Below are 56,495 nucleotides of genomic sequence, written 5' to 3' on the forward strand. Positions count from 1 at the left end.
CCCGTGGGTGAGAAATTCGGCGTGCCTCGTCCCGTGGGTGGAGGCGGCGTGCCCCGTCCGTGGCGGTCGGCCCGCCTCGGCCACGGGGTGGGCGAGGCGGGTGCCGCAGCCTGGTTGGGCGGTTGGTGGCCGGCTATTTCTGTACGGACTGGACGACTTCGAACTCGAGCAGGCTTGCGCCGGAGGCGACGGGTTTGGCGCGTTCTCCGGCGTGGGCTTCTTTGGCGCCGCCGTTTGCCCAGTTCTGGAAGTCTTCTTCGGTTTCCCAGCGGGTGTAGACGAAGTAGCGGGTGTCGCCGGCGACGGGGCGTAGCAGTTCGAAGCCGAGGAAGCCGGGGGAGTTTTCGACGGCGCCGTGGCGGGCGGCGAAGCGCTTCTCCAGTTCGGGGCCGGCGCCTTCGGGAACCTCGATTGCGTTGATCTTCACAACAGCCATGTGGTCACGTTACTGGGGGAAGCTGAGGGCGGCGAGGATGCCGGGGGTACGGGCGCGGTGCTTGGCCCGTACCCCCGCAAGGTAGTTGATCTAAGTGGTGGTGTCGCCGCCTGTCTTGACTCCTGCCGGGTCGGCGGTGCCCTGTTGGGCTTGGAGGGCGTCTTCGGCGCGGGCCTGTTGGGCGGAGCGTTGCGCGAGTGGGATCTCCGGGAGGAAGAAGACCACGATCAGGCCGAGGATCATGATGAAGAAGGCGATCAGGTAGACGATGTGCACGCTGTCGGCGAAACCGACCTTGAACGGGTGGGACAGCGGGTCGGCGAGTGTGTTCAGGAACGACGTGTCGCTGAGGCCGGCGCCGCTCCTGGCGAGTTTCATGGTTTCGGCTTGGGACGGGTCGGCGGCCAGTGCCTGCTGGAACTCGGCGGTGGGCTGTGCGGCGGAGTACGCCTTCTCGATGTTGCCGGGGAGCACGTTGAACAGCACCGACAGGAAGACGGCGGTGCCGAGGGTGCCGCCCATCGAGCGGAAGAACGTGACCGCGCCGGTGGCGGTGCCGATTTCGCGGGGTGAGACGGCGTTCTGCACGGCGGTGATCATCGGCTGCATGTTGCTGCCCAGGCCGAGGCCCATCAGCGCCATGACGAGCATGACCCGCCAGAGCGGGGTGTCCGCGCCGACCAGGGAGAACAGGAGGAGCGCGGCGACCATGAAGAAGCTGCCGACGATCGGGAAGATCCGGTAGCGGCCGGTACGGGAGATCAGCTGGCCGGAGATGATCGAGCCGGTCATGATGCCGAGCACGAACGGGATCATCTGGAGGCCGGCGAGGGTGGCCGAGGAGCCTTTGACGATCTGCAGGTACAGCGGGACGGTCATCAGGGCGCCGAACATGGCCATGCCGAGGATGGTGCTGGCGGTGACGCCGACCGCGACGGTGCGTTTGCCGAGCAGCGCCAGTGGCAGCAGCGCCTCGTTCTTGTAGGCGCGTTCGGCGAGGATGAAGCCGATCAGGCCGAGGCCGCCGATGACGTAGCAGGCGATGGAGCGGCCGGAGTCCCAGCCCCACTCGCGGCCCTGCTCGGCGACGGTGAGCAGCGGGACGAGGGTGAGGACGAGGGTGAGCGCGCCGGGCCAGTCGATGCGGTGGTCGACCCGGTGGTGCGGCAGGTGCAGCACCTTGGCGACGACGGCCATCGCGGCGAGGCCGATCGGCACGTTGATGTAGAACACCCAGCGCCAGCCGTCGGTGAACAGGATTTCGTCGGCGCCGGCGAAGAAGCCGCCGAGGATGGGGCCGAGGACGCTCGCGGTGCCGAAGACGGCGAGGAAGAAGCCCTGGTATTTGGCGCGTTCGCGGGGCGGGACGATGTCGCCGATGATCGCTAGGGCGAGGGACATCAGGCCGCCGGCGCCGAGGCCCTGGATGGCCCGGAACGCGGCCAGCTGCCACATGTTGTCCGACAGGCCGCACAGGAACGATCCGACGATGAAGATGCCGATCGCGAGCAGGAAGAACGGGCGGCGGCCGTAGATGTCGGACAGTTTGCCGTACAGCGGGGTGGAGATCGTCGAGGTGATCAGGAAGGCCGTGGTGGCCCAGGCCTGCAGGTCGAAGCCCTGGAGGTCGTCGGCGATGGTCCGGGTCGCGGTGGCCATGATGGTCTGATCCAGCGCGGCGAGGAACATGCCCATCATCAGGCCGCCGAGAATCGTCAGGATCTGGCGATGGGTGAATTCCACCGGCGCCGGCGCCGGTGGGGCTGGATGGCTCACGAAGTCTCCCGTGGGGGTGCTCCCGGGTCGGTGCGCAGGTGCGCCTCGACCGCGTCGTTGAACTGGTCGAACAGGGTGGTGAAGGCGGTGACCTGCTCGGTGGGCCAGTCGGCCAGCACCTGCGTGATCAGGGCCACCCGGCCCTCCCGCAGCCGCTCGCACGCGGCGACGCCGGTGTCGGTCACCGCCAGGCGGGACGCCCGCCCGTCCGCCGGGTCCGCCTCGCGGCGGGCCAGGCCGGCTTTCACCAGTTGAGCGGCCTGGCGGCTGACGGTGGACGGGTCGGCGCCCTTGATCTCCGCCAGGTCGGTGACCCGCATCGGGCCCATGGCACGCAGTGGTGGCAGCAGCATCAGCGCGGAGAACTCGGCGCCGAGGTCTCCGGTCTTGAGCATGCCCCGGAATCGCACGCTCATCCGGATCAAACGCGTGATCTGGTCGCCCAGCCGGCTGGCCTGCTCCTCGTGCACCAATGCCTCCGCATCCTGATATGCATGTAGCCTACAAGTTGTTGCGTGATGAACGCATCTCATCTCAGTGCATCCGCCACACGCCTGTGGTCAACGTCTCGCTCTCCTCCAGCGCCGGGGGCACCGGGACGACGTACTCGGCCACCAGGTCGAAGAGATGTCTCGGGAAGAAACCGCGGCCCGGGTCACCGACCAGCACACCCGCGCCCCGTTGCCGGGCCGTGCGGAACATGGCGACCATCTTCGGTGCCACGGCCGGGCTGTAGAACACGTCGCCGGCCAGCAGAAGATCGGGCTCGTCGAGCTCGACGGCCAGGGAGAAGCCGTTCGCGGACGCGTTGCGGTGGGCCGCGCCGACCGCCTCGGGATCGATGTCGGTGCAGGCCACGGCGGCGGCCCCGGCATAGGCGGCGGCGATCGCGGCCACCCCGGAGCCGGTGGCCACGTCCAGCACGCGGCGGCCGGCGACCTCGGCCGGACGATCCAGCAGGAAGCGGGCCAGGGCCTGGCCGCCCGCCCAGGCGAAGGCCCAGAACGGCGGCGGCTGGTCGCTGTGGAACTCGCCGCCGGTCAGGTCGAAGAGCCCGAACCGGCGGTCAGCGAGATGAAGGGAGATCTCCGGCGCCAGTGGCACCGGAGTGAGGGTGGTGGAGAACACCCGTTGATTGTCGGCTGCCTACCTGATCGGCTGCGGGGTGCTCGCCATGATCAGTTTGGCGCGGTACTCGGCGCGGGCCTCGGCGGCCCACGGCGCGTCCTCGTCCTCCAGCAGCGGGCGGGACGCCAGGAAGGCCGCGGCGGCCAGCGGGCGGACGGCCCGGACCGGCGTCCGCTCCGAGGCGATGGCGATCAGCTCGTCGAAGGTGGTGGTGTCGACGTGGGTGCGCTCGGGCAGCAGGCGCGCCCGGCCCCGGTGCACCGAGAGCACCGTGTCACGACGGCGGGCCTCCGGCTCCAGCCGCTCGCGCAGGATCCCCAGATCGTGCTTCACCGTGGCGGTGGGGACACCCAGCGTGTCGGCCAGTTCCACAAGCGACAGCTCACCGCGCAGAGCGAGCAGGGCGAGCAGGTGGCGAGGCCGAACGCCGCCGAAGTCGTCCCCGGAGAGACGGATGCCGCGGGTGCGGACCTCGAGACGGCCGAAGAGCTGGATGTCGTGCATGATCGAGAACTCTGCTTTCAGGGGTGGCCGGCTACAAGCCCCAAAGCGAGGGGGTCTGTCGGCCGAACGACTGGTCATCGCATCCGCTCGGAGGCAACCGGCCGTCGGGCGTACCGGTCGCCAGCCTGTTGGTAGGGAGGACGTGCCGTCGGGTAATCCTTAGACTGCGCGGAGCCCGCCGGGGGCCGACAAGAGGGAAGGGTGACGTATGAACAGCGACGAGACGATCACGGTGCTCGTCGTCGACGGTCACCAGACCTTCGCCGAGCTGCTGGGACACGCACTTGCCGGACAGCCGGACCTGCGCTGGGTGGGGCACGCGCGCACCGGCGCCGAAGCCATCCGGCTGGCCGCCGAGCTGACCCCCGATGTGATCGTCCTCGATCCGGAACTGTCCGATGCCGACGGCATCGCCATCGCCGAGCTGATCAAGGTGCGCCAGCCCGGCTCCCGTGTGGTGATCCTCACTGCCAGCGAGGACCAGACCCTGGTCCGGCGGGCCACCACGGCCGGCGCCGCCGGATTCATCTCCAAGAACGGCGCGCTCGGTGACGTCCTCAATGCTCTCCGCACCGCCCACCGCGGCAGCATGACCGTCTCCACCGACATCCTCGCCCGGCTGCTGCGCAGCACCACACCGACCGCCGCCGGGCAGCGCGGCAACAGCATCGCCGCAGGTGGCCTCACCGCCCGTGAGGACGAGGTGCTGCAACTGATGGCCGCCGGGCTCGACGCCCGCGCGGTTTCCCGGCGGCTCGGGATCAGCGTGCACACCTGCCGCGGATACCAGAAGGCGGTGCTCGCCAAACTGGGGGCGCACAGCCAACTGGAGGCGGTCGCGATCGCCACCCGGCGCGGCCTCGTCCGACCTGACCCGCGGTAAACCCTCCGGTCACTCATCCGGGAGCCGCTTCCGTACGTACTCCCTCCGGGGGACACACGTGGGTGCGCTGCAGGGAGGAATTGTGGACCGAACCGCCGCTGTCGGCGAAGCGTCCGATCCGGCCGAGATCTCACGGGGGGCAGACGGCTCGGCTGAGCCGCTGCCGCGGAGGCGGCCGTCGGCGCGGGCGCCGGAGATCAGTGGGGAGCCGGTCAACTGGTTCGGTGGTGATGCCGGGGCGGTTTCACCCCCTGCGGCGTCTGCCGCGGCTTCCGACAGTTCCCCGCTTTCCGCGCCGTCGGGCGCCGCCGGGGAGCCGGTCTCCGCGCCGTCGGGGGCCGCAGGAAAGCCGGTCTCCTCACCGCCGGAGTTCGGGCCGGCGTCGCCGGGCGGGCCGGGACGGGTCTCCTTCGGCTTCAGCGACGGGCCGATCGGTGGGGCGCGGGCCGTGCCACCCTCCTCCGTGGCCGTTCCCGCCGGACCGGACAGCGGCCCGCTGACCGGGCTCGCCACCCCGCTGTGGTCGGACACCGATTCCTCCCCGGGCGAGCCGTTCACCGCCTCCTCAGCGCCGTCCACCACCCCCGGCGGCTCCTTCGCGGTGACCTCGTCGTGGGCGTCGGCGGCCCCACCGGACCCGGCCGAACCGATCGTGTGGGCCGACCGGCCGGCGACCGCCCCGTCCGGGCCTCAGCCCCGGCAGTCCCGGCTGGTGACGGCCGGGATGGCGGTGCTCGGCGTGGTGGCGGTAGCGGCCCTCGCACTGACCGGGGTCGTCTACTACACCGGCGACGACAACCGGATCAGCGAGATGCTGCAGGGCTCGCCGAAGGATCAGCAGGTGGTGAGCGGGCCGCTGGGCAACCAGAACGCCGCGACGTTCGAGCTGATGGCGGCGACCGACCGGGTGCGGCTGCGGATCGGCGAGCTGGGCGGCGACCTCTACCGGGTCAGCGCGCCCGAGGGGACCGGTGTGCGGCCCAGCGCGGAACTGCGCGACGACCGGCTGCGGGTGGACCTGGCCCGGGACGCCGCGGGAACCGGCGGCGAGGTGGAGATCGTGCTGGCCGCGAAGGTTCGGTGGACGATCCGATTCTCCGGGTACTCGGCCGAGCGCATCGTCGACCTCACCGAAGGGCGCATCAAGGGCATCGAGTTGGTCGGCGGCACCCGCCGGGCGGAGATGACCCTGGCCGAGGCGTCCGGCACGGTGCCGATGCGGATCACCGGCGGGGTCGAGGAACTGATCCTGCGGGCGCCGGCGGGCAGCCCGGTGCGGGTCAAGGTCGGCGGCGGCGCGGGTTCGGTGACGGCCGGGTCGCGGACGCTCAAGGATGTCGCGCCGGGCTCCACCCTGACACCGAAGGGCTGGAGCAACGGCAACCGGTACGACGTGGACGCGGTGGCCCCGGTGACTCTGCTGACGGTCGTGACCGCCTGACCCGGGCGGGCCAGGCGGTCACTGCCATGATCAGTTCAGAACGCGCAGGCGAACGGTCTGCTCCATGGCGCGGAGCTGGTCGAGCACCTCGTCGGGGTAGCCGCGGGCGATGTCGGTGATCAGGTAGCCGTACTCCCCGCGGGTGCTGAGCATCTGGCCCTCGACGTTGACGTTGTGCTCGGCGAGGATCCGGTTGACCTGGGCCAGCACGCCGGGGGTGTTCTTGTGCATGTGCACGATGCGGTGCATGCCGGGCAGCTCGGGCAGGGTCACACCGGGCAGGTTCACGCTCAGCGTGGTGTTGCCCTCGGTGACGAACTTGGCCAGCTTGTTGGCCACGAAGCCGCCGATGTCGGACTGCGCCTCCTCGGTGGAACCGCCGATGTGCGGGGTGAGGATCACGTTCGGCAGGCCGCGCAGCTCGGACAGGAACTCGTCGCCGCGGCCCTTCGGCTCAGCCGGGAACACGTCGACGGCGGCACCGGCCAGGTGGCCGCTCTTCAGCGCGTCTCGCAGGGCCAGGTGGTCGACCACGATGCCGCGGGAGAGGTTGAGGAAGAGGCTGCCGGGGCGCATCTTGGCGAACTGCTCGGCGCCGAAGAAGCCGGCGTTGCCCGGCCGGCCGTCCACGTGCATCGTGACGATGTCGCTGGACTCCAGCAGCTCGTCCAGGCTGGCGCAGCGGTGCGCGTTGCTCAGCGCCAGCTTGTCGGCGGTGTCGTAGAACGAGACCGACATGCCCAGGTTCTCGGCGAGGACGGAGAGCTGGGTGCCGATGTTGCCGTAGCCCACGATGCCGAGGCGGCGGCCACGGATCTCGTGCGCGCCGTCGGCCGACTTGTCCCACACGCCCGAGTGCATCAGCGTGTTCTTCTCGGTGAGCCGGCGGGTCAGCGCGATGATCTCGGCGATCGCCAGTTCCACCACCGAGCGGGTGTTGGAGAACGGGGCGTTGAACACCGCGACGCCGCCGGCCGAGGCCGCGGACAGGTCGATCTGGTCGGTGCCGATGCAGAACGCGCCGATGCCGACCAGCTTGTCGGCGGCCTCCAGAACCTTCGCCGTCACCTGGGTCTTGGAGCGGACACCGAGCAGGGAGACTCCGGAGATGCGCTCGATCAGCTCGACCTCGTCGAGAGCGTTGCGCAGGGACTCGACCTCGAAACCGTCCTCCTCGAGCCGGGCCACGGCGTCGGGGTGGATGTTCTCCAGAAGCAGGACTCGCACCTTGGGCTGGTCGATCATCATCTTCCGTTCCATGTTTCGGTTGGGCTTCCGGGCCGCCACGCCGAAGCCCAGTTCACGGGCGTCAAGCCTAGTCCCCCGGCATACCGGGCCCGGTGCGGTGTGCTCGAGGTCCCATCTACCGGTCAACCCCGTAACTGTTACGGGACGGCAGCGGGTGTGGTTCAGCCTCGTTACGGTGACTGCTCGCCGAGCGTGCGTCCAGCGGGCGGGCAGCATCTCGCGGGGGAGTGCGGAGAGCCTCACCGGCCCGTACCGGAAGAGGTCTCATGGAGCTCGGGGGAGGAGGACCGTGATCAGAAGGCCTCCCTCGTCGCGGGCGGTGGCGTGCAGCCGGCCCTGGTGGGCGCCGACGATGGCCCGGACGATCGACAGGCCCAGGCCGGCGCCGCCGGACGGGGCGGCGAGGCGTTCCCGGCCGTAACGGCGGAACGGCTCGAACAAGCCGGCCACCTCGTACCGGGGCACGACCGGGCCGGAGTTGCTGACCTGCAGCTCCACCCAGCCGTCCGGGCGGGCGCCGGTGGTGACCTTGACCCAGCCGTCCGGGACGTTGTGCCGGACACCGTTCTCCACCAGGTTCTGCACCAGGCGTTCCAGCAGGACCGGGTCGCCGAGGGTGGGCGCCTCGACGGGTTCGGCGACCACCTTGACGGTGTCCGAGACGGCGACGTGATCGACGATGTCGGCCAGATCGACGTACGACCGTTCGGTGATCTCCCGGTCCGAGCGGGCCAGCAGCAGCAGGCCGTCGATCAGGCGGCCGTGCCGGTCGTTGATCGCGAGCAGGGTGGCGCCGAGCTGCCGCACCTCCGGCGAGGTCTCCGCCGGTTCCAGCGCGACTTCGAGGAGCGTGCGGTTCAACGTCAGGGGGGTACGCAGTTCGTGCGACGCGTTCGCGATGAAGCGCCGCTGGCCGTCCAGTGACTGGTCGAGGCGCGCCAGCATCAGGTCGAACGTGTCGGCCAGCTGTTTGAGCTCGTCGTTCGGCCCGTCCAGGGCGATCCGCTCGTGCAGGCCCCGGTCGGCGGCCGGGGACTCGGCGATCCGCCGGGCCGCCGCGGTGATCTGATGCAGCGGCTGCAGCAGGCGGCCGGCGATCAGCCAGCCCAGCGCGATGGCCGCCGCGCTCACCACCACCAGGGCGATGGCGCCCTGCGTGACCAGGGCGTTCAGAGCCTCCGCCTTGGTGTCGTCGATGACCGTCTTGAAGGTGTCCTGCGTCGCGCCCTCGCCGGGTGCCGGCGCGATGACGGCGCGTGTGGCCGTCATCGGCCGGTCGCGTTCGACCAGGAGGTAGGTGACACCCAGCAGGATCAGGCCGGCCAGCACGAACAGGCCGCCGTAGACGAGGGTGAGCCGGCCGCGAACGGTCAGTCTCATCGGATCCGGTACCCCACTCCCGGCTCGGTCAGCACCACCGGCGGATCACCGAGTTTGCGGCGCAGTTTCAGGATGGTCATCCGGACAGCGTGGGTGAACGGGTCGGCGTTCTCGTCCCACGCCTTCTCCAGCAGCTTCTCCGCGGACACCGCGGTGCCGTCGGCCCGCAGCAGCTCGGCCAGCACCGCGAACTCCTTGCGCGACAGCGGCACGTACCGGCCGTCGCGGTGCACCTCGCGGCGGTACGGGTCGAGGCTGATCCCGGCCCGGCGCAGGATCGGCGGGGCGGCCGGGCGGGCCCGGCGGCCGAGCGCGGCGACCCGGGCCGACAGCTCCCGGAACGCGAACGGTTTCGGCAGGTAGTCGTCGGCACCGAGGGTCAGCCCGGTGACCCGGTCGTCGATCCCGGCGGCGGCGGTCAGCATCAGCACCCGGATGTCGGCCTTGCGCTCGGCGAGGACCTGGCACACCTTGTCGCCGTGCACCACCGGCACGTCCCGGTCCAGGACGACCACGTCGTAGTCGTTGACGTCGATCCGCTCCAGCGCCGAACCGCCGTCGTAGACGACGTCGACGGCATGGGCCTCCTGCCGCAGCCCCTGCGCCACCGCGTCGGCGAGCAGCGGCTCGTCCTCGACCACCAGGATTCGCATACGCCCATCTTGAACCCCGCCGGTGTCACTTCGGCGTCATCGTTTTCCGTGACGCCGGGGATACACGCCCGCCGCTCTACTTCGATGCGTGGCGGCCGCCGGGCCGCCGCCGGAGGAGAGACGAGATGAGACTCGGAACAGTCGCGGCCCTCGGTGTCCTGCTCGCGGTGACGACGGCGGGATGTGCCACGTCACGGGACGACGGCCCGGGGGTCGCCACCGCCGCCAGCACCGCCCCGCAGACGTCCGGCAGCGCGCCGGCGGACGACGGCGACGCGGGCGATGGGCTGGCATTCGCCAGATGCATGCGCGAACAGGGGCTCGAATGGTTCCCCGACCCCAAGGAAGACGGCCGGATGGAGATCTCGGTCCCCAAGGGCAGCGACGGGAAAGCGGTGGAGAAAGCCCACGAGGCCTGCAAGGAGCACCTGCCGAACGGCGGCGAGCCGCCGAAGCTCAGCGCCGAGGACCTGGAACGGGAACGCAAGTTCGCCGCATGCATGCGCGACAACGGCGTCAGCGGATTCCCCGACCCGGACCCCGACGGGAGAACCAAGGTGGACAGCCGGACCCTCGGCGCCGAACCCGGCAGCCCGACGTGGAACGCCGCGGAGAAGGCCTGCTCCCAGTACCGCAACCAGGGCGAGAAACGGGACAACCGAGGGGAACAGGGCGCATGAGACGGCTGACCATCGCCGGCACGGCGGCGGCCCTGACCGCGGGCGGCGTGGCCGCGGTCCTGCTCACCGGCGGGCTGCCGGCCGCCGAAGGCAGCAGCACCCCGACCGCCACCGGCAGCACGCCCGCGCCGACCGCCGACATCACCAGGCAGACACTCGTCGACAAGGAGAGCCACGACGGAACACTCGGGTACGGCGACACCGCAGCCCTCACCACCCGGCTGTCCGGCACCGTGACGTACCTGCCGGCGGCCGGCGCGACGATCAGCCGGGGCGGGGCCCTCTACCGCCTCGACAACGATCCGGTGCTGTTGTTGTACGGCGCCCTCCCCGCCTACCGGAACCTGGCACCGGGCGTCGAAGGCGCCGACGTGCTGCAGTTCGAACGGAACCTGTGGGCGCTGGGCCACCGCGGGTTCACCGTCGACGACGAGTACACCTCCGCCACCGCGTCCGCGGTCGAGGACTGGCAGGACGACCTCGGCCTGCCCGAGACCGGCACGATCGCGCTCGGCCGGATCGTGTACGCCGCCGGGCCGATCCGGGTCGCCGCCCGGTCGGCCGACCCCGGCGCGGCCGTCCAGCCCGGCGCCGAACTGCTCACCACCAGCGCCACCACCCGGTACGCCACCGTCGAGCTCGACGTCGACGACCAGCGGCTCGCCAAGAAGGGCGCGAAGGTGGACGTGACCCTGCCGGACGGCAAGACCGTCACCGGGAAGATCACCGCGCTGGAGGCGACAGTCGAGGAGGCGGAGAACCCCGGCCAGGAGGACACCACCACGATCGCGGTGACTGTCGGGTTCGACAGGACACCCGAAGGACTCGACGACGCGGCAGTGGAGGTCCAGTTCGTCTCCGCACAGCGGGAGAACGTGCTGACCGTACCGGTCGACGCTCTTCTCGCCCTCGCCGAAGGCGGCTACGGCCTGCAACTCGTCGACGGGTCCACCACCCGCGTCGTGGCGGTCCGGACCGGGCTGTTCGCCGACGGCCGGGTCGAGGTCACCGGCGACGGCCTCGCCGAGGGCATGAAGGTGGGTGTGCCCGCATGAGACCGGTGATCGAACTGAACGAGGTGACCAAGAGCTATCCGGGCGGCGTGCACGCGCTGCGCTCGGTGGACCTCACCGTCGACGAGGGCGAGCTGATCGCGATCGTCGGGCCGTCCGGATCCGGCAAGTCGACGATGCTGAACCTGATCGGCACCCTCGACCGGCCCACCTCCGGCACGGTACGCATCGACGGGCACGACGTGGCCGCCCTCTCCGACCGGCAACTGTCCGCGCTGCGGGCCCGCCGGATCGGCTTCGTGTTCCAGTCGTTCCACCTCGCACCCGGCCGGGACGCCGTCACCAACGTGGCCGACGGGCTCCTCTACGCCGGCCTGCCGCAACGGGAACGCGAGCGGCACGCCGAGAAAGCGCTGGTCAGGGTCGGTCTGGGCGACCGGCTCAAGCATCGCCCGCACCAGCTCTCCGGCGGTGAACGGCAGCGGGTCGCGGTGGCCCGCGCGGTCGCCGGCGACCCGGCCGTGCTGCTCGCCGACGAACCCACCGGCAACCTCGACTCGGCGTCCGGCGCCGGCGTCATGGACCTGCTGCGGGAGCTGAACACGTCCGGCACCACCGTCCTGGTGATCACCCACGATCACGAGATCGCCGGCTCGCTGCCCCGGCAGGTGCCGATGCTCGACGGGCAGGTGGTCTGAGATGGCCACCGGCCTTCGCCCGGCCCGGCTACGCCCGTCCGACCTGCTGCGCCTCGGCGGGTACGGCCTGCGCTCCCGGCCGTTGCGGGCGGTGCTCTCCGCGCTCGGCATCGCCATCGGCATCGCCGCGATGGTGTCGGTGGTCGGGATCTCCGCGTCCGGCCAGGCCGCCCTGGACGCGAGACTCGCCGCCCTCGGCACCAACATGCTGACCGTGACGCCCGGGCAGACCATGTTCGGTGACGAGGCGACCCTGCCCGACGAAGCCCTCTCCATGATCGAACGGATCGGGCCGGTCACCTCGGCGACCGCCACCGGCACCGTCACCGGCACACCCGTCTACCGCACCGACCGGATCCCCCCGGGCGAGACCGGCGGACTGGCCGTGACCGCGGCCCAGCTCGACCTGCTCGACACCGTCAACGCGCGGCTGGCCGGCGGCTCCTGGCTGAACGCGGCCACCGCCCGGTACCCGGCGGTCGTGCTCGGCGCCGCCGCCGCCCGCCGCCTCGGCGAGGTGCCCGCCGTCTACATCGACGGACGGACCTACTCGGTGATCGGGATCCTGGAGGAGGTCCCGCTCGCCCCGGAACTCGACACCGCGGTCCTGATCGGATGGGACGCCGCCAAGTCGTACCTGAGCTTCGACGGCCACGCCACCCGCGTCTACACCCGCGCGATCGAATCCCACGTGGAAGCCGTCCGTGGTGTCCTGGCCGCCACCGCCAACCCGCAGAACCCCGACGAGGTCGACGTCTCCAACCCGTCCGACGCGCTGATCGCCCAGCGGGCCGCCGCTCGCACGTTCAACGCGCTGCTGCTCGGGCTCGGCGCGGTGGCGTTGCTGGTGGGCGGCATCGGGGTGGCGAACACGATGGTCATCTCGGTGCTCGAGCGGCGGGCCGAGATCGGGTTGCGGCGATCCCTCGGGGCGACCCGCGGGCAGATCCGCACCCAGTTCGTGTCCGAGTCGCTGCTGCTGTCGCTGCTCGGCGGGGCGGGCGGGGTCCTCGGCGGAGGCGTGGTCACGTTCGTCTACGCCGGGACACAGCAGTGGCCGGCCGTCGTACCACCGTGGGCGGTCGCCGGTGGGCTCGCCGCGACCCTGCTCATCGGGGCGGTGGCCGGTCTCTTCCCGGCGATCCGGGCGGCCCGGCTCGCACCGACCGAGGCGCTGGCCGCGGCCTGAGTTCCTCCCCGGCTCGTGGCCGATCCGTTGATCCGACCTGGGAGCGTTCCCGTATCGATGGGTGAAGTGATCGATCGCGAGTGGGGGAAGCAGCGGGTCCATGCAACGAAAATTGATCATCACCGCCGGGTTGGCCGTCGCCATGGTCGGCGCCGGGATCGCGGTCGCGACAGCTGCCCAGGCCGCTGTGCCCACCGTCAACTGTCCACAGGTCACCGTCACCGTCGGCGTCCCGGCGCGCGCCCAGGCCGAGGTCGACAACAACCTGCGCCTGCTCGACCAGCAGATCAACGAGGCGAACAACCGGATCGCCTCGACCGTCGGGCAGGGCGGGCCCGACTTCATCAAGAACGCGATCCTCGGCCCGCTCAAGGACAAGCGGTTCGCCACGATCAACCGGATCGAGACCGCCATCGAACGCGGCGCGCCCCGGCCGAACCTGAACGCCGAAGGTCTGTCGGCGTGCACCCTCAACCAGAACGGCGGGGCGCCCGCGGTCACCACACCGCCGGCCGCCCAACCCGGCAACAACCTCGGCATTCTCACCGACACCTGCGAGACCAGCCGGCTGCAGCCGCACGACGGCTTCCAGCGCGGCGAACGGTGCGTCTCCACCGAGTTCGGTGAGGTCGGCGGGGCCGCCAACAACCCCACGCTGCTGATCACCCGGGCGCCGCAGCAGGTACGCCGCAACCAGCCCTTCACGCTCCAGATCAGCACCCGCAACCTGATCCGCGACCGGTTCCTCGCGGCCGGCCAGGGCGGCTACTACGTCGAGTCCAGCGTCCTGCAGGGCGGCCTGGTCCGCGGCCACTTCCACACCGCCTGCCGGATCCTCGACAGCACCCGCCGGGCACCGGCGCCCGACCCGGTCCCGGCGTTCTTCGTCGCGACCGAGGACAGCAAGGGCGGCGCCACCCCGGACACCATCGCCATCCAGGTGCCCGGACTGGCGCAGGCCGGCAACTTCCAGTGCTCGGCCTGGGCCGGCGACGGGTCGCACCGCATCCCGATGATGGAACGCGCCAACCAGACGCCCGCCCTCGACTCCGTACGGATCAGGGTCCGCTGATCCCGGTTCCCCGCCCGGTCGTCACGTCACCGTCTCGATCGGGCGGGCCGCCTCGCTGTTCCGCCCGGGGTCACCTCGCCGTCTTCTTCCGCCGGGGTCACCTCGCCGTCTTCTTCCGCCGGGGTCACCTCGCCGTCTTCTTCCGCCGGGGTCACTTCGCCGTCTCGACCGGGCGGGTCAGCGACACCGAACCGCCCATGCACAGGCCCGGCTCCTTGCCCAGCTTCTCGGCGATCTGCAGACAGCGAGCCACCTGGTCGACGCTCGAGTCGGTCCGGGTGATCTCCGCGCGGGTCTTCGCGTTCGCCTTGTCGATCTCCAGGTTGCGGGCCTCCAGGATCTTCTGGCCGTACGCCGAGATCGCCTGGGTGGTCGGCTCGTCGTAACGCGGCGACTCGAACGCCACCGACTTCACCACCACCTCGTCACCGAGCGCCTCGGTCAGCGCCTTGATCAGCGGCTCCTTGTAGGTCTTGTTGAGATCCGGGGCCGGCGCGTCACCGCTCCTCACATCCACCGCACCGAGCGGGTCGAACGACGCGAAGATCGACGTCATGGCCCCGTTGATCTGCGGGTTCACCCGGCGCTCGACGAACACCTCGAACCGGCTCAGACCATCGACCTCCCGGTAGGCCGCCCAGTTCTCCGGCGCGTTCTCCGCCTTCGCCGACCACTCGATCTGCACCGGAATGCAGGCCCGGCGCTGCGCGGCGATGGTCACCCAGACACATTTGTCACCGAGATGCGTGTACGTCTGACCCGACGCGTCCCAGTCGTTGATGTCCTCCCACGGCGCCGTCCACTGCAGGCCGGCCCCGGTGGTCCGGCCGGTCGGCTTGCCCCAGGTCGTGACGATGCCCACATTGCGGGTCGGCACCACCGAGATACAGGACGTCGCGATGAAAACCACCGACAGGAACAGGCCGACGCTGAACGTGGCCCACGCGTTGCGGCGTACCTTCCCGGTCTTGGTCATGAGAGCGGTGAGCAGCGCGAAGATCGCGACCGCCGCGAGGATGATGCCGAAGACGAACATGCGCTAGACGATAGGGGGATCCTTCAACATCATTTTCTGGTACGGGGGGAAAGCTCACCGGAGACGGTCAGGCGCGGCCCGTTCGAACCGCCGGGCCAGAGCGGCCAGCCGTGCCGAGGTCGCCCGTACCGCCGCCGGCTCCATCGGTGCGGGCAGAGCCGCCGTCGAGTACGGCCGGATGTCCCTGGGCTGCGCCAGGCCCGCCGCAACACCGCTCCACACCGCGGCATCGATCTCGTCCGGGTGTGCCGTCACGTCGACCTCGATCACCGTCCGCTCCATCATGTGGAGGGCGCGGGCCGGCGTACCACCGAACTCTTCTCCGCCCGGCCCGTCTCCGCCCGGCCCTGCTGCGTGCGGCTTTTGTGTGCCCGGCTCTTCTCCGCCCGGCGGGTGCCAGGCCGGCACCAGCTCGACCCGCAGCGGCCCACCGCGTTTCCGCTCCAGCACCAGGGTGTCCTGCTCGTCGGGGGTAACCCGGCGGATGCCCAGCCGCTCCCACAGACTCGTCCGCGGATCGTCGGGCAGCACCGCCCGAGGATTGGTGAGCCGCTCGCGAACCCGGCCGAGCACACTCTCCCGAGAATCACCCCAGGTGGGATCCGCCGCCTCACCACGCTCGGCCGCCGCCAACCCCAACGTGTCGAGGAAGCCGTCGACCGCCGCCCACGCCCAGATCTCCGCGACCCGGACCGCGAAAGCGCTGCCCGAGCCGTACGCCCCCGCATAGTCGCCGAGAAACGCCGCCCACTGCCTGCCGATCACCCCGTTGACCTCCGGGCTCCCCGGCGTGGACAGCACGATCGCCGTCGAGAAGTCCACCAGCGGCGGCGGCTCCGCAGGCACCGCCACCAGCCCGGACATCGTCACCTCCCAGCCCGGCCGCGGCTGCCAGTAGTCCCGGCGGGCCGCCGCCCCCTCCTTCGGGAAAGCCGAGCCGTCACCACCGCGGGACCAGGTCGGAACCGCCGCCCGGATGATCTCGGCAGCCCGGACGATCTCCGCGCTGCCGGCCCGCCGGGAGAACGCCACCATCGTCTCGTTCGGCCGGATCAGCAGCACCTGCGCGGCCGCACGCCCCGGCAGCGTCCCCGCCAGCACACAGAGCCGATGTTGCTCCGGCCCGATCGGAATGTTCAGAACATGCGCCCCCTCATCCGGGAGCCGGCTGCGGTTGCCGGGCACCCAGACCTCGATCGTGTCGTTCAGCGTGGCCGCGTGCGACCGTACGGCCGCGGTCCGGCCCTGGTCCGCACGCGCCAGAACATCCTCGTGGGCGGCCGCCACCTCCCTGGTCAGGCGCTGGGCCGCATGCGCGGGCGGAGTCTCCGAACCGGTCACCGAACCACCTCCATCGATGGCCGCAAGATTAGTACGCGATGGACGCAGCGGCTCCGCTCGCTGAAACCGGGTGAAGCCGCCGCATGATCAGAACTTCCATCTCGTACGAACAGCTTGGCGGTGGTGTCGGCGTACGGGTTCCCGCGCAGAGACGGGTACGCCGAATGTGGAGCGGACCGGGACGGACGCGGTCGTTGGGACCGCGGATCTCCAAGCGGGCAGCAGCGCAGCTTGGCCGGGAGTTCAAGGTCCGGGATCAGCGCCCGGCCCTTCACGACAGCGAACAAGGCACGTCGCTCGTGGAGCCTTGCGACACCGTGGCGGTGACGCGCCCCTTGGTGGACATACGGAGGTCCGGCCGACTGTCGGCTTTGCCGGAAGGCGCCAGCGCCACCTTTGTGGCCGGCCCTTCGAGGTTCTGGTGGATCACCAGGACCGCCTCTCCGGTCGGCTCCGCTGTGACGGTGACCGTGATGGTGCACGTACGCCCCGCCTTGACGGTGTGGTTCGCGCAGTCGCCGCTGTGCCGGAAGGTCCTGGCGGCCGGCCCTTCGATCTCGAGTTCTTTGATGCGCAACAGCCGGCTGCCGGTGTTGGTGACCACCATCGAGGCACTGCATCCCGTCGCCGCGCACAGCCGCAGCGATCGGGGTGCAGACAGGCACAGATCTCCCTCGCACACCTCGTCCGGTTCTGCGCTGTTCGTGGACGCCGACGGTGTCGGCCCCGGAACGTTGCGCGGGTAAGTGACGTTGCCAGTGAATCCGTCGGCGACCGCAGCACCGCCATAGGTCAGGAGAAGCGCGGCGCCGGTCACCGCGACACCGATGACCGCCCGGACATGCAGGTACGGCCCGGTCACCGAGAACAGGGTCGCCACCACGGCGCCGACGATCGCGCCGGTGAGTTTCTGACTCGGCGAGCCATCGAGCATCGCCGTCAGTACGGTGCCGCAGACGGCGCCGACGACGGAGATTCCCGTGGCAAGGGCGGCGTCGCGTGCGGTGGTCGGCTCGGTCGTGGTGGGTGCGGGCATACCCATATCGCTCATCATCAGTCCCATCCGTGTCCGTTTCTTGTGGTGGCGTGAGCAGTGCGAACGCCGGCAGCGGAGGCCAGGCCCCCAGCACGGCGGTATGGACAGACCTGTCAGCGGCCACCCAACCGGCGTAAAGTGCGCAACAAGGAGGGACCATGCCGGGGCGCATGACCATCAGCGAGCGCGAGGTGCGCACCATGCTGCGACTCGCGCACGTCGCCGATGGCGAAGATTCCGGCCAGCCGCTGCCGTGGTCGGTGTTCACCGGCCTGAAGGAACTGATCGGCAGTGATGCCGTGCAGCTGTGTCAGTTCGACGCGAAACAGCGAGTCGAAATGCTCTGCCAGGAACTGTCCGACCTCCATCCTTCCGAGGCCGACCTGGCTGAAATCGAAGGATCCTACGAGGATTCGTTCTGGCAGCATTACTGGAGCTCGCCTCCTTGCGCGTACCCGGACACGTCCGGCGATGTAGCGTCCGTCACCAAGGCGTCCGACTTCTTGACGGATCGCGAGTTCCACAACAGTCCGATGTACATCGAGTACTTAAAGCTCTTCGGCGGCGAACGGGAAATGATGCTCTGCCTCCCGAGCCAGCCTGGTCGTGTTCTGCGCCTGCTTTTCTGGCGTGGGCCCGGACGCGATTTCACTGAACGTGACCGGGGTCTGCTCACTCTGCTGAGGCCCCATTTGTACGAGACGTTCAAGCGCCGCCAACGCCCTAAGGTTGCGCTTCCGACACTCACCCCACGGCAGACGGAGCTCATGAAGCTGGTCGCCGTCGGCTATACCAACAACCAGGTGGCCCGGCGGCTTTCGGTCAGCGAGGCCACCGTCCGCAAACACCTGGAAAACATCTTCGAACGTCTCCAGGTGGACAGCCGTACAGCAGCAGTCACGCGCGTACTCGGCGCCGAGTACGGGATTCGCTGAACCCGTTGACGGCACAACCTGGTTCAGCCCTGGCAAGGCGGGCGTCCGGGGAAACCCGCCGAGGTTATGCGCGCCTGATCGTCGGCCCCCGGCGGGTGTCGGCATTCGACTACGGCAGTGAGCTGTCCCGGGAGAGGTTCACCAGCAAGCCGGACCTCAGTCCGAGCCAGATGCGGTCCTCGGTTTCAACCACGCCGCGGAACACGCCGGCCTTCCAGAACGGAGATTCCGCGCCGTTGATCGTGACTCGCACATTCTCGAGCAGCCAATTATCGTTGTCACTCAGTGGCTGGAACCGCAGATAAACCGGAAAATCGTTCGCCCAATCAGTGTGGAGCCTCGGGCGGGTGGGGTCGTTCGACCTCTTATCCTCAACGTTGCCTCCGTCTCCGAAGACATACTCGTCTTGCCGCCCGGGTTGGAAGTCGTTGATATCCGGACGGGCCACCCGGAACTCTCGCCCGCAGATTCCTAGGTAGACCCAGCCGTCGGTTCCGGCGGCTCCGCCGGCACCGGTCTGCACGGTCACCGAAACCTTGGTGATCGCTGGCATGTGCATCTCCTCATTCCGTCAGTCGAGTCCGTGGTGGATGGCACGTGGCGCTGATCGCCTCGATCGCCACTGACAGCATGCGAGCCGGCGAAGCGCACGTGCCATTAGCGGATGCACGTATTGCGCGGTGCCGCAGCGGGGCATTCCGTGCAAGGTCCGACCACCGGTGGTGGTCATGTGGTGCTGGACGTTGCCGCCGTGGTTGTCGTCTTCGCCGGGCTACTACGGTGTGCTCGCGTGCAGGCAGAACATCGGGCCATGACGACCGCCACCGGGGTCATCCCGGACCAGTGGAGAAGACGCCGGTCACCCACATCGCCTACGCCGACCTGCCGAAGCCGGAACGACGCGCCTATTACCTGCCGCAATCCTGGACCGGCACCCCGAGCGCCTCATCGCGCAAGTGGACCCTGCCGGAGTGTCAGCTGATCCAGTCGGCTGCGCCGACCTGCTAGCGATGCCGCCATGCGAGTGGGGACGTATGCATGGCAGCTTCGGCGATGCGCTGGCCTGTCTTTGTCTTGAGGTCCTTGCGTGCCGAGTCGATCCAGCCGTCGACTCGGCGCACGCCGATGTCGCGGTACTCGATGGCCTGGAGCAGCATCTCCAACTTGTCGGCGTCCTTGGCACACAGCGCTTCGAGGGTCTGACGGGACTCGTACTCGTCGACGGCAGCGCGGACCATCTCGCGGGAATGGCCGGGTAGACGTGCAGTCTGATCGGCGGTTATCTGGCGCGGATCCGGCTTGGTCAGGTACGCGGACGCAGTGTGGGGAAGATCGCCGGTTCGAGTCTCCTGCGTGTCGTGCCAGAGTGCCAGAAATGCCGCACGTGCTGGGTCAGCGCCTTCCTCCGCGGCAATCAGGGCTGCCAGCTGGGCGGTTCGCATGGTGTGCTCGGCGACGGACTCGGGGTCGCGGACTCCGGCGTGCCACCAGCCGGTGCGGCGGAGACGCTTCAACAATCCGAGTTCGTACCCGAATGCGGCGACTGCTTCAGCGTCTTCCAACACCGGGGTCCTTTCTACCGGTCCGCGCTGCGTACCGCGTCCTGAAGCCGTGTAGGCCCGGTGCTCTCGGCCGGGCTCATGTCGGTGGTGGAGGTGAGCCTATCGAGCAGGATCGGCAGAAACGTGCGATCCTCGCGACCCGCTGAACGGTCGGCGGTGGAAGCGGCGGCGCGTTGGCCGCGTGTCAGACGGCCAAGAAAATCGGCGGGCTCACCTCGGGCTCACAGGGAGCTGATCGACATGTCTCGAAGATTGGCGGTGGGTAGTGTTGCGCTCACGAAGGTGGAGCGCGCAACACCTCGCACCAGCTTAGGCGTGGAGCTCCGGCCCACCGGCCGGCGTTGGCAGGGCAACGATGGCGAATGCGACACCTTCCTGTTCTCCGGCATTCCGCTGACCGATAGCGTGCTGGCGCCTCTGAACGTGCCCGGTCATGAGGCGTGCGTGGAGGTCGATCTGCAGCGGGGAGAGGGTTGAATGCGGCTGCTTCAAGGGCCGGCCTTCGAGGCCGTGTTCGGGACGCTCAACCGATCGGCGTTTCACCTTGAGATGGAGGACACGTACCGAATGTCCCCACACGCGCGGAGTAGCGCCTCTCCGGGGATCATCCGGAGAGGCTTCATGTAGGTAGACCTATGCGCGCCCGGCAGGATTCGAACCTGCGACCGACGGAGTAGGAGACCTGCCGGGCGAGCCAGATCATCGGCATTCACCGATCGTCATGCTGAGCAGGCGGAACTCCGCATGATGTTGGTGGGTAGGTCACCGATGATCACTTGGAGTCATCGTCGATGATGCCCATCATGGGTAACAAAGCGGGGAACGGGATCGGGCCTTGTGGACTCGGCGGCAGCCTTCGGCCAACGGTTCATGTGCTGGTCGACAACGGCCCAGACCAAGCGACGGATGTCGGTGTAGCTCACGTTGCCCGTGGCTTCCGCCTCGAAGACGGCATCAGTGAACGCATCTCGGTCGGAGGCGACTCCACGAGTCCGCGGTTGTATCCGGCGGTAGGCAGCTGCCAAGCCCGACACCAGTCGTAGATCCGACCTCCGACTCGACCTCCGACGTCTACAACCTCGTTGCCAGACGTAAGGATCTCTGTGGCCTCTTTACCGCCGATCTCAGTACCAGCTCGGTTCGAGCTGAAGTCGAGCAAGCGATCTAGGGAAATAGGCTCCCAGAGCCGATTTTCCCTGCTCAGGAGTTGATTGTGGACAGTCCCGCCCCCCCCCCTAGCTGTTGGCACGTATCCCAGTCCTACCTCAAGATCGAGGATCTTGGTAGCACCGAATGGCCACCAATGCGCCGCATGAATCTGCCTTTAGGCGCAGATCGGTGGTGGACACAACGCGCGACTGGGCCCTAACGTCCTGTATGTGCATGAAGAGACCACGCCGCAGCTCGGACCCGGTTTGTCCGGGAGGCCGGTGGAAGACCGAGGCCATGAGACGGCGAAGTGGTATGCGTACCAGTACGCCTGCACGGTCCGGGAATGCTTTGCGATGCTGACCAAGCCGCATCCATGGGTGCTGTGTGAGTGGCACACCGACTATGTCTGTGCTGGCCCGGACGGCATACAGCCGCATACTCTCGTTTCTGTCAAGCATCGAAGCCAGGATCAGGGTGCCTGGGCTTTAGCTGATTTGCCCGTCAGGGGTGGATTCAAAGTTCTTTTTGAGCGCTGGATTGCAAGCGAAAGAACCAATTCGTGCAGGTGGGTTACCAACAACGGATTCAAAGTTGGCGAGAACCAAGCGCGGGAGCTTTCGAGGGTGCTCTCCTCTAAGTCAGAGGATCGCGACACCGATGCTTTGAAATGGTTCGCCAGTAACATGCAGTCGGCCATCGGCGCAAGCAATGTAGACGATGCAATTCACTTTCTATCTACGCTGACGATGTATAGCACCGGTGGAGACGAGCATAGTATGCAAGCGCTCGTTATCGACGATACAGTGCGACCCACCTTGGCCAGATTAGGCGTTCGCCCGGGTTTCGCCAGAGCGGCCTACAATGCCGCGTTCAAACTTGTGGATGAGGCCGTCCGAGGGCTCAATCCAGAAGAACCAGATGTTGATTGGATGGTTGGTGATGATCTCGCCGATCATTCAAAGGGCGTCAGAATGATCACGAAAGCACGCTTCCTGCAGAGGCTTCAGGATAGCGGAATCCCTATAACTAGCGATGCTATCGAGGATCAAAATGCGACCGGTACGGCAATGTCACGAAAACTCCGAGCCGGGATGCTCGGTCCCACGGCTATCTCGGCCGCCCCTCGCCTACGTCGTCGTTGGTACGAGATTGAGGCCAGTTTTCGCCCCGATGTACCGAGTCCATTCGCCGATGAGGTGGGCAGAATTCGAGCAGAGATTCTGCATCGTGCACTGAATGCGGAACTGCGTACGAGGACTGCTGGCTCTTCGTACGGGCCACAGATGCACATGGAATTAAGTAAATCACTTTCTGGTGCGGATCTTAACCCGAAGATCCCTGTTGGTCTGCCCGAACTTATGGGATGCGTCTACCAGTTGACAGATGAGTGTCAAATCTGGTGGTCCGACGAATTTGATCCACAGTATGAGGCTCCGTGGGTGGTACAGGGTCGAAGTCAAAATCAGCATACACAGCTAGCATTTCCGCTTTTCCAGGGTGATAGCAATGCCTGACCTTAATGTGGGAAGTCGTCAGGATTCTGCGCGTGACAGCCAGCTTGATTATCATGCGGCGCGGATACTGCTCCTAGTATCAGCTTTCAGTCATGGTAGGCGAAGTGGTATTGATGGGCTAACTAAGCTAGCTAAGCTAGACTTTCTTCTCAGGTATCCAGTAATGCTGGAGCGGCTTTCTCTTGTGGAAACAAATGACATGCTTCCAGATGGTTTGCGCGCTACTGACGATGAACGTCTAGCGGTGGAAAGCCGAATGATCCGATACAAGTATGGGCCGTGGGACGATAGATACTATCCGATTATTGGAGTACTTCTCGGTACTGGCCTCGTAAAAAGCTCAAGCGGAAAGGGGAGGCTGCGGATGTCCGTTACAAGAGATGGAAAACGTGTCGCGTCCCAGCTCGTAGCCCTACCTACCTGGCGACTGACTGCCGAACGTTGTGAATTTATCGCGGAGAATTTCAATACAACCGGAAGTCGGCTGAAGGACTTGATCTACGAGAATCTGCCTGATGTCGTTGACCGTCCGCACCGGACTTACATCTGAAGCCGTTATACGATTGAGGATCCCGTAATGGCAGTTCACCTTCAGTTTCATCGCTTAGATCTTAGGACTGCTCAGGCCACAAGCCGCTATGACTTTAAGCCCGGATTGAATGTCGTCACCGGAAGCTATAAGACTGGCAAGAGCAGTATGCTTGAGCTTCTGAAGTTCGCGCTTGGCGCAAAGGGTGCCAAGTTGATGACGGCAATCGAAGCGAATCTGCAGAATGTCACGTTGGAAGTGACCGTTGGGGCGGAGCGGCTTAGATTGAGCCGATCCGTGGGGCAGAATCAAGTCACGGTCGCTCGTGTAGACGGCTCTACCGACCGATGGACCGCTACGGCGGGAAAGATGCCGCGAGCGGGCATCGAACTGCTTAGGCTTCTTAAGTTTCCTATTACCCGTCTAAGTAATAATAGTGAGACAGGAAGTGAACCTTTAACTTTCTTTGACCTATTTCGCTATGTCTACCTCCCGCAGGATGATGTCAACTCGTCAGTGGCTGGACACAATGATCCGTTCACAAATAGGAAAAGGCGTGCCATTTTCGAGCTGGCATATGGCCTGTCTGACGAGCGTATTCGAGAGTTAGAGGTGGATGCTGCCGCATTGGAGCGGGCGCAAGGGGCAGCTAAGTTGGAAGCTGAGACTGTCCGTCGTTTCCTGTTCAATGTGGGCGCTCCGCATGAGGCTGAGCTGGCAGTTGAGGAGACGGCAGCCCGATCTGACTTAATCGATGCCGAGAGGCGACTCCAGGAAGCAAGACGAACGGCCGGCGCGGAAATTGGTTCTGACCAGGACAATCTCAGAAGAAGAATCTCGACTCTCAGGACGGCTACTGCCGATGCTGAAGCAGAGCGTACTTTAGCTCAGGTAGCAGTAGACCGAGGGCGCGCTCTACTCGCGCAGCTCGAACTTGACACGCAAAGAGCCCAACGCGAGGCCGATGCTCACAATTCCATCTCCGGTCTTGAGTTCAGTGTCTGTCCCCGATGCCTTCAGTCGGTTTCCGACCGCGATCTTGAGCCAGGTCAGTGCCTTCTCTGTACTCAGCCTCAACCGCCGCGTTCTAGCTCGCGGCTCCGGTCTGACCATGATGCCACCATTACCCGGATCTCGGCTCAACGAGAAGAAGCTCGAATGCTTCTCAAAGAGGATGAAGACACTCTTACGGAGTGGGCAAACCAGGTAGATCGACTCCGCGAACAACTCACAGAAGCCGCGGGCGATTTGGAAAGGCAGGCCGATCCTCGACAGATTTTTCCCAGTATCGATCAAGCAAGCGAGGCGGCGGCTGACCGTGAACGTGCACGGGCTCGACTTCGCGACATTGAGAGGTTTCGCGATCAATGGGGCCAGCATGAGGAACTTGAATCTAGAGTGCGCCGATTCGGTCAGCAGCTGGAGGCTAACCGAGTGCAACAAGGTTATGAGCGTCGGCGGCTTGAGGAGAATCGTGACAGAATCGTCGAGTTGGGCGAGATCTTCGATGAGGAAATCCGTGAACTGAGGTTCACTGGTTATCGGGAGGCAGGGCTGGACGGCCAAACCTATCTGCCCGTTATCAATGGAGATTCCTTCGATCGGCTAAGTGTAAGTGGGGCCAGTAAGACCCTTGCGAATGATGCATACTACCTCGCTAACCTTGCGTACTCACTGAGTAGCAGCGAGTACCTCATGCCTGATGTTCTTCTCCTTGACAGTCCGCGGACTAGCCTCGGAAACACTCCTGATGACATCGCGGCCGGTCAGCGGCTTTACGAAAGGATGTACCTTCTTTCGCTAGCCTATCCGGGGTGCCAGATTATTGTTGCTGACAATGGTCTTCCGCCCCTAGAAAGAGAACTGTCGAGGGCGATCAACCTTATAACTTTGACCTATGATGAGCCGCTACTGCGTGATGTCCCCCATCCGGGACGTGATGCGGTTATTGAGATGGAAAAGAGTCAGCCGAAAAAGCGTCGATAAAGGTCGGCTGCGATGGAGGCTGCTTCGCCTTGCGGTCGGCTCAACTGCAGGGTTTGAAAGCTGAGGTTCGGAAAGTGACATCAGTTCCAGATTGAGGTCATGCCGGTGCTGACGATGAACCCGGTGGGAGATCGGTCTACCACTCGCGGGTTCGTCGGATTCTCTCGACTGGTCGGCGAGGTGGTCGACGCTGACGCCGGCGATTTTGTCAGGCGGCGCTTCGTCCATTGGCAGACGCTTCGGTAGGGCGGGTGCGGAAGGCCGGCAAGCGGATCACCGTGAGCCAGATTTGGGCCGCGATCAGGGCGCGCGTGCGGCGGCTGACAAAGTGTGAGGTTGTCCAAGATCATTGATGTCGGCGCCTTAAGTCGTTGGTGGTTTCGGTCGAGGAAGCCGATGTAGTCGGTGCGGCGAGTTGGGGTCGTGAAGGTGTTGGTCGTTGGCGCCTGGGAGTTGGCCTAGGGGGTATGACCCCTAAAGCTCGCGGCTTAGCACCGCCGCGTGATAGCACCTCGAAAGGTGCCACAGTTTCGAAGTCGTCGCGAGACATTGATCGACAGTCCTTGAAGCTTGACGGTGGGTAGTGCGGCAATCACGATGGTGGAGCGCGCAACACCTCGCAACCTTCGAGACAGGGAGTTGGCCGTGCGCCTAACCTTCGTTGCCAAGGACCCGAACTCCAACCCGACGAACTCGCCGACCCTCTACCGGACTGACCGGGGTAGCTGGCTGGTGCAGGGCTTCGTGGTGACCGATCCTGACGCGCTGGCGGAAATGGACATTCCGGAGGGAGAGTCTGTGGTTGAGATCCCTGACAGGATGATCCAGTTCTTCACCGAGGAGGGCCGTGGCGTCGCTGGATGAGGCGGAGTTCGATCGCCTGCTGCGTACCTTCGAGAGGTCGTCAGACCATCTGGAGACGCGTGACGCCTACGGAACCGAGATCGAGATTCCGTACATGGCCAAGTGGGCGGCTCAGGAACCGGATGACCTGAGCTGGCTCGATGACTGGTGTGCCACCCTGCGGAACCATGTGGCCGCAGGCAAGAGCATCCGTCGGGCACGCGTGGTCTCCGAGCCGTTGAGCGATTACCAGCGGTGGAGCCTTAGCATCGCCGGCCCGATGGTCGACGCCGGTGAGGACATCCGCTGGACTCCGCGGTCGCTGGTGTCGTCGCTGGCTCTGCCTGGAAACGACTTCTACCTCTTCGATGACCGGCTCGTGGTCTTCCTGCTCTACACCGGGAACGGGCTGAACGCTGGCATGGAGACCTCGACAGACCCCGCTGACCTCAACCTCTGCCGATCCGCCTTCGACGCGGTGTGGAAGCTCGCGATCCCGCATCGTGACTACGAACCCAAGTAGCTCCGCCAAGCAGGCGCAACAGGCGCTCGGCGTCCGACTCCGTGAGATCCGCAGAGATGCTGGACTCACGGGGCGGGCGCTGGCTGCTGCGACGGGTCAGCACTACACGCGGGTTAGCAAGCTGGAGAACGGCGTTCAGCAGCCGACCTCCGATGACATCCGGGACTGGTGCCGCGCCTGCGCGGCGGATGCCGAGATCCCTGACCTTCTTGCGACGCTCCGGGCCGTCGAGTCGGCGTACGTGGAGTTCCGTCGGCAGGCGCGAGCTGGAATGAAGCGGGTACTAGGCATCCGCGCTCCCACGCTCTACGAGGAGACGAGGCTGTTCCGGATCTACGAGCACAACGTGATCCCAGGTCTCTTCCAGACCCCCGACTACTGCGCCGCCATGCTCTCGTTCTGGAGCCGGTTCCTCGACGCTCCTAACGACCTGGAGGAAGCGGTCGCCGTAAGGATGGAACGCCAGAGAATCCTCTACCAGCGAGGTAAGCGGTTCGCCGTCGTCCTGGAGGAGCAGGCATTACGAACCTGGTTCGGTGACGCTGACACCCAGGCGAACCAGCTTGATCGCCTGTTGACCGTCATGTCGTTGCCGACCGTGGCGCTCGGTGTGATCCCGCTTATGGTCCAGCGAGGAGCTGTTCCGTCGGCGGGCTTCTGGATGTTCGACAACCAGCTCGTGGCTTTGGAGACGCCGACGGCGAGCATCGAGGTCACACAGCCCAGTGAGATCGAACTGTATGGGCGGATGTTCGAGAACCTGCACCAGGTCGCTCTCTACGGGAAGCCGGCCAGGGACCTGATCACCCGAGTCGCGAGCGAGCTGGCCTGACGCAACTATTCGCAACTTCGTGGACCCGTGAGATCTCGCTTACCTAGCGTCTACCCCTGTTGCCAATGAGGGGTGTGACCCATGGTGCTGATAGTCGCAGTGGCCTCGCTGGTCGTCGGGTTCGTCGGCGGCGTGCTCAGCTTGAAGGCCAAGAACAAATGGTGTCCCGGTTGCGGGGCGAGCCTGGCCTGCCTCGCATGCGGGGAGGTGAACAGTGGAGCGCCGCATTCCGGCCGCGATGCGTGAGGTCTCGCCCGGCGTCGTCCTCAAGGTGAGTGTCATGGGCGGCTACTCCATCGAGCGAGACGGCGACTACATCGGCTGGATACATGCCAGCATCGGCGACCGATGGAGCGCCTACGTGAGACGTCCCGGAACCAGCGGGGACCTCCTGGGCAGGTACACCCAAGACGATGCCGTGAAGGCCATCGTGACGGCCTGGGACGCGGGCGTTGTCCTCCCGAACGGACGCCGGGCATGACGGAGAAGCGGGAGTACCCGCCGGCCGTGCTCGTGCACTCCGAATCGTGCCCCGACGTGGAGGCTCTCCGCAGGCGAGGCACCACCTTGATCCCGATGATCACTCCGGCCATTGCTCGCACCCACCCGAACGGCAGGATGCACAATTGCTACCACTTCACGTTGCAGAGTCGCGGAGTGGTGGAGACGGTGCAGTACCCGCCGCATCAGTACGAAGAATCGACAGTCGTGTACGACGACGCGACCATGCCGTTGTGCGCGGTGTGCATGGGAACGCATGGAGTCCTCGATCGGCTGGTCCTGCCGCCGGGTGTGCGCTGACCGCTGAGGGCGCGGTGCCAAGGTTGACGTCAACCAAGGCGAGGGCGGAGCCCTCGATGTTGAGCTTTCCTGGTTCAAGCGGAGCCCCGCGATGATTGGCATCCCGAGACTTCGCCGCTCGCCTGTTTCTGCCGTTGAGAGAGAGTAGAGAAGACGCCGACGTTCTCCCAGCTCATAGCTCTTTGGGTTGGTGCTGGTGACCAATCGTGTTGGTACAGCAGGCCGACGTTTGCTCGGAAAGTTGGGGACTCAGGTCAATCAAGGTCGTGGACTGAACACCGCCACCGATCCTTCGTCGACTTCTGGAAGATGTGATGACGAAGCACGAGGCAGCGGGCCTTCGACTCCGGGGCGATGAGGCCGCGACTCTTGGCCTCCTTGATGGCTGCTGAGACGCTGTCGCGGCGACAGGCCATCACCTCACCGGTGTCGGTGACGGTGCCCAGGATTCGGGCGAGTTCGCCGACCCGGAGTTCGGCATGGCCGAAGGCGTTCATCTTGCCCATGGCGGCGAACAGAACACGGATGTGGAGCGGTCCGGTGCTCGACTCACCGGCCAACTTGTACATCTCGTTCTGCGAGAACGCTGCCCATGGGCTGCCGCCCGCGAACACGATCTGGCGGTGCGGATCGGTCACGCGCTGACCCCTGTCACGAGAGCCCGTTCCTCGTAGGCCTCGATATCGACGAGTCGATACAGGATGCGTCCGCCCAGCTTGAGGGAGGCGGGGCCGATCCCTGCGCTGCGCTGGTTCGCGAGGTGTCCGGCGGTTACGGACCAGCGCTTCGCCAGGTGGGCCGGAGTGAGGTGGGTGGTGTCTTGCAGTGGCACGAGGCGGAACCCCCATGGTTGGACGAGCGTGTGGGCATCGGGATGTCCTCTCCTCGGTGTGCTGAGCCTGAGCTTGCGTGATCTACGACGAAGTTTAGCGACAAATCATGAAGGTGCCAACTTGCCATAACCGTTATGGCGCGTAGCTACTATCTGGTAGCCTCGTCGGCATGAAGAGAACACCCTCCAACGCGAGCGAGGCGTTGGCGATGGCCTCGGAGTCCGGCGGCCCGGTCGTATGGCTCGGTGAGAGTGGTCGGGAAGCGTTCGTGGTTCACCGCCACGATGACGGCGACCAGGAATGGCTGGTGGCGTTCCGGCTGGCGGCCTCGGGCGATGCCCTGGGCGAGTGGCGTCCGGTCGAGTTCGCTGTCCGTCAAGCCGTCGAGTCCGAATCCCTCGCGATGTCGAGCAAGACCATTCGTGCGCTGCCCATCGGCGAGTTGTTGGCCGCCTCCAGGAAGGCGCTGAGCGCTCAGCGCGGAGGCCGCACGGGCTCTACTGGCCTCCGCCTGGTCAACCCGTCTGCGGTCTACCTGGCGCCCTTCTTGGAGGACGCTCGTGGGCGTCAGCCTCGTGACGATGTGGCCTACGCCGGCCTCGCCCTTGAGTACTCATTCCTGGTTCAGGACGGGGACCGGACGCCCGCCAAGACGCTCGCTGCCCAGCACGGCGGCGTGAGCGGAACCTGGGCTAACCGCATCGCGGAAGCGCGGCGGCGAGGGCTGCTCACCCCGGTCAAGCCGGGCGAGGCCGGTGGCGGGATGACCGACAAGGCGATGAAGCTGCTCAACCCGGCCTGGTCACCGGAGGCCGACGCACTGATCGATGCCCAGATAGCTGAGATGGAAGGTGATGCATGAGTAGGCGACCCCTTGACCTCGGTGAACACGGCGAGGTCGAAGCGAGCCCGCAGATGCGGGACGAGGCGGGCAAGTGGAAGCGAGCGCCCATCCCTCGCCGTGCGGAGCGTTGGCGCGCACGTTGTTACTACCGGGGCTATGACGGTGTCGTGAAGGAGGTCTCCCGGTTCGCGGCGACGAAGCGGGCAGCCATTCAGGCGGTTGGGGAAGCCCTGGCGGAACGCGATCGCGGCCACGTCGAGATGACCTCGGGGATGAAGCTGGCGGCGGCAGGCGAGCTGTGGCTTGCTCAGATCCGGCGTACCGACTCCGGACTGAGCGCAAGGACCATCCTCGACTATGGCCGGACCTTCGCGCGCTACATCGACGTTCCGGGCTCAAGCATCCGGGGCCTGACGCTTGCCCAGGTGAACGATCCGCAACGTCTGCGGACATTTCTCCAGACGGTGGCCGACAAGCACGGAACCGGTGCCTCGAAGATGAGCCGCAGCGTGCTCTCCGGCATCCTCGCGTTCGCGATCGACAACGGAACGCTGACGACCAACGCACTCCGTCAGATCCGGGCGGTGAAGGCCCAGGTCGTCAAGACACCGGTTCGGGAACGGGACACCACCCGCGCGCTGACCAAGGACGAGCGAGACCACGTCATCGCCTACGCGGACAAGCTCACTCTGTCCGAGACCATCAACCCGCGTACCCGTCGCAAGCGGGAGGCGGTAGCTGACCTCATGGCGTTCATGGCCGGCACCGGCGTACGGATCAACGAGGCGAGGGCCGTTCGTTGGGACGACTTCGACCTGGAGGCCGGAACGGTTCACGTGCGCGGCACCAAGACGCGTGGATCGGATCGGCGGCTGAACCTTCCGTCGTGGCTCACCGAGCGGCTGAAGGCGAGGGCAGAACGACTGGGAACTGACGGGCTGGTCTTCAGCTCCCCGCACCACCTGAACGAGCCGGAGCGCGTGTGGGACCAGAGCAACTCCGCCAAGGCGCTCGCTCGCATCTTCATCGGCAGCGGGTTCCCCTGGGCCACCCCGCACACCCTGCGACGTACGGTGGCGACCATCCTCGACCAGTCCGGCGTACCGATCGCGAAGATCGCCGACCAACTCGGCCACACCGATCCGGCCATGACCGCACGTGTTTACCTGGGGCGCGACCTCATGGGCTTTACCTGGGGCGCGACCTCATGGGCGACAAGGCGGCGGTCGCGGCGTACCTCTGACGCCGGAACGCCAAAGCAGGTAACAATCCAGGTAACCAGGGCTTGAGCTGGTGCATCGTCAGATGCGTACGCCCTGGTAGATCGAAGTAATTGCGCGCCCGGCAGGATTCGAACCTGCGACCGACGGATTAGAAGTCCGTTGCTCTATCCGCTGAGCTACGAGCGCTGGCCAGCACATACTAGGCGGTCGTGCCGGACTTGTCGTCCGCCTTGTCGTGGGCGCCGTGTTCGACGGCTGATTCGGCGGCCTCCAGAGCGGTGGCTATGCCCGCTTGGTCCTCCGGCGCGGGCGGAATCTCCACATCCGGGGTGCCCGGCGGCGGCAGGAAACCGTCCACCCACCGTCCCAATTCCCGGAACACCTCGGTCCGTACCTCCTTGCCGGAGAGCGTCAGGTCGTGCATCCCGCCGTCGAACCGGGCGATCGTGACCCGTCTGCCGAGACCCGGCGCCCATCGTGTGATGTGTTCCACGTCCAGGACCGTGTCGGTCATCCGGACGTCGTCGTGCCACTGCCGGCCGCGGAACGTCCGTGTCGAGCAGGCCACCAGCACCGGCGCGTCGATCGCCAGGCCGGCGCGCAGCTTGCGCTGACCGCGGCGGATCGCCTCCAGCCATCCCATCGTGACCGGGAAACCCAGGATCGGTTTCCAGGCCAGGTCGTAGTTCCACTCGCCGTGATGGTCACTGTGCAGGCTCTGGCCGTACAGACCGAGAGAAGCGACGGGCATCTTGCGGTACGGCTTGCGCCCGCTCGTCGCGAGAATCATGGACATCAGCGGCCGCCGCATCACCCACGGCAGGTTGAAGTCGAAGAACGGGCTGTTCAGGAACAGGCCGTCGACCACTTTCTGCTCGCGGCGGGTGTGCGCCCACAGCGAGGTGATCAGGCCCCCAGTGGAGTGGCCGGTCACCAGCAGTTGGTCGTGGCCGTCGTCCTCCCGGATGATCCGGGCCGCCTCGTCCAGCTCCGGGAAGTAGTCGGTGAGGCTGCGGGCGAAGTTCGGTGTCTGGTGCGGCAGCAGGCTGCGTCCGTACTTCCGCAGGTCGAGCGCGTAGAAATCCCAGCCCTGTTCGACGAAGAAGTCGGCCATGTGGGTCTGGAAGAAGTAGTCCACGAACCCGTGGACGTGCAGCACGGCCCGCCGTGCCGGCGTCTCCGCGCGGCGGCGGACCAGGGTCGCCACGACCGGGCCCTCGTCGTCGCTGCCCAGGTCGATGGTGTGCCGCTCGTACGGCCATCCGAGGACGTCGGTCTCCACGCCCCCAGGTTACCCATGAGTACCGCCGGGTGCGCCATACCAGACCGGCGGCCGTACGGGATCCGCCGTCCACAATCCGCCGCCGTCCACAACCGTACCCGCAAGATCGTCGCCGTTGGCGCAAGCTCGGCCCCGACCACAGCACCCGAGCTCACCACAGGAGAAGCAAGCCGTGTTCGAGACCAACCTCGTCGTCGTCGGCAACGTGCTCACCGCACCCGAATGGCGGCGCACCACCACCCAGAACCAGCTGGTCACCAACTTCCGGATCGCCTCCACCGCCCGCCGCTACGACCGCGAGACCGGCCGCTGGGTCGACGGCGACAGCCTCCGCGTCCGGGTGACCGCCTGGCGCCGGCTCGCCGAGGGCGTCGCCTCCTCCATCACCGTCGGCGACCCCGTCGTCGTCTACGGGCGCATCTACACCCGCGACTGGGTCGACGACGACAACAAGCACCGCATCGCCTACGAGATGGAGGCGTTCGCCATCGGCCACGACCTGGCCCGCGGGCGCAGCCGTTTCTACCGCACCAAGGCGCTGCCCAACAGCGTCATCGAGGACGCCGAGACCGACGCGTTCGTCCGCGGCGAGCTCACCGAGCCCCTCGGCGACGAGGAGAACCCGATCGAGTTCGGCGAAGGGCTGCCCGACGAGCAGGAACCCGCCTTCCTCGAAGTCGTCGCCGGCACCACCGACGACACCACCGAGGCCGGCGAGGAGGAGCCCGCCGAGGAGACCCGGCGGGTACGGCGTACCACCCGCCGCGAACCCGTCGCCGCCTGAGACCTTCCACCCGCCGCCGTGACCCCGGACATCGAACCCCTGCGGATCTCCGGGCGCGGCGGCGCCCGGCGGCCCGGCCGGCGACCCGCCTCCCCGGCAAGAGGCGCCCCGGCCGGGCCGCTGCGGCCCGAACGCCGCCGTTCGCCCCGATTGATTCCTTCGATCGGGATGGGCCGATCGTGCCGACGGAATCGGCCGCCTGTCGGAGCGGCCCGGGTGGGCTGCACGTGCCCCCACCCGGCAGACTGAACCCGTGCTGCTGAAGGAAATCCGCGCCCTCGTGTCCGAGACGGTGGTGCTGTCGCCGGAGGATCAGACCGCCGAGGACGTCAACACCAACTGGTTCGGTGCTCCACCCCACGAGCGCATAAGCCTGTCCGCGGACGAGGTGGTCACCGCGTTCGAGGAGACCGCGGCCGGACTGCGGCACCGGCTGGCAGGCGAGGGCCACCGGGGCACCGCGACGTTCTACGTCTGGCACGACGCCGTCGCCGGGCAGCTGCGCTGCTCGGCCGGCACCAGGAAACCCAGCGACCTGCCGTTCGACTGCGACTACCACGTCACCGAGGACCTGCGGGCCATCGTGCTCGAGTTCCTCGAGGACCGGGCACCCGGCTCGATCCTCTGGGGAGAGCTCGAACCGGTGCCGTTCCCCGACAACGACACCGAACCGTCGACGCTCGCCGTCTGGGCGTTCGACCTCACCGTCGGCCGCTGAACCGATGCCTCAACGATGGGCCGCGGACGCGGCCGGACTCGTCGCGGGATACCTGCTCGACGCGGCGATCGGTGACCCGCGCCGCCTGCACCCGGTAGCCGGCTACGGCACCGCGGCGGGCGCCCTGGAACGCCGCGTCTACCGGCCGCACCGCCGGGCCGGAGCGGTGTTCACCACGATCGCCGTGGGCGTGCCCGTCCTGGCCGGGCTCGCCGCCTCCCGGGCCACCCGGCGGCACCCGGCCGCACGGTTCGCGGTGACCGCCGCGGCCACCTGGACCGTGCTCGGCGGACGGACCCTGCGCCGCGAAGCCCGGATCATGGCAGGGCATCTGGAGACCGGCGACCTGCCGGCCGCCCGGGGCCGGCTCAACCACCTGTGCGGCCGCGACCCGTCCGCACTCGACGAACCGGAACTCGCCCGCGCCACCGTCGAATCGGTCGCCGAGAACACCTCCGACGCCGTCGTCGCCCCGCTGCTGTGGGGCGCGCTGCTCGGACCCGCCGGGCTGCTGGGATACCGGGCGGCCAACACGCTCGACGCCATGGTCGGGCACCGGTCCACCCGGTACGCCCGGTTCGGGACACCGTCGGCACGGCTCGACGACGCGCTGAACCTGGTGCCGTCGCGGCTCACCGGGCTGCTGACGGCGGCGGTGGCGCCGCTGGCCGGCGGGACGCCACGGGAGACGCTGCGGGTGTGGCGGCGGGATCGGGGCGACCACCCGTCGCCCAATGCGGGACAGTGCGAGTCGGCGATGGCGGGTGCGCTGGGGGTACGGCTCGGCGGCCGTAACGTCTACTTCGGGCGTAGTGAGACACGGCCGTTCCTCGGGGACGGGCCACGACCGTCGGCTGCGCACCTGCGGCGGGCGGCACGGGTGTCGGGGGCGGTGGGCGCGGTGACGGTGGTGATCGCGGCTGCCGTGGCGGCGGTACGAAGCAGGATCTCGGCCCGATGACCGGCGCCCTCCTCGTCACCGGCACCACCTCCGACGCCGGCAAGAGCGTCCTCACCGCCGGAATCTGCCGCTGGCTGCACCGCAACGGCGTCCGTGTCGCCCCTTTCAAGGCCCAGAACATGTCCAACAACTCGGTCGTCGTGGTGACTCCCGGCGGCCGGGGCGGCGAGATCGGCCGTGCCCAGGCGATGCAGGCCGCCGCCTGCGGCATCGCCCCCGATCTGCGTTTCAACCCGGTTCTGCTGAAACCCGGCAGCGACCGTTCCAGTCAGGTCGTCCTTCTCGGTGAGGCGGTCGACACGGTCACCGCCGGCAACTACCGCGCGTTGCGCCCGCGGCTGGCGGCGACCGCCCATGCCGCTTTCGAGGACTTGCGCGCCGAGTACGACGTGGTGATCGCTGAGGGCGCCGGCAGCCCCACCGAGATCAACCTGCGCGACGGCGATTTCGTCAACATGGGTCTGGCCCGGCGGTTCGGCATCCCGGCGGTGGTGGTCGGCGACATCGATCGTGGTGGTGTCTTCGCGGCGTTCTTCGGGACGCTGGCCCTGCTGTCCGCGGAGGATCAGGAGCTGGTCGCCGGCTTCGTGATCAACAAGTTCCGGGGCGACCTCGGCCTGCTCCGCCCCGGCCTGGACATGATCACCGCGGCGACCGGCCGGCCGGTGCACGGTGTCCTCCCGTTCGATCTGGACGTCTGGCTCGACGCCGAGGACTCGCTGGCGTACGGGCGGACCCTGGGGCGCCCGGGACCGCCGTGCGGAACCGCCTGGCTGCGGGTCGCCGTGGTCCGCGTCCCGCGGATCTCCAATGCCACCGATGCCGAGGCCCTCGCCGCCGAGCCGGGTGTGCGGGTGCAGTTGACCGTGGAGCCGGCCGACATCGCCGACGCCGACCTGGTCGTGATCCCCGGCTCGAAGGCGACCGTGAGCGATCTCGCCTGGCTGCGCGAGACCGGCCTGGCCGATGCGATCGCCGCGCACGCCGCCGCCGGGAAGCCGCTGCTCGGCATCTGCGGCGGTTTCCAGATGCTGTCGGAGCGGATCCACGACGAGGTGGAGAGCGGGCGGGGCACGGTGCCGGGGCTGGGCCTGCTGCCGGTGGAGATCACGTTCGCGGCCCGCAAGACCTTGGCGAGGTCCGCGGGGGCGGGGCTGGGCGCGCCGGCGAGCGGCTACGAGATCCATCACGGGTACGTCTCCGCGGGCGCCCCGGAGCCGTTGCTGCGTTACGACGACGGCCGGGCGGAGGGCGCTGTGGCCGGGAACGTCTTCGGCACCCACTGGCACGGCGCGTTCGAGTCCGACGAGTTCCGCCGCCGCTTCCTCACCGAGGCCGCGCGACTGGCCGGCCGGCACGGTTTTACCGTCGCGCCGGACGTCCGGTTCGCCGGGGTCCGGGAGCGTGCCCTGGACGTCCTGGGTGATCTGGTGGCCGAGCATCTCGACACGGACGCGCTGTGGCGCCTGATCGAGAAGGGGCCCACGCCGGGTCTGCCGTTCGTACCCCCAGGCGCCCCGTAAGGGACTTCTCAGGGGCCACGCGTTGCGCCGTCGGCGTACGTTGGGCGCGGAAGCGCGGCCCCTGCGCCGCGGCAGCGGCGAGAACGGGGTGAGGTTCATGACCACCGAGGACGACAACCGGCCGGCACGCCGTCGCGTGACCCTGACCGGCATCAGTTCGCGGGCCTGGGAGCATCCGGCCGACCGGGGCGCCCTGTCCGCCTTGCGCGAGCTGCGTGGTTTCGACGACGTGGTGAAGACGTTCTTCGGCATGTGGAACGAGCGGGGTTTCCGGCTGATGTTCCTCGCCGGGGGCATCCGCGTCGACCACCGGCAGTACCCGCGGGTGTACCAGCTCTATGCCGAGGCGGGCACGGCGATCGATGTGGCCGAGCTGCCCGAGCTCTACATCACACAGAACCCGATGATCACCGGGCAGGCCATCGGCTTGGACAAGCCGTTCATCACGCTCTCGACGGGCGCGGTGGAGCGGCTCGACGACGACGAGTTGCGGGCCCTGCTGGGGCACGAGCTGGGTCACGTGCGCAGTGGCCACGCGGTCTACAAGACGATCATGAAGATCCTGACCGGCTGGCTGACCAGCCTGAGCTGGCTGCCGGTGGGCGTGTTCGCGCTCCGGGCGATCATCGCGGCGATGTACGAGTGGTGGCGCAAGGCGGAGCTGTCCGCCGACCGGGCCGGTCTGCTCGCCGGTCAGGACCCGGCCGCTTCTTTGCGCCTTCTGATGAAACTGGCGGGTGGTGGCGATCTTTCGCAGATCGACACCGCGGCGTTCCTGGAGCAGGCCGCGGAGTACGAGGGCGGCGGTGACCTGCGCGACAGCATCCACAAGATCGGCCTGACGGCTTACAGCAGCCATCCGGTCCCGGTCGCCCGGGCCGCCGAGCTGCGCAAGTGGATCGACTCGGGGGAATACGCGCGGATCGTCAGCGGCGACTACCCGCGCCGTGACTCCGACGGCGACGCCTCGGTCAGCGAGGACGTGAAGGCGGCCGCCAAGGCGTACCAGGAGGACTTCGCCAACTCGCAGGATCCGCTGGTCGGCCTGGTGCGACGGCTCGGCGGTGGCGCCGCCGATCTGGCCGGGACGGCCGCCGGTAAGGCGTACAACTGGGCCTCCGACGCGGCCCGACGCGGGCGCGGCACCAACGGCGGAGACGGTACGCCGGACGCATGATCCACCGGCCGGGCCGGAAAGATGTCACCTCTCCGGCCTACGATCGGCGGCATGAGCCTGAGTGATTCCGATCTGCGCGCCGCGATCCGGCGCGAGATGCCCGGTGTCCGTGCCGACCTGGAGCGGTTGGTGCGGATCCCGGGCATCGCCTTCGAGGGTTTCGACCACTCGCACGTCGAGCGGTCCGCGGAGGCGGTCGCCGAGTTGTTGCGCGGGTGCGGGCTCGACACCGCGATCGTCCGGCACGGCGGCCAGCCCGCCGTGATCGGCCGCAAGGCGGCTCCGGCCGGCGCGCCGACCGTCCTGCTCTACGCGCACCACGACGTGCAGCCCGCCGGTGACCCCTCGTTGTGGACGAGCGACCCGTTCGAGCCGGTGGAGCGGGACGGCCGGCTCTACGGTCGCGGCGCCGCCGACGACAAGGCGGGCGTCATGGCGCATGTGGCGGCGCTGCGCGCCTTCGGCGATCAGCTGCCGGTCGGCGTGGTCGTCTTCGTCGAGGGGGAGGAGGAGTACGGGTCGGACTCCCTCGACACGATCATCCAGGAGCACCTGGAGGAGTTGCGTTCGGACGTGATCGTGATCGCCGACTCCGGCAACTGGGACATCGGCCGTCCCGCGCTGACCACCTCGCTGCGCGGTCTGGTCAACCTGTTCGCCGAGGTCCGGGTGCTGAAGAGCGCGGTGCACAGCGGCATGTTCGGCGGCCCGGTGCCGGATGCGCTGATCACCCTGTCCCGGCTGCTCGCGTCGCTGCACGACGACGACGGCGAGGTGGCGGTCGAGGGGCTGGTCGGCCGTGAGGGCGCCGGCGTCGACTATCCCGCAGACCGGTTCCGCAACGAGGCCGGCGTGCTCGACGGCGTCCAGTTGATCGGCAGGGGCACGATCACCGACCGCATCTGGACCAAGCCGGCCATCTCGGTGCTCGGCATCGACGCGCCGCGCACGCTGGAGGCGGCCAACGCGCTGCAGCCCGCCGCCACGGCCAAGATCGGTGTGCGGCTGGCACCCGGCCAGGATCCCGCGGCCGCCTACCAGGCGATCCGCGCCCACCTGGAGAAGCACGTCCCCTGGGGCGCCCAGCTGGAGGTCACGCTGGAGAGCGACGGCGCGCCGTGCGTCATCGACGCCACCGGCCCGGTGTATGACGCGGCCCGTGCCGCGTTCCGCACCGCCTGGGACGGCGCCGAGCCGGTCGACATGGGGGTGGGCGGGTCGATCCCGTTCATCGCCACCTTCCAGGAGCTGTTCCCCGGCGCCGCGGTCCTGGTGACCGGCGTCGAGGACCCGCACTCGGCGGCGCACGGCCCCGACGAGAGCCTGCACCTGGGCGAGTTCGAGCGGGTCTGCACCGCCGAGGCCCTGCTGCTCAAGAACGTCGCGGAGACACTCACGAGATAGGAAACGGGGTGGCCGATGACCGAGTTGTCGTGTGAGGTGCTCGTGGTGGGCGCCGGTCCCACCGGGCTGATGCTCACCAACTGGCTGACCAGGCTCGGGGTTCAGGTGATCGTCGCGGACGGCAAGGACGGCCCGACCCGCGAGTCCCGTGCGCTGGTGGTCCAGGCGCGCAGCATGGAGATCTACGACCAGCTCGGCATCGGCGACCAGGTCCTCGAGGCCGCGCACCGGGCCGAGGCGCTCGCGCCCGGGTTCGGTGCGCGGGCCTTCGGCCGGATCCCGCTCGGTCCGCTCGGGTCCGGTGTCACGGCGTTCCCGTTCATCGAGGTCCTCGAGCAGAGCCGCAACGAGGAGATCCTCTACGAGAACCTGCAGAAGCTCGGCGGCCAGGTGTTCTGGGAGTCCCCGGTCACCGCTGTCGTGCAGACCGACGACGGGATCGAGGCCAAGGTCGGCAACCACACCGTGCGGGCCCGGTTCTGTGTCGGCTGCGACGGCGCCAACTCGGTGGTCCGCAAGGCCCGCCGGATCGCTTTCGAGGGCGTCACCAACCAGCACCGGTTCTTCGTGCTGGACGCGGTCGGCGCCCGCGGCCTGGCGCCGGACGCGATCAACGTCCGGCCGGAGCGCAACGACTTCCTGCTCGGCTTCCCGATGCGGGCCGGTGGGTGGCGGCTGATCGGCCTGGTCCGCGACACCGACGGCGACGGCGATCTGGACGAGGACGACGCCCGCGAGCGGTTGCTCCGGACGTACGGGGTCACCTACGACCGGGCCCGCTGGTTCGCCACCTACCGGGTGCATCACCGGGTCGCGGCGGCCTTCCGGGACGGCCCGTTCTTCCTGGCCGGCGATGCCGCGCACGTGCACTCGCCGGTCGGCGGCCAGGGGATGAACACCGGTCTGCAGGACGCCCACAACCTCGCCTTCAAGCTCGCCGACGTGCTGCGCGGCGCCCGCAAGGACGGCTGGCTGGACCGGTACGAGGCCGAGCGCCGCCCGGTCGCCCGGAAACTGGTCGCCACCACCGACCGGGTCTTCGGGTTGATCACCTCGACCCGGCCGCCGGCCCCGCTGCTGCGCCGGCTGGTCGTGCCGTTGCTGGCGCCGATCGCCGTGCGGCTGCTGCCGCGGTTCTCCGGCGGCTCCCGCCTCTTCCAGTACGTCGCCCAGCTCCGCATCCACTACCGCCTCGACCCGGCGGCCCGGGCGGCGGGCCAGCGGCGTGATCCGGTGATCGGCCGCCGCCTCCCGTGGTCCGGCGGCAACCACACCGCGCTGCGCGCCGCCTGCTGGCAGATCCATGGGTACGGCGGGGTCACCGCGGCCGACGCGCCCGACCTCGGCCTGCCGGTGCACATCTTCCCGCCGGCCCCGTCGACAGCCCTGCGGCAGGGCCTGTTCTACCTGATCCGGCCGGACGGTTTCGTTGCCGCGCAGGCGGAACCGGGCGAGGCCGACAACCTGTTCCGGCATGCCATGGCCAGGTGAAATCCACTGTCCACAGAGTGATCACAGGGGTGGCGGGGGCGGACGATCCTGTTAGGATTCGTACATGCGTTCGATTAATGCACCGACGCTCTCGGCTGCGCTGACCGGCCGCGCGTCCCGGGCCACCCCCGGCACGCGCGACCCGCTCGATCGCCTCCGCACCCGCGACCGGATCGAGTCGATCGCCCGGCTCCGTGCCGCGGCCCGCGCCCTGGGAGACGTCGACGTCTCCGGGTGGGACGACGCCACCCTCACCGATCACCTCGACGATCTCTCCAAGGTCCTCTGCTCGCTCGACGCCGAGCTGGCCCGCGTCGCCGACGCGGTGCGCGCCCGCGGCTTCCGCATCGCGGAGCCGAAAGCCGCATGACATCCCTGCTCACGGTCTGCCCCACGCCACCGGCGCCGCGGCCCGAGAATTTCCTTCGGTGGTACGCGTTTCGAGCCCCGTGACCATGCGGACCCCGTCCCGGGCCGGAGGCTCGGCGCGGAAGCACCCGGCCCACGTCCGATCACGGCAGTGCCGCCGATCGTGTGCCGCTCGGCTGGGCGGCGCCGCGGCCGAGGGTGTGACGCTTGGGCGGGCGGCGTTGTGGCCGGTGGTGTGACGCTCGGCCGGGCGGCGTTGCGGCTGCGGGCCGCGAAAACTCCGAGCTGCTGCCAGGATGGGAAACGTGCGGTTCCTTGACATCGCTGCCACATCGGCCGCCGTCTCCGCGACCTCCGGGAGGAAAGCGAAGATCGAGCTGCTAGCCGGCGCGCTCCGTGGCCTCGATCCCGGCGAGATCGTCCCCGGAGCCGCCTACCTCGCCGGTGAGCTGCGGCAACGGCAGACCGGGGTGGGCTGGGCCGCGCTGCGTGAGCGCCCCGCGCCGGCCACCGAGCCCACTCTGACCGTCGCCGCGGTCGACACGGCGATCGGCGAGATCTCCACGGTCGCGGGCGCCGGCTCGCAGGCGCGGCGCAAACATCTCCTCGGCGCCCTCTTCTCCGCCGCGACCGAGCCGGAGCAGCGGCTGCTCCTCGGGCTGTTCGGCGGTGAGCTGCGCCAGGGTGCCCAGGCGGGGTTGCTCGCCGAGGCGATCGCGGTCGCCGCCGGGGTTCCGGCCACCGTCGTGCGGCGTGCGCTGCTTCTCTCCGGCGACCTGAAACTCGTCGCCGCGACCGCGCTGACCGGCGGCGCGCCGGCACTGGCCGAGATCCAGCTGCGGGTCGGTACCCCGCTGAGCCCGATGCTGGCGAGCAGCGCCCCCGATGTCGCGGCCGCCCTGGTCGCCACCGGCACCCCGGCGATCGTCGACGTCAAGCTCGACGGCATCCGCATCCAGGTGCACCGGTCCGGCGACGACGTGGCCGTCTTCACCCGCAGCCTGGACGACATCACCGCCCGCCTGCCGGAGGTGGTGGCCGCGGTCCGGGCGCTGCCGTTGCGCGAGGCGGTTCTCGACGGTGAGGCGATGCTGTTGGACGCTTCCGGCCGGCCCCGTCCGTTCCAGGAGACGTCGAGCCGGGCGGCGACCAGGGGCGCGCCGGTCAGCGGCCTCCAGCCGTACTTCTTCGATCTGTTGCACCTCGACGGCGCCGACCTGCTGGACGAGCCCGGCCGGACCCGGTGGGCGGCCTTGGCCGAGGCCGTGCCGGAGGCCCTGACCGTCGGCCGCACCGAGGCCGGAAACGAGGAGGAGGCGGCCGCCTCGTTCGCCGCGGCCCTGGCCGCCGGGCAGGAGGGCGTGGTGATCAAATCACCCGGCGCGCCGTACGACGTCGGGCGCCGCGGCGCCGCCTGGGTCAAGGTGAAACCCCGGCACACCCTGGACCTGGTCGTCCTCGCGGTCGAGTGGGGCAACGGCCGCCGCCGCGGCTGGCTGTCCAACCTGCACCTTGGCGCCCGCGATCCGGGGACGGGCGAGTTCGTGATGCTCGGCAAGACGTTCAAGGGCCTCACCGACGAGTTGTTGCGCTGGCAGACCGAACGCTTCAAGGAACTCGCCGTCTCCGACGACGGCTGGGTGGTCCGGGTCCGTCCTGAGCAGGTCGTCGAGATCGCCTTCGACGGGGTGCAGCGGTCTCCCCGCTATCCGGGTGGAGTCGCCCTGCGGTTCGCCCGCGTCCTGCGTTACCGCGACGACAAACCCGCCACCGAAGCCGACACCATCGACACGGTCCGCGCCCTCGACCCCACCGGCCCACCCCCACCAGCTTGATCCCTGACGCACCGACGAGCCCGCGTGGAGACTTACGGCTCGGATCGGATCACAGATCTCCACGCGAATTGGTGTGGAGATCTGTGGGGAGCGTAGGAGCATCGCTTCGGCCGGCAGGCCGCGTTATGGCCTTGGGGCAGGACCACCTCGCGCGGAGAAGGCTGGACGGGTCTCGTCGGGCGGGACGGTTCCGGGCCCACCACCACCGGACCCCACCCGGAGACGGGCAGGGGTCGTCGTTGCACGGCGGCCTGTCTCGACGGAGCCGGTGAGTAGCCGGGCCGCCCGGCTGGCCCACCGATGACGAGTGCAGCGGACAGTCCGTCGGTGCCCGGCCCGGGAAGGTCGCCGGTGTTACAGGGCGGCCAGGCTCCGGACGTAGTTGACCTGCTGGTTGATCGTGTGCACGTCGTCCTCGTGGCGGATCGTGATGCGGGAGACGTACTGATGCGGGCCGCTGGTGACCGTGACATGCACGTTCCCCTGCGGGATCGCCTCTTTGTAGAGCAGCAGGAGCAGGCTCAGCCCGCCGGTGAAGCACACGCCCAGGAACGCCACGGCCTTCGCCCACGTCGGTGTGCGCCGCTGCGAGATCCAGTGGTCGGTGACGAGCCAGCGGGAGCCGGCGAGCGGCAGATCACCCACCGGCGTGCGCACCGACGTGGAGGTGACCTGAATCTCGGCGATCTCCACGATCACCGGCCCGGTCGCCGCTGGAACGGTGAGATCCCGGCTCTCCGGCTCCGGCGGGGGCGTGGGCGAGCCCCACGGGTCACCCTGCGGGAAGGTCATGCCCGAGACATTAACCGGCGTCGTCCCGCGCCGCGAGACGACGCTCGCTGTCGTCCGCACGTGGCGTGGTCACCGTCGCGGACCGTGCCGCGGCGGCCTCCGCCGCCCGCCGATCGGCCTCCGCCACCCGATCCCGTGCGTCCGCCAGAGCGACCCGGTCACGGGCGTCGGCTTCGGCCACCCGGTCGCGGGAACGCTTGGCGGCCTTGGCCGGACGTGACCGGACGGAGCCGGCGCCGGGCTCGGCAGAGACGCCGTCGCCGGCGCCCTGGGCGGTCCGTTCCTGGGCCTCACGGCGGGCCTGCCATCCGTACAGCACGAAGGTCATGCCCGCGAAGATCCACCACTGGACCGCGTAGCCACCGTTCTGCCAGGCGTCCTCGTGCGGGATCGGGATCTGCACGAACGCCGGATCGGCGGCCGGGGTCTGCTCGGTGAGCAGGACGTACGCCCCGTACACCGGGAAGGGCAGCTCGGTGGCGAGCCGCGGCAGGTTGATCCGCCGGGTGTCAAGCCGGCCGTCCCGCCGTTCCACTGAAGCGGGTCTACTTTCCGACAGGTGAATCTGTCCGACGACCGTCACCTGGCCGGTCGGCACGGCCGGGACCACCGGCGACTCGAGCGCCCCACCGGGTGGCGCGGGGACCCAGCCACGGTCCACCAGCACCGCCGTCCCGTCGTCCAGGATCAGCGGCGTGAGGATCTCGAACCCGACCTTGCTGGCGACCGTGCGCCCCCGGGCCTGGATCTCGTGGGCCGGATCGTAACGACCGGTGAGGGTCACCTTTGTCCAGGCCACGGCCTCGCCCGGGCCGGCGCCCGGAGTGCCCGCCGCGGTCGGCGCGGCCAGCACCGAGGTCAGCGGGACCGGGTCGGTGGCGGCTGCCGCGTCGACGCGTTCATTGATGGCGGTGCGCTCCTGGTATCGGTGCAACTGCCAATTGCCCAAGATCACCATGACGATGGCGGCGACGACGGTGAGCGCGGCCGCGCCCAGCCAGCGAGGGGTCAGCAGGAACCGGTACACCCCCCGAGGCTACCTGGCGAGGCGGTGGCTCCCGCCGCAGCCAGGTAGTCTGCGACATCCGGCAGTCGATGAACACGTGGCGGCCGCCTGCGGAAACCTCGGGGGAGACATTGATCACCGCCCAGCCTCGTCTGGTCGTGAGCGCGCCGTCGTCCGGCCACGGCAAGACAGCCATCGCCGTGGGCCTGCTCGCCGCGCTCAGCGGTCGTGGCGTCCCGACGGCCGGTTTCAAGGTCGGCCCGGATCACACCGACGCGGCGTACCTGGGGTTGGCCGCCGGCCGTCCCGGCCGCAACCTGGACCCGCGCCTGGTCGGCGCGCAGCGCGTCGCCCCGCTCTTCGCGCACGGCGCCTCCGGTGCCCAGGTCGCCGTCATCGAGGGCGCGATGGGCCTGTTCGACAGTCTCACCGGCCAGCCGGAGATCGACGGCACCGCCTCGGTCGCGGCCGCCCTGCGTGCGCCGGTGGTTCTCGTCGTCGACGTCGCCGCGATGGGCCACTCGCTCGCCGCGCTGGTGCACGGCTTCCGGATGTTCGACGAGATGGTGCATCTCGGCGGCGTGATCCTGAACCGGGTCGCCTCCGAGCGGCACGAGCAGATGCTGCGCAGCGCCATGGACGACATCGGCATGCCGGTTCTCGGCGCCCTGCATCGCGGTGACCTTCCCAACGTGCTGCCCGCCCGCACCCACGGCCTGGTCCCGGTCGCGCACCGGACGGTCGAGGCCGGCCGGGCGGTGCGGCGCCTCGGCGAGGCCGTCTCCGGTTCCCTCGACATGGACCGGTTGATGGCCCTCGCCGCGTCCGCGCCGCCGATCCCCGGCCCGCTCTGGACCCCAGCGGAAGCGGCCGGTGACGAGCGGTTCGACCAGCGGCCGTTGATCGCCCTGGCTGGGGGCCAGGGCGCCCCCTACACCTACGTGGAGACGGCCGAGCTGCTCACCGCCGCGGGCGCGGACGTCGCGGTCGTCGACCCTCTGCGCGATGAGGTGCTGCCACCGGGCACGCGCGGGCTGGTGGTGGGTGCGGGCCTTCCTGAGGGGTACGCGGAGGAGCTCTCCGCCAATCGCCGGCTCTGCGCGGCCGTCGCGCAGTTCGCCCGGGACGGCTGGCCCGTGGTGGCCGAGGGCGTCGCCCTGCCGTGGCTCGGCCGGGAACTGGACGGCCGCCCGATGTGCGGCGTCCTCGACGCGACCGCGACGACCGGCGAGCAGACCGTCGCCGGTTACCGCGAGGCGACCGCCCCCGGCACATCGGTGCTGGCCCCGGCCGGCGCCCGGATCACCGGCTACAAGCAGCACCGCGCGGTGGTCACCCCTCGGCACGGCGCCAACCCGGCCTGGACCTGGTCCGGCGGCAACCCGGAGGGCTTCGTCTGGCGCCAGGTCCACGCCTCGCAGCTCGCCCTGCACTGGGCCGCCGCCCCGGAGATCGCCCGCCGCCTGGTCTCCGCCGCACACGCCGGCCCGCAGGGCACTCAGCCCTCGCAGGCCCCGCAGAGCTTCCATGCCCCGAGCTTGCACGGCCCGCAGAGCTCCCCGAACTCACACGGCTCGCAGAACGGCATGCACTCCGGTTCACCCGCAGGTCACCCGGCGATGCCTCCCACCCAGGGCGGACCGGGCGGCCAAGGCGGACCGGGCGGGCAGCCGTCGGGCATGCCCCCGGTCCAGGGCTCGCCGGCTGTGCCGGGTCCGCCGAGGCCGCCGCAGCCGGTGCCGACCGGCATGCTCCCCGGCCAGGGCCCCGGCCCCTCCTATGGCATGCCTCCCGGTCAGAACGGCTCGCCGTACGACATGCCGCAGCGTCCCGGGCCGTCCGGATCACCCTTCGACATGCCGCCCGGCCAGGGCCCCGGCGGCTCGCCGTTCGACATGCCGCCCGGTCAAGGCCCTGGCGGCTTCCCGTTCGACATGCTGCCAGGCCACGGCTCCGGGCCGAACGGCTCGGCCCGCAACGTTCCCGTGGGACAGGGTGTCGGCCCCGGATTCGGCATGCCGGGTTCCGGCATGCCGGTCTCCAGCTTCCCGGACGCCGGTATGTCGGCGGCCCCTGGCCCGGAGACCCCCGACAACGGAGCGCCGACCCAGGTGATGCCGGCTCCGGGTCTGCCCACCAGCCCCGGCATGCCACCCGGCCCGATGTCCTTCGGCGGTCCCGGTCAGGGAATGCCGTCGCACCAGGCCCAGGGCGGCCCGCAAGGTCACATCCTGCCGACCGGCGCCCTGCCCCAGATCCAGATCACGACCAACCAACCGGATTCCGGCGTCGCCATCTCCGGCCAGATCCTGCCGCCCGCGGCACCGTCCGGCTCCGGCGACTCCTCCGGCCCCAACACGCCGCCTTCGGACGGCCATCCCCACGACATGCCCGTGCGCTGACCCGCACCGTCCACACCCTCCGTGGTGGCGGGTCACGGACCGCGGCGCCATGAGCCGTCACCGCCGAAAGCACGGGTCCGGGCGCCACCTGTGGGTGGCCGGGTGACCTGGCGCGGCACCGGAAACGATCCAGCGTGCGAAAGCGCGATCGCGTGCCCGGAAGTTGTCGTACCCCCCTCGTACCGTGAGGCATACGACAACCGAAGGAGGAGATCGTGGCCGACCGTGTGCCGCTGGATTTCGACCCGCCGGTTCGTCAGATCAGAGCCCTGTTGCTGGGGGTCGACGACCGTGACCTCACCGCGCCGACTCCCTGCCCGGGCTGGCCGGTCGCGACCCTGCTCGATCATCTGATGGGACTGGCCTCCGCCTTCACGATGGCCGCCCGCAAACGCGACGGCGCCGGCGGCCCACCGCCGGAGCCATCCGCTGAGCACCTGTCCCGGCATTGGCGCAGCCGTCTGCCGGTTGTGCTCGCCGACCTCGCCACCGCGTGGAAGGACCCGCACGCCTGGACCGGCACGGCCCGGGCCGGCGGCGTGACCATGCCGGCCACCGCGATGGGCGCGGTGGCGATGACCGAGCTGGTGATGCACGGGTGGGATCTGGCCCGTGCCACCGGCCAGGACTACGCGGCCGACCCGCGGGCGCTGGAGGTGCTCGTCGAGTTCCTCGCCCAGGGCCCGGCCGACGGCACCCCCGGCCTGTTCGGGCCCCGGGTCCCGGTCGCACCGGAGGAGGAGTTGCTGGCCCAGGCTCTGGGTATGGCCGGCCGCGACCCATCCTGGCGCCGTCCACGCCACCCCACCCCCTCCCGCCACCCGGTGCGGGAGTAGACCGTCCACCCCACCCGGTCCAGGAGGCGAGCCGAGCGGGGAACGGCCTGGGCTCCCGGTCCAGGAGACGAGCCGAGCCGGGAACGGCCTGGGCTCCCGGTCCAGGAGGCGAGCCGAGCCGGGAACGGCCGGGGCTCCCGGTCCAGGAGACGAGCCGAGCCGGGAACGGCCTGGCCGGGCCAGGGAAAGCGAGCCCGGCCCGGCCTGGCCGGGAAGACGGGCCAGGCCGGGCCGGGTCGCAGTGCCTGTCATGCGGCATCTGCCCGGGCGGCGGGCGGGCGCGGTGGCCCGTGGGGTGCGGTGTGGCGGCCCGGGCGCGGGGTCAGCCCCAGACGAGCTTGTCGGAGGGCGGCTGGAAGTCCTGCTCCGGGACGCCTTCGAGAGCGTCGCGCAGGGTTTCGGCGACGGTGTATTTCGAGATGGTGGAGCGGCCGACACCGACCAGATGTTCCGGGTTGTCGGGGTCGGCGACGAAGGCGGCGGCCGCCAGTTGTGGGGTGTAACCGCTGAACCAGGCGGTCTTGTTGCCGTCGGTGGTTCCGCTCTTGCCGGCGACCGGACGGCCCAGTGTGCGGTAGACCATCTCCGACGTGCCCCAGCCGCCGCAGCCGCCGCGGGCCGCGCCGTAACCGGTGACGCAGCGGGCCGCGTCGGTGGCGGCGCGGGCCACGTTCACCTTGACGGCCTGGTCACAGCGTGGCGCGGCGACGAGTCGTCCCTGGTGGAGGGCGTTGGAGCCGTCCGGGGTGCGGATGCTGGTCACCGGCAGGGGCTGGCAGTGCCGGCCGTCGGCGGCGAGGGTGGCGAAGACGTTCGCCATCTCGACGGGGGTGGCGTCGCTGACGCCGAGGGTGAAGGCGCCCCACTCGGAGGCGTTCTCCTTTCGGGCGAGCCGTTTGTCGACGGCGGTGCGCCAGCGCAGTCCGAGCCGTTCCGCCATCTGTACGGCCTTCTCGGCGCCGACCTTCTCCTCGAGTTGAACGAAGTACGTGTTCACCGATTTGCCGAATCCGCTCCACATGGTCTGGGTGCCGGTCATCGACGCGGTGGAGTTCTTGGGGCACCAGTGGACGCCGCAGGTGGCGGGCCCGGGCGCGGTGATGTACCGGCTGACGTACCGCGGCGGTGAGTAGAAGGAGGTGGACAGTGGCATCCCGGCTTCCAGCGCGGCCAGCATCGTGAAGATCTTGAACGTGGATCCGGCCTGGTAACCGGCCATGTCGCCGCCGCCGAGCAGCGGGTTGACGGTGTTGGGGTAGTTGCCTTTGACGTCGTCGAGCGACCGGTCGCTGTGCCTGCCGTTCTCTTCCTGGTCGAGGGAGTACCGCCGGTTGACGGCCATGCTCAGCACCCGGCCGGTGCCCGGCTGGATGACGACCTGTCCGTGCGCGATGGAGCTGTTGCGGCCTTCTTTGTCGAGTACGTGTTCCATGGCGTACCGCTGGATCTCGGGGTCGATCGAGGTGATCACCCGGTAGCCGCCGCGCCGCAGATTCTCCTCGCGTTCCTGCGGGTTGCGGCCGAAGGCCGGCTGTTCGCGCCACCAGTTCTTGAAGTAGTCGCAGAAGAAGCCCCAGTCGTTGTGGCGGGGCGCGACCGAGACGCAGTCGTTCGGCGGGGTGTACAGCTTCAGTCTGATCTTCGTCTTGCGCGCCGAGGCGGCCTGTTCGGCGGTGATCGCGTTCATTTCGCGCATCCGGTCGATGACGTAGTTGCGCCGGTCCAGGGCGGCCTTCTGGTCCTTGGTCGCCGGATCGTACGCGGACGGCGCCTTGACGAGTCCGGCCAGCAGTGCCGCTTCGACGAGGGTGAGATCGCGGGGCGACTTGGAGAAGAAGACCTGGGACGCGGCGTAGATGCCGTACGCGCGGTGCCCGTAGTAGGCGGCGTTCAGGTACCGCTCGAGGATCTCGTTCTTGCTGAGCCGGTGTTCGACCTCGATGGCGAGCCGCATCTCGCGCAGTTTGCGGGTGGCGGTCTGTTCGGTGGCTTCCAGGGCTTCGCGCGGGGTTCGTGCGCTGTCGCGCAGCGCCATCCGGACGTATTGCATGGTCAGCGTGGACGCGCCCTGGGAGACGCCGCCGGCCTGCTGGTTGGCGACGAAGGCGCGGGCCACCCCTTTGGCGTCGACGCCGTTGTGCTCGTAGAAGCGGGAGTCCTCGGACGCCACGATCGCCTTGATCACGTGCGGCGACATGTCGGCCAGGCCGACGTGTTTGCGGTGTTCGTCGTAGAACAGGGTGAGCAGGGTCTTGCCGTCGCTGGCGTACACGTAGGTGGTCTGGGCGGGTGGTGTCTCGGTGAGTTGTTCGGGCATGCCTTCCAGCGCTTCGCTGCCGGCCTTGACCCCCATCCCGGCGAGGGCCGTGAAGGGATAGGAGAGGCCGGCGATGACCAGGCCCGCGATGAGCCCGGCGCGGATCAGGAGGGCGACTCTTCCGGCTACGGTGAGGCGTCGGCTCGTCACCCTAAGAAGGTATGACAAAACCCCTCATGTTCGGACGGAACGGCCGAAGTAAGGCGGCATGAGGGAGGGTTCGAGGGTCGGGCATGCTGACCCCATGAGTTTCGACCTTGATCATCACGGCGACGCCGAGGTGGGGGCGGGCCTGATCGATCTCGCGGTCAACGTGCGGCGCCAGGCCATGCCCCGGTGGCTGGCGGATCCGATCACCGAGTCACTGGGCGCGCTCGCGGCGTACCCCGACGAGACGAAGGCGACCGCGGCCGTCGCGGGCCGGCACCGCCGGGACCCGGCCGAGGTGCTGCTGACCGCCGGCGCCGCCCAGGCGTTCGTGCTGCTCGCGCAGGCCCTGCGCGGTGCCCGGCGCCCGGTCGTGGTGCACCCGCAGTTCACCGAGCCGGAGGCCGCGCTGCGCAACGCCGGCCATCAGGTGGAACGGGTGATCCTGCGCGAGGAGGACGGCTTCCGGCTCGATCCGGGCCTGGTCCCGGAGGACTCCGATCTGGTGTTCGTGGGCAACCCGACGAACCCGACGTCGGTTCTGCACCCGGCCGCCGACATCGCGAAACTGGCCCGCCCGGGCCGGGTCCTGGTGGTGGACGAGGCGTTCGCCGACACCACCTACCGGCCGGGCGTGCCGGGCGAGCCGGAGTCGCTCGCGGGGCGCCGGGACCTGCCCGGCCTGGTGGTGCTGCGCAGCCTGACCAAGACCTGGGGCCTGGCCGGGCTGCGGATCGGCTACCTGCTCGGGCCGGCCGGGCTGCTGCCCCGGCTGGCCGCCGCCCGCCCGCTCTGGGCGGTCTCCACCCCGGCGCTCGCCGCGGCGACCGCGTGCGCCTCCCCGGTCGCGGTCGCGGCCGAACGGGAGATCGCCGCGGGGCTCGCGGCGGAGCGTGCCCATCTGGTGGAACGGCTGCGGCGAGTGCCGAGCGTCACGGTTCCCGGCGATCCGGCGTCCGCTTTCGTTCCGGTACGCCTCCCAGCTGCCGATCACCTACGCGTTGAGCTGCGCGAACGTGGCTATGCGGTACGCCGTGGCGACACCTTCCCGGGGCTGGGCCCGGACTGGCTGCGGATTGCGGTGCGCGACACTGCCACCACAGACGGATTCGTGCAGACTCTGAGCGAAGTGATCGAGGAGCGACCGTGACGCTGGAGACCACGCTGGCCGCCATCCGGCCGGCCGACGACGCGGCGATGACCGCCGCCCGGGACCTGCAGGCCCGGCTGACCAAGCCGGCCGGTTCGCTGGGCGCCCTGGAGGAGCTGTCGGTGCGCCTGGCCGGTCTGGCCGGGGTGTGCCCGCCGCCGCTGCCGCAGCCGGCCACGGTCGCGGTCTTCGCCGGCGATCACGGCGTGCACGCGCAGGGCGTGACCCCGTGGCCGCAGGAGGTCACCGCGCAGATGGTGGCGAACTTCGTGGCCGGCGGCGCGGTGGTGAACGCGTTCGCTCGCCAGGCCGGCGCGGACGTCATGGTGGTCGACGTCGGGGTGGCGATCCCGCTGCACGGCGGCCCGAACCTGCTGGACGCCAACGTGCGCCGCGGGACCCGGGACATGACGGCCGGCCCGGCGCTGACCCGCGAGGAGGCGCTCGCGGCTGTCGAGATCGGCATCCGGGTCGCCGAGACGCTCGTGGAGCAGGGCGCGAGAGCGCTGCTCACCGGGGACATGGGGATCGCCAACACGACCCCGGCGGCCGCGCTGATCGCCGCGTTCACCGGCGTCTCGGCAGACGTCGCGACGGGTCGGGGCACCGGCATCGACGACGCGACCCTGGCCCACAAGATCTCCGTGGTGACGGCCGCGCTGGAGCGGCACCGGCCCGACCCGGCCGACCCGCTGGGTGTGCTCGCCGCGGTCGGCGGTCTGGAGCACGCCGCTCTGGCCGGTTTCATCCTGGGCGCCGCCGCGCGCCGCGTTCCGGTGATCGTCGACGGGGTGATCGCGGTGTCGGCCGCGGTGACCGCGGCCGCGTTCGCCCCCGACTCGGTGGCCGCGATGGTCGCCGGGCACCGTTCCGCCGAGCCCGGGGCCAGCGTCGCCCTCGCCCACCTCGGCCTGGAGCCGCTGCTCGACCTGGGCATGCGCCTGGGCGAGGGGAGCGGCGCGGTGCTTGCCCTGCCCGTCGTGGCGGCCGCGGTGCGCGTGCTGCACGAGGTGGCGACGTTCGACTCGGCGGGAGTTTCGGAGAAATGAGCATCTATCCACTCGGGCTGCGCCTCGAGGGACGCCGTGTGCTGGTGGTCGGTGGCGGTTCGGTCGCCACCCGCCGGGTGCCGGCCCTGATCGCGGCCGGCGCCGCGGTCGAGATCGTGTCCCCCGAGCTCACCCCCACCCTTCAGGGGCACGTCGACGCCGGGCGCGCGGTGTGGACGCCGCGGCGCTTCGCGCCGACGGACGTCGTGGGCGCCTGGCTGGTCCAGGTGGCGGTCGACGACCCGGAGGCGGCGGCCCAGGTCAGCGTGGCGGCCGAGGTTCACCACATCTTCTGCGTACGGGCGGACGACCGCGACGCCGCCACCGCCTGGACCCCGGCCGTCACCCGGCACGGCCAGGTCACCGTGGCGGTCACCGACGGCGGCGACCGTCGCCGGGCGATGGCGGTCCGCGACATGGTGGCGAACGTGCTGGAGGCGACCCCGCCGGCCAGCCCCGAGCTCAAGGGCGTGGCCCTGGTCGGCGCCGGCCCCGGCGACCCCGAGCTGATCACCGTGAAGGGCCGCAGGCTGCTGGCCGCCGCCGACGTGGTGGTCGCCGACCGGCTGGTGCCCGGCATGCTGCTCGGTGAGTTGCGTCCCGAGGTCGAGCTGATCGACGCCGCGAAGATCCCGTACGGTCCGCAGGCCGCCCAGGAGGAGATCAACCGGATCCTGGTGGACCGGGCCTCGCAGGGCAGGTTCGTGGTGCGGCTCAAGGGCGGCGACAACTTCGTCTTCGGCCGCGGCGGCGAGGAGGCGCTGGCCTGCGCCCAGGCCGGGATCCCGGTGCTGGTGGTGCCCGGGGTGACCAGTTCGATCGCGGCGCCCGCGCTGGCCGGCATCCCGGTCACCCATCGTGGGGTGGCGCACGAGTTCACGGTGATCTCCGGGCACATCCCGCCGGACCACCCGGAGTCGCTCGTCGACTGGGCGGCGGTGGCCCGGCTGCGCGGCACGGTCGTGCTGATGATGGGCCTGAAGAACCTGCCGGTGATCGCCGAGCGGCTGATCGCCGAGGGCAAGGCGGCGAGCACGCCGGTCGCGGTGGTGCAGGAGGGTTCCACGGCCCACCAGCGGTCGCTGATCAGCACGCTCGCGGCGGTCGCGGAGGAGACGGCGGCGTCCGGGATCCGCCCGCCGGCGGTGGTCGTGATCGGTGACGTGGTCACGGTGGGGGAGCAGTTCACCCCGGCCGCCGGCTGACCGGCGGGCGCGTACCCGTACCGGAGCGAGAAGGCGCCGGGCCGAAGCCGGCCCGGCGCCCGAACGCCGGCCTCAGCCCTCGGAGTCGTCCGAGGTCTCGCCGACGCCCAGCTCGTCCAGGAACGTCTTGGCCCACCGGGACACGTCGTGGGTCCGCAGGTGGCGCTGCATGACCCGCATCCGGCGTTTGAGCTCGGCCGGCTCGGCGTTGATCGCCCGGAGCAGGGCGTCCTTCACCCCGTCGGGGTCGTGCGGGTTGCACAGGAACGACTGCCGCAGCTCGGTGGCCGCCCCGGCGAACTCGCTGAGCACCAGCGCGCCGCCCGAGTCACCGCGGCAGGCGATGTACTCCTTGGCGACCAGGTTCATCCCGTCGCGCAGCGGGGTCACCATCATCACGTCGGCCGCCGCGTACATCGCGGCCAGTTCCTGCTTGTCGACCGACTGGTGCAGGTAGTGCACGGCCGGGGTGCCGACCTTGCCGAACTCGCCGTTGATCCGGCCGACTTCGCGCTCCACCTTCACCCGCAGGGTCTGGTAGTGCTCGACGCGCTCCCGGCTCGGCGTGGCGACCTGGATCATCACCGCGTCGCCGACGTTGAGCTTGCCGTCGGCGAGCAGCTCGCGGAACGCCTTGAGGCGCAGCTCGATGCCCTTGGTGTAGTCGAGCCGGTCGACGCCGAGGATCACCGTCTTCGGATCGCCCAGCTCGGCGCGGATCTGCTTGGCCCGGGCCTGTACCGAGGGATCGGCGGCCAGCCGCTCCATCTCCCGCGTGTCGATGCTGATCGGGAACGCGCCGGCCTTGACCTTGCGCCCGTCGACCTGGATCGACTGGCCCTCGTACCGCAGGCCGAGCAGGTGCCGGGCCAGCCGGACGAAGTTCTGCGCGGCCAGTTTCTGCTGGAAACCGACCAGGTCGGCGCCGAGCAGGCCACGCAGGATCTCGGCCCGGAACGGCATCTGCATGAACAGCTCGATCGGCGGGAACGGGATGTGCAGGAAGAACCCGATCCGCAGGTCGGGACGCATCTCCCGGAGCATGGACGGCACCAGCTGGAGCTGGTAGTCCTGCACCCAGACGGTGGCGCCCTCGTCGGCGACCTGCGCCGCGGCCTGGGCGAACCGGTGGTTGACCACGCGGTAGGTCTCCCGCCAGCGCCGCTTGTAAGCCGGGGTCTCGACGGCGTCGTGGTAGAGCGGCCAGATCGTCGCGTTGGACTGGCCCTCGTAGTAGCGTTCCAGCTCCTCGCCGCTGAGCGGAACCGGGTGGATGTGGATGCCCTCGAGATCGAAGGGCTCGGGCGCGTCACCGGTCCCGCCGGCCCACCCGATCCAGGTGCCGTGGTGCTCGGTGAGGACCGGATGCAGGGCCGTGACCAGGCCGCCCGGACTGGGCCGCCACTGCTTATCACCGTCCGGCGTCGTGACCTCGTCCACGGGCAGACGGTTGGCGACGACGACGAAGGAACTTCGTTGGGCCACGCTGAGTACACCTCCGAGTGGTTTCTGTTCCCAACGTGAGCCTACTGTGGGTAAGCTCTCGCTTCCTCACCGCCCTCGGCCAGCGGGCCGAACGGACCGTGATGGACCGGGTTGGGCCGGGGTGCCATCCTGTGCCGGTGACCCCGCACGATGATCATTCCCAGCGACGGCAGCCGTTGTTCTTCCCTGTGGTGATCGCCACGGTGTTGCTGACGATCGTGGGCATGGTCGGCGGTTATCTGCTCGCCGAGCAGCGCGAGCGCGCGAGCGAGCCGGTGCCGTCGGACTCGGCGTCGGACTTCCCTTCGGAGTACCCGTCGGGGCCGCCGGTCAAGCTCGTCGGCAAGGAACCGTGCATTCCCGAGACCCAGACGGCGGGCGAGCGGGCCGGCGCCGTCGGGGAACTGCGCCGGGTCCTCTACCTCAAGACGAAGAAGTCCGAGGTGTGGATCTGCCAGGACCAGGCCGGGAGCTTCTACTATCACGCCAACCGGGGCAGCCGGGCCGACTGGGTGGAGAACACGACCGCTCTCTTCCTGCACAACGCCCAGCCCGACGGCCGCGGGGGTTACACCGCCACAGCGGTCGACGGCAAGGTCTTCTCGGTCAACAGCGCGCGGCTGCGCATCACCGCCCTCGACGGCGCCTCCCGGGTCGAGGAGGCCGTGCCGGAGTGACGCACCCGGGGTTGCCGTTCGCTTCCGGCGGGGTACCTGGAAAGATTGTCCTTTGATTACGGCACCGACAAATCCACGATCTCGGAGGTAGGGCACACCGTGGCCCAGTACATCTACGTCCTGGAAAAGGCGCGCAAGGCGCACGGCGACAAGGTCGTGCTCGACAATGTGACGCTGAGCTTCCTGCCGGGCGCCAAGATCGGTGTCGTCGGCCCGAACGGCGCCGGTAAGTCCAGCCTGCTCAAGATCATGGCGGGGCTCGACAAGACCAGCAACGGCGAGGCCCGGCTGATGCCCGGCTACACCGTCGGCATGCTGGCCCAGGAGCCCCCGCTGAACGACTCCAAGACCGTCCTCGGCAACATCGAGGAGGCCGTTGCGGAGACGAAGGCCAAGCTCGAGCGGTTCAACGCGATCGCCGAGCAGATGGCCACCGACTACTCCGACGAGTTGATGGACGAGATGGGCAAGCTCCAGGAGGAGCTCGACCACCTCGACGCGTGGGACGTCGACTCCAAGCTCGAGCTGGCGATGGACGCGCTGCGCTGCCCGCCGCCGGACGCCGACGTCACCCAGCTCTCCGGTGGTGAGCGCCGCCGGGTCGCCCTCTGCAAGCTGCTGCTCGAGGCACCCGACCTGCTGCTGCTCGACGAGCCCACCAACCACCTGGACGCCGAGAGCGTGAGCTGGCTGGAGCAGCACCTGGCCAAGTACGCCGGCACCGTCCTGGCGATCACCCACGACCGGTACTTCCTGGACAACGTGGCCGGCTGGATCCTCGAGCTGGACCGCGG

At 69.0% G+C, this 56,495-nt stretch carries 54 protein-coding genes, 1 tRNA gene and 1 pseudogene (1 of these 56 running past the window's edge); 35 read left to right on the top strand and 21 right to left on the bottom strand.

Annotated elements, in window-relative coordinates:
• Positions 1 to 133 precede the first annotated feature (133 nt).
• From Aut01nite_RS06495 to Aut01nite_RS06515, 5 genes are all read right to left on the bottom strand, one after another.
• The gene (locus Aut01nite_RS06495) at positions 134 to 436 is read right to left on the bottom strand and encodes an antibiotic biosynthesis monooxygenase family protein (RefSeq protein WP_043527900.1); all 303 of its coding nucleotides are present in this window, start codon (positions 434 to 436) and stop codon (positions 134 to 136) included.
• Positions 437 to 526: 90 nt separating this feature from the next.
• Positions 527 to 2,212 carry an MDR family MFS transporter gene (locus tag Aut01nite_RS06500; protein ID WP_043527902.1) on the bottom strand — a complete coding sequence of 562 codons (1,686 nt, stop codon included), beginning with the start codon at positions 2,210 to 2,212 and terminating at the stop codon, positions 527 to 529.
• Complete coding sequence (locus tag Aut01nite_RS06505) at positions 2,209 to 2,682, bottom strand: MarR family winged helix-turn-helix transcriptional regulator (RefSeq protein WP_043527903.1); 474 nt, start codon at positions 2,680 to 2,682, stop codon at positions 2,209 to 2,211. Before Aut01nite_RS06505 ends, Aut01nite_RS06500 begins: the two co-directional genes overlap by 4 nt.
• Before the next feature lie 64 nt (positions 2,683 to 2,746).
• Positions 2,747 to 3,340 (bottom strand): class I SAM-dependent methyltransferase, encoded by a 594-nt coding sequence (locus tag Aut01nite_RS06510; RefSeq protein WP_043527904.1) that lies wholly within the window; start codon positions 3,338 to 3,340, stop codon positions 2,747 to 2,749.
• An 18-nt stretch (positions 3,341 to 3,358) separates the two neighbouring features.
• Positions 3,359 to 3,844: a hypothetical protein gene (locus Aut01nite_RS06515; RefSeq protein ID WP_043527905.1), complete on the bottom strand. Its 486-nt coding sequence runs from the start codon at positions 3,842 to 3,844 to the stop codon at positions 3,359 to 3,361.
• A 208-nt stretch (positions 3,845 to 4,052) separates the two neighbouring features.
• On the opposite strand from Aut01nite_RS06515, the gene Aut01nite_RS06520 reads away from it, so the two are divergent.
• Positions 4,053 to 4,727, top strand: a complete 675-nt coding sequence (locus Aut01nite_RS06520; protein ID WP_043527906.1) for a response regulator — start codon at positions 4,053 to 4,055, stop codon at positions 4,725 to 4,727.
• Positions 4,728 to 5,190: 463 nt separating this feature from the next.
• Positions 5,191 to 6,168: a hypothetical protein gene (locus Aut01nite_RS06525; protein ID WP_052164048.1), complete on the top strand. Its 978-nt coding sequence runs from the start codon at positions 5,191 to 5,193 to the stop codon at positions 6,166 to 6,168.
• A gap of 30 nt (positions 6,169 to 6,198) precedes the next feature.
• Here the strand turns inward: Aut01nite_RS06525 and serA are convergent, their stop codons facing one another.
• From serA to Aut01nite_RS06540, 3 genes are all read right to left on the bottom strand, one after another.
• Complete coding sequence (serA, locus tag Aut01nite_RS06530; RefSeq protein ID WP_083999397.1) at positions 6,199 to 7,416, bottom strand: phosphoglycerate dehydrogenase; 1,218 nt, start codon at positions 7,414 to 7,416, stop codon at positions 6,199 to 6,201.
• Between the two features lie 264 nt (positions 7,417 to 7,680).
• Positions 7,681 to 8,796, bottom strand: a complete 1,116-nt coding sequence (locus tag Aut01nite_RS06535) for a sensor histidine kinase (RefSeq protein WP_043527908.1) — start codon at positions 8,794 to 8,796, stop codon at positions 7,681 to 7,683.
• Positions 8,793 to 9,449, bottom strand: a complete 657-nt coding sequence (locus Aut01nite_RS06540) for a response regulator transcription factor (RefSeq protein ID WP_043527909.1) — start codon at positions 9,447 to 9,449, stop codon at positions 8,793 to 8,795. Before Aut01nite_RS06540 ends, Aut01nite_RS06535 begins: the two co-directional genes overlap by 4 nt.
• A gap of 125 nt (positions 9,450 to 9,574) precedes the next feature.
• Here Aut01nite_RS06540 and Aut01nite_RS06545 point away from each other — a divergent pair, with 125 nt between their 5' ends.
• From Aut01nite_RS06545 to Aut01nite_RS43280, 5 genes are all read left to right on the top strand, one after another.
• Positions 9,575 to 10,129 carry a hypothetical protein gene (locus Aut01nite_RS06545; protein WP_052164049.1) on the top strand — a complete coding sequence of 185 codons (555 nt, stop codon included), beginning with the start codon at positions 9,575 to 9,577 and terminating at the stop codon, positions 10,127 to 10,129.
• Positions 10,126 to 11,184: an efflux RND transporter periplasmic adaptor subunit gene (locus Aut01nite_RS06550; RefSeq protein ID WP_052164050.1), complete on the top strand. Its 1,059-nt coding sequence runs from the start codon at positions 10,126 to 10,128 to the stop codon at positions 11,182 to 11,184. The genes Aut01nite_RS06545 and Aut01nite_RS06550 overlap by 4 nt, the downstream gene beginning before the upstream one ends.
• A 5-nt stretch (positions 11,185 to 11,189) precedes the next feature.
• Positions 11,190 to 11,840 (top strand): ABC transporter ATP-binding protein, encoded by a 651-nt coding sequence (locus Aut01nite_RS06555; RefSeq protein WP_268871717.1) that lies wholly within the window; start codon positions 11,190 to 11,192, stop codon positions 11,838 to 11,840.
• Position 11,841: 1 nt separating this feature from the next.
• Positions 11,842 to 13,029, top strand: coding sequence for an ABC transporter permease (locus tag Aut01nite_RS06560; RefSeq protein WP_043527911.1), 1,188 nt, complete (start codon positions 11,842 to 11,844; stop codon positions 13,027 to 13,029).
• A gap of 100 nt (positions 13,030 to 13,129) precedes the next feature.
• The gene (locus Aut01nite_RS43280; protein ID WP_236642879.1) at positions 13,130 to 14,101 is read left to right on the top strand and encodes a hypothetical protein; all 972 of its coding nucleotides are present in this window, start codon (positions 13,130 to 13,132) and stop codon (positions 14,099 to 14,101) included.
• 151 nt (positions 14,102 to 14,252) lie between these two features.
• Here Aut01nite_RS43280 and Aut01nite_RS06570 read toward each other — a convergent pair whose 3' ends face one another.
• From Aut01nite_RS06570 to Aut01nite_RS06580, 3 genes are all read right to left on the bottom strand, one after another.
• Positions 14,253 to 15,137 carry an SPFH domain-containing protein gene (locus tag Aut01nite_RS06570; RefSeq protein WP_043527912.1) on the bottom strand — a complete coding sequence of 295 codons (885 nt, stop codon included), beginning with the start codon at positions 15,135 to 15,137 and terminating at the stop codon, positions 14,253 to 14,255.
• Positions 15,138 to 15,191: 54 nt separating this feature from the next.
• A complete protein-coding gene (locus tag Aut01nite_RS06575; protein ID WP_052164051.1) occupies positions 15,192 to 16,478 on the bottom strand; it encodes a hypothetical protein in 1,287 nt (428 codons plus the stop codon).
• Between the two features lie 271 nt (positions 16,479 to 16,749).
• Positions 16,750 to 17,541: a hypothetical protein gene (locus tag Aut01nite_RS06580; RefSeq protein ID WP_152628862.1), complete on the bottom strand. Its 792-nt coding sequence runs from the start codon at positions 17,539 to 17,541 to the stop codon at positions 16,750 to 16,752.
• A gap of 131 nt (positions 17,542 to 17,672) precedes the next feature.
• On the opposite strand from Aut01nite_RS06580, the gene Aut01nite_RS06585 reads away from it, so the two are divergent.
• Positions 17,673 to 18,449: a helix-turn-helix transcriptional regulator gene (locus Aut01nite_RS06585; RefSeq protein WP_083999384.1), complete on the top strand. Its 777-nt coding sequence runs from the start codon at positions 17,673 to 17,675 to the stop codon at positions 18,447 to 18,449.
• A gap of 109 nt (positions 18,450 to 18,558) precedes the next feature.
• Here the strand turns inward: Aut01nite_RS06585 and Aut01nite_RS06590 are convergent, their stop codons facing one another.
• Positions 18,559 to 19,002 (bottom strand): hypothetical protein, encoded by a 444-nt coding sequence (locus Aut01nite_RS06590; RefSeq protein WP_152628863.1) that lies wholly within the window; start codon positions 19,000 to 19,002, stop codon positions 18,559 to 18,561.
• Between the two features lie 290 nt (positions 19,003 to 19,292).
• Between Aut01nite_RS06590 and Aut01nite_RS06595 the strand changes: the two genes are divergently transcribed.
• A complete protein-coding gene (locus Aut01nite_RS06595) occupies positions 19,293 to 19,457 on the top strand; it encodes a hypothetical protein (protein ID WP_161790682.1) in 165 nt (54 codons plus the stop codon).
• On the opposite strand, the gene Aut01nite_RS06600 is transcribed toward Aut01nite_RS06595, so the two are convergent.
• Positions 19,454 to 20,014: an HD domain-containing protein gene (locus Aut01nite_RS06600; RefSeq protein ID WP_052164052.1), complete on the bottom strand. Its 561-nt coding sequence runs from the start codon at positions 20,012 to 20,014 to the stop codon at positions 19,454 to 19,456. The genes Aut01nite_RS06595 and Aut01nite_RS06600 overlap by 4 nt on opposite strands.
• 237 nt (positions 20,015 to 20,251) lie before the next feature.
• On the opposite strand from Aut01nite_RS06600, the gene Aut01nite_RS06605 reads away from it, so the two are divergent.
• The 8 genes from Aut01nite_RS06605 (at position 20,252) to Aut01nite_RS06640 (ending at position 28,191) form a co-directional block, all read left to right on the top strand.
• Positions 20,252 to 20,488 carry a hypothetical protein gene (locus Aut01nite_RS06605; protein ID WP_152628864.1) on the top strand — a complete coding sequence of 79 codons (237 nt, stop codon included), beginning with the start codon at positions 20,252 to 20,254 and terminating at the stop codon, positions 20,486 to 20,488.
• A 902-nt stretch (positions 20,489 to 21,390) separates the two neighbouring features.
• A complete protein-coding gene (locus tag Aut01nite_RS06610) occupies positions 21,391 to 22,677 on the top strand; it encodes a hypothetical protein (RefSeq protein ID WP_152628865.1) in 1,287 nt (428 codons plus the stop codon).
• Positions 22,678 to 23,254: 577 nt separating this feature from the next.
• On the top strand, positions 23,255 to 25,192 hold the full coding sequence (locus tag Aut01nite_RS06615) for an AAA family ATPase (protein ID WP_152628867.1): 1,938 nt from the start codon (positions 23,255 to 23,257) through the stop codon (positions 25,190 to 25,192).
• 645 nt (positions 25,193 to 25,837) lie between these two features.
• Complete coding sequence (locus Aut01nite_RS06620; RefSeq protein WP_052164059.1) at positions 25,838 to 26,056, top strand: hypothetical protein; 219 nt, start codon at positions 25,838 to 25,840, stop codon at positions 26,054 to 26,056.
• Complete coding sequence (locus Aut01nite_RS06625) at positions 26,040 to 26,558, top strand: DUF6879 family protein (protein ID WP_043527922.1); 519 nt, start codon at positions 26,040 to 26,042, stop codon at positions 26,556 to 26,558. Before Aut01nite_RS06620 ends, Aut01nite_RS06625 begins: the two co-directional genes overlap by 17 nt.
• Positions 26,539 to 27,390 (top strand): helix-turn-helix domain-containing protein, encoded by an 852-nt coding sequence (locus tag Aut01nite_RS06630; RefSeq protein WP_043527923.1) that lies wholly within the window; start codon positions 26,539 to 26,541, stop codon positions 27,388 to 27,390. Before Aut01nite_RS06625 ends, Aut01nite_RS06630 begins: the two co-directional genes overlap by 20 nt.
• Before the next feature lie 214 nt (positions 27,391 to 27,604).
• Complete coding sequence (locus Aut01nite_RS06635; protein ID WP_152628868.1) at positions 27,605 to 27,871, top strand: hypothetical protein; 267 nt, start codon at positions 27,605 to 27,607, stop codon at positions 27,869 to 27,871.
• Positions 27,868 to 28,191 (top strand): hypothetical protein, encoded by a 324-nt coding sequence (locus Aut01nite_RS06640; protein WP_043527927.1) that lies wholly within the window; start codon positions 27,868 to 27,870, stop codon positions 28,189 to 28,191. Before Aut01nite_RS06635 ends, Aut01nite_RS06640 begins: the two co-directional genes overlap by 4 nt.
• 254 nt (positions 28,192 to 28,445) lie before the next feature.
• On the opposite strand, the gene Aut01nite_RS06645 is transcribed toward Aut01nite_RS06640, so the two are convergent.
• On the bottom strand, positions 28,446 to 28,829 hold the full coding sequence (locus tag Aut01nite_RS06645; protein ID WP_043527928.1) for a hypothetical protein: 384 nt from the start codon (positions 28,827 to 28,829) through the stop codon (positions 28,446 to 28,448).
• Positions 28,826 to 29,023, bottom strand: a complete 198-nt coding sequence (locus Aut01nite_RS06650) for a helix-turn-helix transcriptional regulator (RefSeq protein WP_083999388.1) — start codon at positions 29,021 to 29,023, stop codon at positions 28,826 to 28,828. Before Aut01nite_RS06650 ends, Aut01nite_RS06645 begins: the two co-directional genes overlap by 4 nt.
• Positions 29,024 to 29,193: 170 nt before the next feature.
• On the opposite strand from Aut01nite_RS06650, the gene Aut01nite_RS06655 reads away from it, so the two are divergent.
• A complete protein-coding gene (locus tag Aut01nite_RS06655; protein WP_152628869.1) occupies positions 29,194 to 29,886 on the top strand; it encodes a hypothetical protein in 693 nt (230 codons plus the stop codon).
• 149 nt (positions 29,887 to 30,035) lie between these two features.
• A complete protein-coding gene (locus Aut01nite_RS06660) occupies positions 30,036 to 31,157 on the top strand; it encodes a tyrosine-type recombinase/integrase (protein ID WP_043527930.1) in 1,122 nt (373 codons plus the stop codon).
• Between the two features lie 47 nt (positions 31,158 to 31,204).
• On the opposite strand, the gene Aut01nite_RS06665 is transcribed toward Aut01nite_RS06660, so the two are convergent.
• Together Aut01nite_RS06665 and Aut01nite_RS06670 are read right to left on the bottom strand one after the other, a co-directional pair.
• Positions 31,205 to 31,277 (bottom strand) — tRNA-Arg (locus Aut01nite_RS06665).
• 13 nt (positions 31,278 to 31,290) lie between these two features.
• On the bottom strand, positions 31,291 to 32,373 hold the full coding sequence (locus Aut01nite_RS06670; protein ID WP_043527932.1) for an alpha/beta hydrolase: 1,083 nt from the start codon (positions 32,371 to 32,373) through the stop codon (positions 31,291 to 31,293).
• Between the two features lie 172 nt (positions 32,374 to 32,545).
• On the opposite strand from Aut01nite_RS06670, the gene Aut01nite_RS06675 reads away from it, so the two are divergent.
• From Aut01nite_RS06675 to Aut01nite_RS06715, 9 genes are all read left to right on the top strand, one after another.
• Positions 32,546 to 33,157 (top strand): single-stranded DNA-binding protein, encoded by a 612-nt coding sequence (locus Aut01nite_RS06675; protein WP_043527933.1) that lies wholly within the window; start codon positions 32,546 to 32,548, stop codon positions 33,155 to 33,157.
• 253 nt (positions 33,158 to 33,410) lie between these two features.
• Positions 33,411 to 33,875: a hypothetical protein gene (locus tag Aut01nite_RS06680; RefSeq protein ID WP_043527934.1), complete on the top strand. Its 465-nt coding sequence runs from the start codon at positions 33,411 to 33,413 to the stop codon at positions 33,873 to 33,875.
• Between the two features lie 4 nt (positions 33,876 to 33,879).
• Complete coding sequence (locus Aut01nite_RS06685; protein ID WP_043527935.1) at positions 33,880 to 34,836, top strand: cobalamin biosynthesis protein; 957 nt, start codon at positions 33,880 to 33,882, stop codon at positions 34,834 to 34,836.
• A complete protein-coding gene (locus Aut01nite_RS06690) occupies positions 34,833 to 36,359 on the top strand; it encodes a cobyric acid synthase (protein WP_043527936.1) in 1,527 nt (508 codons plus the stop codon). Before Aut01nite_RS06685 ends, Aut01nite_RS06690 begins: the two co-directional genes overlap by 4 nt.
• Positions 36,360 to 36,456: 97 nt before the next feature.
• The gene (locus Aut01nite_RS06695; protein ID WP_043527937.1) at positions 36,457 to 37,536 is read left to right on the top strand and encodes a M48 family metallopeptidase; all 1,080 of its coding nucleotides are present in this window, start codon (positions 36,457 to 36,459) and stop codon (positions 37,534 to 37,536) included.
• A gap of 51 nt (positions 37,537 to 37,587) precedes the next feature.
• Positions 37,588 to 38,940, top strand: coding sequence for a dipeptidase (locus Aut01nite_RS06700; RefSeq protein WP_043527938.1), 1,353 nt, complete (start codon positions 37,588 to 37,590; stop codon positions 38,938 to 38,940).
• 15 nt (positions 38,941 to 38,955) lie between these two features.
• Positions 38,956 to 40,431 (top strand): FAD-dependent monooxygenase, encoded by a 1,476-nt coding sequence (locus Aut01nite_RS06705; RefSeq protein WP_043527939.1) that lies wholly within the window; start codon positions 38,956 to 38,958, stop codon positions 40,429 to 40,431.
• A gap of 181 nt (positions 40,432 to 40,612) precedes the next feature.
• A complete protein-coding gene (locus tag Aut01nite_RS06710; protein ID WP_173476709.1) occupies positions 40,613 to 40,801 on the top strand; it encodes a hypothetical protein in 189 nt (62 codons plus the stop codon).
• Between the two features lie 295 nt (positions 40,802 to 41,096).
• Complete coding sequence (locus tag Aut01nite_RS06715) at positions 41,097 to 42,635, top strand: ATP-dependent DNA ligase (RefSeq protein WP_173476708.1); 1,539 nt, start codon at positions 41,097 to 41,099, stop codon at positions 42,633 to 42,635.
• 354 nt (positions 42,636 to 42,989) lie between these two features.
• Here the strand turns inward: Aut01nite_RS06715 and Aut01nite_RS06720 are convergent, their stop codons facing one another.
• Both Aut01nite_RS06720 and Aut01nite_RS06725 read right to left on the bottom strand, forming a co-directional pair.
• On the bottom strand, positions 42,990 to 43,427 hold the full coding sequence (locus Aut01nite_RS06720; protein WP_043527947.1) for a hypothetical protein: 438 nt from the start codon (positions 43,425 to 43,427) through the stop codon (positions 42,990 to 42,992).
• Between the two features lie 277 nt (positions 43,428 to 43,704).
• Positions 43,705 to 44,454 (bottom strand): annotated as a pseudogene (locus tag Aut01nite_RS06725) (SURF1 family cytochrome oxidase biogenesis protein); the annotation flags it as partial.
• Between the two features lie 137 nt (positions 44,455 to 44,591).
• Between Aut01nite_RS06725 and Aut01nite_RS06730 the strand changes: the two are divergent.
• On the top strand, positions 44,592 to 46,835 hold the full coding sequence (locus Aut01nite_RS06730; RefSeq protein ID WP_204037462.1) for a cobyrinic acid a,c-diamide synthase CobB: 2,244 nt from the start codon (positions 44,592 to 44,594) through the stop codon (positions 46,833 to 46,835).
• Positions 46,836 to 47,050: 215 nt separating this feature from the next.
• Complete coding sequence (locus Aut01nite_RS06735; RefSeq protein ID WP_043527952.1) at positions 47,051 to 47,671, top strand: TIGR03086 family metal-binding protein; 621 nt, start codon at positions 47,051 to 47,053, stop codon at positions 47,669 to 47,671.
• A gap of 322 nt (positions 47,672 to 47,993) precedes the next feature.
• On the opposite strand, the gene Aut01nite_RS06740 is transcribed toward Aut01nite_RS06735, so the two are convergent.
• Positions 47,994 to 50,138, bottom strand: coding sequence for a transglycosylase domain-containing protein (locus Aut01nite_RS06740; protein WP_043527954.1), 2,145 nt, complete (start codon positions 50,136 to 50,138; stop codon positions 47,994 to 47,996).
• A 94-nt stretch (positions 50,139 to 50,232) separates the two neighbouring features.
• Here Aut01nite_RS06740 and cobC point away from each other — a divergent pair, with 94 nt between their 5' ends.
• Genes cobC through cobA form a run of 3 tightly spaced genes read left to right on the top strand, consistent with a single transcriptional unit; the run spans position 50,233 to position 53,539 of the window.
• Positions 50,233 to 51,285: an Rv2231c family histidinol phosphate aminotransferase CobC gene (gene cobC, locus Aut01nite_RS06745; protein WP_043527956.1), complete on the top strand. Its 1,053-nt coding sequence runs from the start codon at positions 50,233 to 50,235 to the stop codon at positions 51,283 to 51,285.
• Positions 51,282 to 52,334 (top strand): nicotinate-nucleotide--dimethylbenzimidazole phosphoribosyltransferase, encoded by a 1,053-nt coding sequence (gene cobT / locus Aut01nite_RS06750; RefSeq protein WP_043527958.1) that lies wholly within the window; start codon positions 51,282 to 51,284, stop codon positions 52,332 to 52,334. The genes cobC and cobT overlap by 4 nt, the downstream gene beginning before the upstream one ends.
• On the top strand, positions 52,331 to 53,539 hold the full coding sequence (gene cobA / locus Aut01nite_RS06755) for a uroporphyrinogen-III C-methyltransferase (RefSeq protein ID WP_043527959.1): 1,209 nt from the start codon (positions 52,331 to 52,333) through the stop codon (positions 53,537 to 53,539). The genes cobT and cobA overlap by 4 nt, the downstream gene beginning before the upstream one ends.
• Before the next feature lie 72 nt (positions 53,540 to 53,611).
• Here cobA and Aut01nite_RS06760 read toward each other — a convergent pair whose 3' ends face one another.
• Entirely contained in the window at positions 53,612 to 55,024 is a 1,413-nt protein-coding gene (locus Aut01nite_RS06760) for an alpha,alpha-trehalose-phosphate synthase (UDP-forming) (RefSeq protein ID WP_043527961.1), read from the bottom strand.
• Positions 55,025 to 55,161: 137 nt separating this feature from the next.
• Between Aut01nite_RS06760 and Aut01nite_RS06765 the strand changes: the two genes are divergently transcribed.
• Positions 55,162 to 55,701: a hypothetical protein gene (locus tag Aut01nite_RS06765; protein WP_236642883.1), complete on the top strand. Its 540-nt coding sequence runs from the start codon at positions 55,162 to 55,164 to the stop codon at positions 55,699 to 55,701.
• 99 nt (positions 55,702 to 55,800) lie between these two features.
• Positions 55,801 to 56,495, top strand: partial view of an energy-dependent translational throttle protein EttA gene (gene ettA / locus Aut01nite_RS06770; RefSeq protein ID WP_043527967.1) — the 5' portion only. 982 nt of this gene lie beyond the right edge of the window; only the first 695 of its 1,677 coding nucleotides appear in the window; the start codon lies at positions 55,801 to 55,803; its stop codon lies off the right edge, out of view.

Source organism: Actinoplanes utahensis (assembly GCF_016862455.1).
GTDB lineage: Bacteria > Actinomycetota > Actinomycetes > Mycobacteriales > Micromonosporaceae > Actinoplanes > Actinoplanes utahensis.

Excerpts from the sequence above, each read along its gene's own strand:
- Aut01nite_RS06495 (WP_043527900.1), bottom strand. The coding sequence starts at position 436 with ATGGCTGTTGTGAAGATCAACGCAATCGAGGTTCCCGAAGGCGCCGGC.
- Aut01nite_RS06515 (WP_043527905.1), bottom strand. The coding sequence starts at position 3,844 with ATGCACGACATCCAGCTCTTCGGCCGTCTCGAGGTCCGCACCCGCGGC.
- Aut01nite_RS06520 (WP_043527906.1), top strand. The coding sequence starts at position 4,053 with ATGAACAGCGACGAGACGATCACGGTGCTCGTCGTCGACGGTCACCAG.
- serA (WP_083999397.1), bottom strand. The coding sequence starts at position 7,416 with ATGATGATCGACCAGCCCAAGGTGCGAGTCCTGCTTCTGGAGAACATC.
- Aut01nite_RS06535 (WP_043527908.1), bottom strand. The coding sequence starts at position 8,796 with ATGAGACTGACCGTTCGCGGCCGGCTCACCCTCGTCTACGGCGGCCTG.
- Aut01nite_RS06540 (WP_043527909.1), bottom strand. The coding sequence starts at position 9,449 with ATGCGAATCCTGGTGGTCGAGGACGAGCCGCTGCTCGCCGACGCGGTG.
- Aut01nite_RS06545 (WP_052164049.1), top strand. The coding sequence starts at position 9,575 with ATGAGACTCGGAACAGTCGCGGCCCTCGGTGTCCTGCTCGCGGTGACG.
- Aut01nite_RS06550 (WP_052164050.1), top strand. The coding sequence starts at position 10,126 with ATGAGACGGCTGACCATCGCCGGCACGGCGGCGGCCCTGACCGCGGGC.
- Aut01nite_RS06560 (WP_043527911.1), top strand. The coding sequence starts at position 11,842 with ATGGCCACCGGCCTTCGCCCGGCCCGGCTACGCCCGTCCGACCTGCTG.
- Aut01nite_RS43280 (WP_236642879.1), top strand. The coding sequence starts at position 13,130 with ATGCAACGAAAATTGATCATCACCGCCGGGTTGGCCGTCGCCATGGTC.
- Aut01nite_RS06570 (WP_043527912.1), bottom strand. The coding sequence starts at position 15,137 with ATGTTCGTCTTCGGCATCATCCTCGCGGCGGTCGCGATCTTCGCGCTG.
- Aut01nite_RS06580 (WP_152628862.1), bottom strand. The coding sequence starts at position 17,541 with ATGGGACTGATGATGAGCGATATGGGTATGCCCGCACCCACCACGACC.
- Aut01nite_RS06585 (WP_083999384.1), top strand. The coding sequence starts at position 17,673 with ATGCCGGGGCGCATGACCATCAGCGAGCGCGAGGTGCGCACCATGCTG.
- Aut01nite_RS06590 (WP_152628863.1), bottom strand. The coding sequence starts at position 19,002 with ATGCCAGCGATCACCAAGGTTTCGGTGACCGTGCAGACCGGTGCCGGC.
- Aut01nite_RS06605 (WP_152628864.1), top strand. The coding sequence starts at position 20,252 with ATGTCTCGAAGATTGGCGGTGGGTAGTGTTGCGCTCACGAAGGTGGAG.
- Aut01nite_RS06615 (WP_152628867.1), top strand. The coding sequence starts at position 23,255 with ATGGCAGTTCACCTTCAGTTTCATCGCTTAGATCTTAGGACTGCTCAG.
- Aut01nite_RS06640 (WP_043527927.1), top strand. The coding sequence starts at position 27,868 with ATGACGGAGAAGCGGGAGTACCCGCCGGCCGTGCTCGTGCACTCCGAA.
- Aut01nite_RS06655 (WP_152628869.1), top strand. The coding sequence starts at position 29,194 with ATGAAGAGAACACCCTCCAACGCGAGCGAGGCGTTGGCGATGGCCTCG.
- Aut01nite_RS06685 (WP_043527935.1), top strand. The coding sequence starts at position 33,880 with ATGCCTCAACGATGGGCCGCGGACGCGGCCGGACTCGTCGCGGGATAC.
- Aut01nite_RS06690 (WP_043527936.1), top strand. The coding sequence starts at position 34,833 with ATGACCGGCGCCCTCCTCGTCACCGGCACCACCTCCGACGCCGGCAAG.
- Aut01nite_RS06695 (WP_043527937.1), top strand. The coding sequence starts at position 36,457 with ATGACCACCGAGGACGACAACCGGCCGGCACGCCGTCGCGTGACCCTG.
- Aut01nite_RS06700 (WP_043527938.1), top strand. The coding sequence starts at position 37,588 with ATGAGCCTGAGTGATTCCGATCTGCGCGCCGCGATCCGGCGCGAGATG.
- Aut01nite_RS06705 (WP_043527939.1), top strand. The coding sequence starts at position 38,956 with ATGACCGAGTTGTCGTGTGAGGTGCTCGTGGTGGGCGCCGGTCCCACC.
- Aut01nite_RS06715 (WP_173476708.1), top strand. The coding sequence starts at position 41,097 with ATGGGAAACGTGCGGTTCCTTGACATCGCTGCCACATCGGCCGCCGTC.
- Aut01nite_RS06720 (WP_043527947.1), bottom strand. The coding sequence starts at position 43,427 with ATGACCTTCCCGCAGGGTGACCCGTGGGGCTCGCCCACGCCCCCGCCG.
- cobC (WP_043527956.1), top strand. The coding sequence starts at position 50,233 with ATGAGTTTCGACCTTGATCATCACGGCGACGCCGAGGTGGGGGCGGGC.
- cobA (WP_043527959.1), top strand. The coding sequence starts at position 52,331 with ATGAGCATCTATCCACTCGGGCTGCGCCTCGAGGGACGCCGTGTGCTG.